Genomic DNA, 55,170 nt, shown 5'->3' with positions numbered 1-55,170 from the left:
CCCCCAGCTGAGCACCGGCAAGGTCGGCCCGAGCGCCAAGGCCGAGCTGCCGCTCCCGCTGGTCGACCAGGGCGCCGACCTCGGCCGGGTGCTGCTGGACGCCCCGGCCGCGCCGCTGCACGCCGACACCCCCGGCCTGAGCCTCGGCAAGCCGCTCTCGCTCGCCCAGGACGGCGCCGGCCAGCTCGCCGGCGGCCGGCTCAAGGTCGGCGAGGTCGACCCGCGGCTGCTCACCGGCGCCGTGCAGGCCGTCCCCGGGGCCAGCGCCAGCCTCGGCGGCGAGGACCAGCGGCTCTCCGTCACCGACGAGGTGAACGACCTGACGGCGACCACCGCCGCCACCACCACCGGCGTGGTGCAGCAGACCGGACTGGCCGACCCCGCGGCCACCACCGCGACCGCCACCGGGGTGCTGCAGCAGGCCGGGGTGACCGGCCTGACCCAGCTCTGACCAGGCGTCGGGCACACCAGGAGCCCGGTACCCCGCTCACGCGGCGGGGTACCGGGCTCCGGTGCGTCCGACGGCTCAGCCCGGCAGGACGCCGGTCAGCCCGCCGACCAGCGGGAGGTCCTTGACGCCGCCGCCAGCGCTCAGCGGACCGGTCAGCGTGCCGGTGCCGACCGGGGCCAGGCCCTGGTCCGGCTGGACGGTCGCGCCGTTGTTGAGCACGTCGGCGGCGGAGTTCGCCCACGGGTCCAGGCGCAGGCTCTTGACCGGCGCGAGGCCGTAGCCCAGCCCGGAGGTCGTCCCGTTGAGCGCCTGGCCGACGTCGGTCCTGGCCAGCGTGGCCGGCCCGGCCGGCGCCGGTCCGGCCGGAGCCGGTCCGGACGGCACGGTGGCGGCCTGCGCCGAACCGGCGCCGAGCAGGACCGCGGCACCGACGGCGGCGGCCAGGCCGGCCCCGCTCTTCTTCGAAACCATGCGGATCACCCTTCGGTGGATCGGAGGTCCCGGACGGCCGTCCGGGGATGCCGAACTGCCCCCCGGCCGGCTGGTCGGGGGGCAGGACGGCCGGAACACGTGCCGATCGGGGATCAGCAGTCGTCCGCGGGCTTCGGGTGCGCGTCCACGTTGGCGCAGCTGTTGCCGAAGGCCGGGTTCAGCAGGCCGACCACGTTGACGGAGTTGCCGCACAGGTTGATCGGGATGTGCACCGGGACCTGGATCTGGTTGCCGGAGACGACACCGGGGGAGCCGGCGGCCACGCCCTCGGCGCCCGCGCCGGCGGCGGCGGAACCAGCCGCGCCCAGCACCAGGCCGGCAGCGGCGGCGGAGAGGACGGCGGCCTTCTTCACGTTCTGCATGGGGGTTGATCTCCTCGATCACACACGGGTGGAGCGTGCCGCGCTGCGGGGCGCGGCACGGGCTCGGTGAAACGGCTGTCGCCGGTGCGGCGACGGCCGGTTCAGCCGACGTTGGCGCAGCTGTTGCCGAACGCCGGGTTCAGCAGGCCGATCACGTTGATGCTGTTGCCGCAGACGTTGAGCGGGACGTGCACCGGGATCTGGATCTGGTTGCCCGAGAGCACACCGGGGGAGCCGGCGGCCACGCCCTCGGCGCCCGAGCTGGCGAACGCGCCGCCGGCGGCGCCGAGCACCAGACCGGTCGCGGCCAGGGACAGGGCGGCGGCCTTCTTGAAGTTGCGCATGTCTTTCCTCCGATTTCTGCCCGACGGAAGGGAAATGTCGGGAGTCGGGCGAGCACGAATACTCGCCCGCTGGCTTCAGGGATTGCCGTGATTGTCACTCGGGCGGCGTACGCCGGCGTGTTCGCCCATGGCTCGGGCGTGGCCGCGGCCGCCGTGTCGTGCGCCTATCGAAATCCTCCCCGCACGGCCGGGAAAGGCTTTCGGACAAAGGCGCGACCGGCGGAATTCCCGGTCAGACGTGCCGGCGGGGACCGCCGGACGCCGCGTTCGGGAGGCCCGCCGCATCGATCGAGCCGCCGGTGGCCGCGGCGCCGACGGCGTCGTGGCGAGCTTGCGCATGGGCGGATCTCGATTCGTGTGTGGGGGCCGGTGGACCGGGTTCCGTGAGGGAGAACGAGGAACCGCGCACGGGGAAACGGTCCGGCCTCCTGATCACCCATCTGGACCGCCATCCGGGTCCTTTGCGCCAGATGGGTGACAGTCCGCGCACCGTCGCAACCGGTCCGGACGGGTCTCGTTCTAGATGTCGCACTCCCCGTGCATCTCTGTTGAACAGTCAGGAGGCTCACATGAGCATCAAGAAGACCGCCGCCGTCGGCGCGGCCGTGGTGGGCATGGTGGCCGCCGGTGCCGGCACCGCGATGGCCAGCGCCGGCGCCGAGGGCGTCGCCGCCGGTTCCCCGGGTGTCATCTCGGGCAACCAGATCCAGGTGCCGATCCACATTCCGATCAACGCGTGCGGCAACACCGTCGACATCATCGGCCTGCTCAACCCGGCGTTCGGCAACCACTGCGCCAACGTGGGCTGAGTCCACACCCGGTTCGGCCGGTGAGAGCCGCCGTTCCGCGCTTCCCTCCTGGGGCGCGGGGCGGCGGCTCTTCTTTTCCGTGTTCGGCCGCGTGTGTTCGGCTGCCTGTGGTCGGACTGCCGGTGTTCGGACGTCGACTCGTACTGCTGTCACAAGCCTTGTTGGACTACTTGTCAGTACCTAGAATGCGAGTCCTGCTCACCTTTTTGCTCCTCCCTTGCTCCTCCCCTTGGTCCGCGCCGCTCGGCGCCCCCGGCCGGGCGGTTCCCCACCCCCGCAAGGAGTCGCGTGTGACCAGGTTCCGAACACCGGCCGTGCTGCTCGCAGTCGGCGCCCTCGTCGCCACCCTCGGCCTGGCCGGCACCCCCGCCGCCCTCGCCGACCCCGCCCCGGCGCCCGCCGCCACCCGCCCGGCCGCCGTCGTCGCCCTCGGCGACAGCGCCATCTCCGGAGAGGGCGCGGGCACCGACACCAACGACGGCTACTTCCCCGAGACCGACAGCCCCACCAACTACTGCCACCGCCACCCCAAGTCGGAGATCTTCGTCTCCGACATCCCCGGCGTCACCCCGATCGACCTCGCCTGCTCCGGCGCGCAGACCGGCGACCTCGTCAGCGACCCGGACCTGGCCAGGATCACCGGCCCCGGCAGCGGCGACTACGGCGAACCCAAACAGGACGTCAAACTCGCCGACACCGCGTCCAAGTACGACGTCAAACTGGTCGTCGTCACGATCGGCGCCAACGACGACTTCGACTTCAGCGGCGTCATGATGCACTGCCTGGCGCAGTACTTCCCGGTCCCCAAGGACCAGGGCTGCCGCGACACCATCGGCAGCGACGAGATCCTCCGACGCGCCAAGGGCGTCCAGCCCAAGGTGGTCGCGGCACTGCAGAACATCCGCCAGACCATGCGCAAGGCCGGCTACGCCGACTCGTCGTACCAGCTGGTCTACCAGTCGTACTTCAACCCGATCACCCCGGACATCCGGCGCAACGACTACCTCGGCAAGATCGCCGACGGCTGCCCGGCCTTCCCCGAGGACCTCGCCTGGGGCCACAACTGGGTGGTGCCGACCTTCAGCGACGCGCTGCGCGGCGCGGCCGAGCAGGTGCCCGGCGTCCGCTACCTGGACCAGCGGCGAGTCGCCTTCGGGCACGAGGTCTGCGCGGAGTGGACCAGCTCCCCGTACGAGTACAGCAACGGGGACGTCATCAACCTCGCCGAATGGGCGCGCAACGGCTGCGACTCGCAGATCGGCATCCCCGGGCTGTGCATGAACATGGTCCGCCAGTCGTACCACCTGCGGGTCGCCGGCTACCGCGGTGAAGGCGTCTGCCTCGGCCAGTTCTACGCCCGGCCCGAACTGACCCAGGCCTACTGCACCCTCAACCAGCAGAACACCACGTCCATCCAGCCGCTCACCCCCGGACAGCCCTTCCCCGACACCCCGGAGGACGGCTCCTGGTACCAGCTCACCAACGCGGCCACCGGCAACGCCCTCGACCTCACCGGCGGCGGCACCTACGGCGACTCCGCCGACGGGCGGGCCGCCATCACCTATCCGGCCACCGGCGGCCTCAACCAGTCCTTCGTCCTGGAGGCCAAGGCCGGCGGCAGCTATGAGCTCGACTTCAGCGGCAACCGCGCCATGTGCCTGGACGCCGACGCCGCCTCCACCGCCCCCGGCACCCGGATCCAGCAGTGGGGCTGCAACGGCGGCGGCAACCAACACTGGCTGTTCGAGCCGGCCGGCGACGGCCGCTACAAGATCGCCGACTCCCAGGACCGTACCAAGGTGCTGTCCGCCGCCGGCCCCGCCGACGCCAAGGGCAACCCGTCCGTCGTGCTCGCCGCCGACACCGGGGCCGCCGGGCAGCTCTGGCGGCTCACCAAGCTCGGCATCGTCTACGTCAAGGGCTGATCACCGATCCCGCCCGCACCGCCGCTCACCCCGTCGCCGCCCCCAACCGGGCGGCGACGGCCGCGTCCAGCGGGTACGCCGTCTCGACGGGCAGCAGCGCCGGATCCCGCTCCAGCCGCACCCGCCCGGCCAGCCCGGATGCGGCGGGGTGGGGCGGGGTTCGGCATGGGCGGCATCGTCGCGGGCGTCCGGGGGTGGGCGCCAGGGGTTTTCCGGGCGGGCGGGGGTCGGCCGGTGTGCCGGGGGCGTGCCGTAGGCTCACGGGAAAATCGTTGCGCCGGAGCCGCGCGGAACCACGAGCGGGGCGGGGAGTACCCAGAGCAGATGAGCACGGCATCGAGCACCGAGTCGTCCAGCACCGAGCCCGGGGCGCCCGCCGCGGCGACGGCCGGGCCGCCCGAGGAACGGACGGGCCGGGCAGCCGGGCGGTTCGGGGCACTGGTGGACCGCTTCGCGCCCGCCCTGGGCGCCTACGCGGTGGTCAAGGCCATCGGCCTGACCGTCTTCCTGCTGCTGCTCTCGCACACCGGCGACTACCTGAAGAAGCAGCCGGGCCGCGGCGGCGGCGCCAACCCGTGGGACGTGCTGGGCACCTGGGACGGCGTCTGGTACCAGCGGATCGCCGAGAACGGGTACGACCCGCAGCTGATCCCGCTGCACGGCTTCCCGCTCGCCACCTACTACGAGAACTCGGCGGCCTTCTTCCCGCTCTACCCGTGGCTGATGCGGCTGGTCGGCGCGGTCACCGGGCTCGGCCCGTACGGCTCGGGGATCGCGGTCTCGGTGCTCGCCTCGCTGGTCGCGGCGGCCGGGATCTTCGCGATCGCGGAGCGGCTCGGCGGCTTCCGGGCGGGTGTGATCGCGGCGGTGTTCTGGGGCCTGTTCCCCGGGTCCGGGGTGGAGTGGGCGGTCTACTCGGACTCGCTGTTCGTCGCGCTGTCCGCCTGGGCCTGCTACTGCGTGATGACCCGCCGCTGGCTCGCCGCCGGTATGCTGGCGCTGGTGGCGGGCCTGAACCGGCCGACCGCCGCCGCGCTGATCGCCGCCGTGTCGATCGCCGCGCTGGTGGCGCTGGTCCGCCGGACCGACGGGGTGGCCCGCCCGCTGACCGCGATGCTGGTCACGCCGTGGGGCCTGATCGGCTACGTCGCCTGGGTCGGCTGGCGGATGGGCGACTGGGGCGGCTACTTCAAGCTCCAGCAGGGCGCCTGGAACCGCTACTTCGACGGCGGCGCCTCCACCGTCCGCACGATCATGGACGTGATCACCGGCCACTGGGACTTCTGGCAGTCCAACCCCGTGCCGGACCTGATCGCGATCGCCCTGCTGATGTCCCTGCCGGGCCTGCTGGTGCTGCTCCGGCGCGTCCGGCCGCCGCTGGTCCTGTGGGTCTACACCGGGCTCACCCTGGTCCTGGCGTTGAGCAGCAACCAGATCTTCGGCAACATCTCGCGCTACCTGCTGCCGGCCTTCCCGCTGTTCATCGGACTGGCGGTGGCGCTGCGCCGGGTGCGGACCTCCTCGCTGGTCGGGCTGTTGGCGATGCCCGTCCTCGCGGCGGGCTGGTACGCGGGCTATGCGCTGTTCGAGTTGGGCATCCCGTAGACCCGGCGTTGGTTGGCAACGGGATCATCCGGCAGCAGACGGGCCGTTGCTAATCTCGGACGTATGACGACGACCCCGCCCGTGCGCCAGATCAGCGACATCTCCGGCCTGCTGGACCACGCGAGCCACGTGCTGGCGACGCGGATGGCGGCCGCCTTCACCGAGCTCGGGATCACCCCCCGCGCGTACAGCGTGCTGTTCCACGCGCAGGAGGCCGAGCGCACCCAGATCCAGCTGGCCGAGCTGGCGGACCTGGACAAGACCACCATGGTGGTCACCGTCGACGAGCTGGAGAAGGCGGGCCTGGCCGAGCGCCGCCCGTCCGCGACCGACCGCCGGGCCCGGATCGTCTCGGTCACCGAGGCGGGCGGCCGGGCCGTGGTGCGGGGCACCGCGATCGCCGACCGGGTGCACCGCGACCTGCTGGAGGCGCTGCCGCAGCCCGAGCGCGAGGTGTTCGTCTCGGCTCTGACGCACCTGGTGGGCGGCCACCTCGCGGAGCCGGCGGAGAGCGAGCGCACGGTACGCCGACCCCGCCGTTCCCGGGGCTGAGCCGCCTCGCCGGTCCCCCGCGGCCGCCCGGGGTGGCGGCGGGGGACCGGTCAGGACGGGGTCGTCAGCGGGAGGACGGCGCGGATCCGGAAGCCGCCGCCGGGGCGGGGGCCGACGTCGAGGCTGCCGCTGACCATGCCGACGCGTTCGCGCATGCCGATCAGGCCGTGGCCGAGGCCGTCGGTGCCGCCGGTGGCCAGGTGCCCGTCGGTGCTGCCGCGTCCGTCGTCCTCGACCAGGACGGCCAGTTCGCGTTCGCCGAAGTCGACCGCGACCCGGGCGTGGGCGTCGGGGCCGCCGTGCTTGCGGACGTTGGCGAGCGCCTCCTGGACGATCCGGTAGACGGTGAGCTCGACGCCGCGGGGTAGGTCGCGGGGGTGCCCGGAGGTCGCGTAGTCCACCTGCAGCCCGGCGGTGCGGACCTGGTCCAGCAGCTCCGGGAGTTCCTCGACGCCGGGTTGCGGGACGTACTCGTCGGCCCTGGTGTCGGAGGTGCGCAGGACGCCGAGCAGGCGGCGCATCTCGACGAGTGCCTGGCGGCCGGTGGCGGCGATCGTGCCGAGGGCTTCCTTGGCCTGCCGAGGGGAGCCGTCGAGGACGTGGGCGGCGCCGTCGGCCTGGACGATCATCACCGAGACCTTGTGGGCGACGACGTCGTGGAGCTCGCGGGCGATCCGGGCGCGTTCGGCGGCGACCGCGACCTTGGCCCGGGCGTCGCGTTCGCGTTCCAGCCGGGCGGCGCGGTCCTCCAGCTCGGTCAGGTAGGCGCGGCGGACCCGGGCCAGCCGTCCCCAGGCCCAGCAGAGCACGAACGGGGAGGCCAGGAACCCGGAGAGCAGGACCGTCCGCGGCAGGCCGTCCGCCGGCCCGCCGGGGTCGAAGCGCAGGACGGCCAGCGGGCCGGCCAGCGTACCGGCGGCCAGCGCGAGGCGCAGGGCCCAGACCGGGCCGTACGCGGCGGCGCTGTACGCCAGGACGAGGTAGCCGGCGCCCGCCGGGCCCGCCGGGACGCCGAGGGCGAGCTGGCCGGCCCCGAGCAGGACGCCGCCGACCGTGGCCGGGCCGGGGGCCCGGAGCCGGACGGCGAGCAGTGCGGCCAGCAGCAGGGTCGAGGCCACCTGCCAGGCCAGTCGCGGTCCGGTGAACTGTGCCGCGTGCAGCAGTCCGACGGCCGACAGCAGCCCGGCCCAGCCGGCGCTGACCGTCATCGGGCGGGTGCGCAGCCAGCCGTTGAGTCGATGCACCTCCTCAGGCTAGGCAGCCGGGCGCGGTGCCCAGGTCCACCGAAAGGCTGAGGCGGCATCAGCCACAGGGTGGAGATGAACCCGTCAAAGGGCGTCCGGGAGCAGCTGTTTAGCGGACGAGTCAAACAGGTGGAGCCTCGCTCGGTAGTTCGAGGAGGATCGGCACGGGTCGTGACGCCCGGCGTCCGGCCTGCCCAAGTGTCGGCAGACCTACCGGTACGTGAGGGTTGTGATGGCTACCACTGGAACAGACGAGACACGGCTCTCCGAACGACGGGAAGCCGAGGTCCCCCCGCCGGCCACGGCGACGGCCTGGCGCCCGGTGGCCGCGGTGGCGGCCGGGACGGCGATCGTACTACTGCTGTTCATCAACGAATACGGTTACGACGCAGACGAGTTGTACTTCCGGATGCTCGGTGCCCGGGGGCCGGCCTGGGGCTACGTGGACCAGCCGCCGGCGCTGCCGATGGTGGTCCGGGCGGCCACGCTGCTGCTGGGGGACAGCCTCTGGGCGATCCGCGTCCCGGCCGTGCTGTGCGCGGCGGCGGTGGTGGTGCTCGGTTCGCTGATCGCGGCCGAGCTCGGAGCCTCGCGGCGGGCGCAGCTGATGACGGCGCTCGGGCTCGGCAGCTCGGTGATGGTGCTGAGCGTCGGCCACTGGATCCTGACCAGCAGCCTGGACACGGTGGCCTGGTGCCTGGTGATGCTGTTCGTGCTGCGGGCGCTGCTGCGGCGGGACGGCCGGTGGTGGATCTGGGCCGGTGTGGTGTGCGGGGTGGCGCTGTACGCCAAGTACATGGTGCTGCTGCTGCCGGTGTCGCTGCTGCTCGGCCTGGCCCTGGTCGGGCCCCGGCAGGTCTTCCGGGACCGGCGGCTCTACCTGGGAATGGCGCTGACGCTGGTGATCGGGGCGCCGAACCTGGTCTACCAGATCACCCACGACTTCCCGCAGATCCAGATGGCGCACGCGCTGGGCGCCAGCGACGGCTCCGCGAACCGCTCGCTGTTCGTCTCGAACCTGCTGCTGCTGCTCGGCCCGGGTCTGGCGGTGTTCTGGATCGCCGGCCTGATCGGGCTGTTCCGCAAGCGGGAGTGGCGCCCGGTGCGGGCGGTGGCGGTCGGCTACCTGGTGGCGACGGTCGCCGCGCTGATGATCGAGGGCGGCCGGCCGGACTACACCGGCGGATTCCTGATCACGCTGTTCGCGGTCGGGGCGATCCGGGCCGACCGCTGGATCGCCCGCGGCCGGCGGCGGCTGCCGGTGGTGGCGGCCGGACTGGTGCTGACCTCGCTGGTCCAGTTGCTGCTGACGCTGCCGCTGGTCCCGGAGAAGTCGCTGCACCGGGCGGCGTTCAACAGCATGGCCCTGGAGACGGTCGGCTGGCCGACCACGGTGGCCCAGGTGGCGGCGGTGTACGACGGGCTGCCGGCCGAGGAGAAGGCCCGCGCGGTGCTGCTGGCGGGCAACTTCGGCGAGGCCGGCGCGCTGGACCGCTTCGGCGGCAAGTACCGCCTGCCCGAGGTCTACAGCGGGCACAACGAGCTCCACGACTGGGGACCGCCGCCCGACACCGCGGACGTGGTGGTCACCGTGGGGGTCGACCAGGCCCGGCTGACCGCCGACTTCGAGCGGTGCGTGGCCGCCGCCCCGCTCGACAACGGGCTGGACGTCAGCAATCCGGAGCAGGGCCGGCAGGTCTCGGTCTGCCGGGGGCCGCGCGCGCCGTGGAAGGCGCTCTGGCCCGCGTACCGCCATCTCGGCGCGTACGAGTGACGGACCGCGGACACCCGTGAGTCGCAGCCCCGCAGAACAGGCCGAAGGCCGAGGAGGAGTAGTTCCGATGGGTGTGGCACAGGATCGCTGCCTGGACCGGTTGTTCGCCGAGCAGGCGGCCCGGACGCCGGACCGGATCGCGCTGACGTACCGCGACGAGTCGCTGACGTACGCGGAACTGGACGCCAGGTCCGACGCGTTGGCGCGGCTGCTGGTCGCCGAGGGGGCCGGCCCCGAGCGGTTCGTCGCGCTGGTGCTGCCGAGGTCGGCCGAGATGCTGGTGGCCGTCCTCGCGGTGCTCAAGTCCGGTGCGGGCTACGTGCCGATCGACCCCGAGTACCCGGCCGAGCGGATCGCCTACGTGCTGGCGGACGCCCGGCCGGTGCTCACCCTGACCACCGCCGAGGTGGGCGGGGCGCTCGCCGGGCTCCGGACGGACGGCCACTGGCTGACCCTGGACGACCCCGGCACGGCCGCGGCGGTGGCCGCGGCGGCGACGACGGCCCTGCCCACGGCCGGCCGCAGCCCGCAGGACCCCGCGTACGTCATCTACACCTCGGGCTCCACCGGGCGGCCCAAGGGCGTGGTGATCCCGCACGGCAACGTGGTGCGGCTGTTCGCCTCGACCGCGCACTGGTACGGCTTCGACGAGCACGACGTCTGGCCGCTCTTCCACTCCTTCGCCTTCGACGTCTCGGTGTGGGAGATCTGGGGCGCCCTGCTGCACGGCGGCCGACTGGTGGTGGTGCCGCAGGCGGTGACCCGCTCGCCCGCCGACTTCCTGCGGCTGCTGGCCGACGAGCAGGTCACGGTGCTGAACCAGACCCCGTCCGCCTTCTACCAGTTGATGCCCGCCGACCGCGCCGAGCCGGAGCTGAGCGCCCGGCTGGCCCTGCGCTGGGTGGTCTTCGCCGGGGAGGCGCTGGACCTCGGCCGGCTCGGGGAGTGGTACGCGCGGCACAGCGACACCGCCCCGACCCTGGTCAACATGTACGGGATCACCGAGACCACCGTGCACGCCTCCTTCGTCGCACTCGACGAGGCCGGGGCGGCCGCGGCTGCCGGCAGCGACATCGGTACGGCCATCCCGGACCTGGACTTCCACGTCCTGGACGCCGGGCTGCGGCCGGTGGTGCCGGGCGCGACCGGCGAGTTGTACGTGGCCGGCCCCGGGCTCGCCCGCAACTACGCCAACCGGCCCGACCTGACCGCCGGCCGCTTCGTGGCCTGCCCGTTCGGAGCGCCGGGTGAGCGGATGTACCGCTCGGGCGACCTGGTGCGGCTGCGCGCCGACGGCTCGCTGGAGTACCTGCGGCGCGGCGACGACCAGGTGAAGCTGCGCGGCTTCCGGATCGAACTCGGCGAGATCGAGGCCGCGTTGAAGCGCGAGCCGACGATCGGTGCGACCGCGGTACTGGTCCGGGAGGACCGCCCGGGGGACCGCCGGCTGGTCGCCTACCTGGTGCCCGCCGAGCCGGCGGCCGCCGTGCCGTCGCCGTCGCGGCTGCGCGAGCTGCTGGCCGACCGGCTGCCCGGCTACGGCCGAGGCCGCAGCGGGCACGTACGTGGCGCCGAGCACCCCGACCGAGCTGCTCCTCACGGACCTCTGGGCGGACGTCCTCGGCCTCGAACGGGTCGGCGTGACCGACGACTTCTTCGAGTCGGGAGGCGACTCCATCCTCAGCATCCAGCTGGTCCACCGGATCCGGCGGGCCGGCCTGCGGGTGGTCTCCCGGGACCTCTTCCTGCACCCGACCATCGCCCGGCTCGCCGAGGTGGTCACCCCCGAGACGGCCGACGAACCGGAGCAGGACGAGCCGGCCACCGGGGAGGTGCCGCTGACCCCGATCCAGGCCGCCTTCCTCGGCGCCGACCCGGTGGCCCCGCACCACTTCACCCAGTCGGTGCTGATCGAACTGGCCGACGACGTGGACGAGCCCGCGCTGCGCGCCGCCCTGGCCGAACTGCCCGCCCGGCACGACGCGTTGCGCCTGCGCTACCGGCACACCGCGGAGGGCTGGCAGCAGTACGCGGTCGCCGCCGAAGCGGTCGACCTGCTGCGGCGGCACGACCTGTCGCAGCACCCCGAGCCGGACCAGGCCGCGGAGATGGACCGGCTGGCCGCCGACACGGACGCCGCCCTGGACCTGCGGGAGGGACCGCTGCTGCGCGCCCTCTGGTTCGACCTGGGAACGGGCCGGCGGCCCCGGCTCTTCCTCACCGCACACCACCTGGTGGTCGACGCGGTCTCCTGGCGCATCCTGCTGGACGACCTGCAGAGCGCCTACCGGGCCCGGCGCAGCGGTGAGCCGGCCGCGCCCCCGCTGCGCAGCGCCTCCTTCCGCCGCTGGGCCGAGCAGTTGCGACGGCACACCCGGGAGGGCGGCTTCGACCGGGAGGCACCGTACTGGGAGGCCGTCCGGCCGGCCGCCGACCTGCCCCGGGACGGCGACGGGCCGAACCTGGCCGGCTCGGTGGACACCGTGACGGTGGCCCTGGAGCCGGCGGAGACCACGCAGTTCCTGCGCGCGGTCGGCCGGCTGCGCACCTCCGCCCGCGACCTGCTGCTCGCCGCCCTGGCCCGTACCCTCGCCGGCTGGACCGGGGAGCGGCAGGTGCTGATCGACCTCGAGGGCCACGGCCGGGAGGAGATCTTCGACGACCTCGAACTCTCCCGCACCGTCGGCTGGTTCACCACGCTCTACCCGGTCGCCCTGGAACTGCCCGAGCCGGACGCCGACTGGCCGTCGCTCGCCCGCTCGGTCCGGCGCCAACTGCGCGCGGTGCCCGGCAACGGCCTGGGCCACGGCGCCCTGCGGTACCTGAAGGACCCGGCCGGCCCGGCCGCCGCCACCGCGCAGGTGGTGTTCAACTACCACGGCCAGTACCGTTAGCGCACAATTTGCACTTTCCAGACTGGACCATGACCAGTCAGATGAGGCCGACTCTCGTGGCGTCCCAGGTATCAGGTGTGGAGTTCTCGGAAGTGTGGTCGGGGACCGCCGAGATGGGATTCCTCGATGTCCTGGGTGCGGATTTCGCGGGGCTCGCGCCGATCGAAGTCGGTGCCGGTCACGTGTTCTCGTACGCCGAGACGCTGCGCGGTGGACGAGTCCTGAGGAGCGGCGAGGCCTGAACCAGCCGAAGACAGCGACTACGGGGGATGCTTTGTGTTGAGAATTCATTTCACTGTCGAGGATCTGGCCCGCCTGCGAATGGTCGCGGGCCTGGGCCCGCTGACCGAGGGCATCTTCGCCCTCCACCGGTTCAGCCACAGCGGTAGCGTCGTGTTCCACCCCTGGCGCATGCGGGTCCGCGCCGCGCTGCGGACGCGCACCGCCGAGCTGGAGTTACTCGCCCAGCAGGCGTCGAGCTTAACGGAGTTGACCGAACTGCTGGGCCCGTCCGGGTACGGCGAGGGGCCGTCCGGGCCGGCGGCGCTGCTGGGCAGGTTCACCCAGGTCGCGGTCCTGCCGTACTGGAACGAGATCAGGCCGCAGCTGGAGCGGGTGCGGGACGCCCGGGGGCGGATCGCGATCGCCCACGGTTCGGAGCGGCTGCTGAGCGCCATCCACCCGACGCTGCGCTGGAACGCGCCGGTCCTCGAGGTCCGCGGCGGGCCGGACCGCGACGTCCACCTCGGCGGGCGGGGGCTGGTGTTGAGCCCCTCCTTCTTCCTCAACGACCCGTCCTGCGTGTTCATCGACGACGACCGCGAGGCCGGGGGGCCCGCCGTGTTCTTCCCGATCGGCTCGGCCGCCAAGCCCGGTATCTGGGACGCGTGGGAGTCGGACGAGCAGGCGCTCGGAGCCCTGGTCGGCCACACCCGGGCCGCGGCGCTCCAGGCGCTCACCGACAGCTGCACCACCGGTGAACTCGCCGAACGCCTCGGCATATCGCTGGCCGGCGCCAGCAAGCACGCGGCGGTCCTGCGCCGGGCCGGCCTGATCACCACCGCGCGCAACCGGAACACGGCACTGCACACCCTCACCACGCTCGGCATGGCCCTGCTGCAGAGCCGCGAGCTCGCGCCGATGCCGTTCCGCAGCCACCAACGCACCGAGATCCCGGCCTGAGGAGGCGCACCGATGAGCACCCCCAACCCCTTCGACGACCCCGACGGCACCTTCCACGTCCTGGTGAACGACGAGGGCCAGCACTCGCTGTGGCCGGTCTTCGCGGACGTACCGGCCGGCTGGCGGACGGTCCTGGCGGACGCCGACCGTGAGGCCGCGATCGCCTACGTCAACGCCAACTGGACGGACATGCGGCCCGCGAGCCTGGCGGCCCGGCAGGGCTGACGGGGCCCCGGCCCCATCCGGCGGACCGGGTCCTCCGATCCGCCGGTGTGACAGAATTCCTGCCTGTGACCATTCGATTACTGCTCGCAGACGACCAGGAGATGGTCCGCCGCGGTATGCGGCGGATCCTTGAGAACCAGCCGGACATGGAGGTGGTCGGCGAAGCGGAGGACGGCGTCGCGGCAGTGCAAGCGGCGCGCCAACTCCGGCCCGACGTGGCACTGGTGGACATCCGGATGCCACGCATGGACGGGCTGGAAGTCGTCCGTCTGCTCGCCGGCCCCTCGGCGGCGCCGCCGATCAAGGTCGTCGTCGTCACCACCTTCGATCTCGACGAGTACGTGTACCCGGCGCTGCGCCACGGCGCCTCCGGTTTTCTGCTCAAACGCTCGGGCCCGACGCTGCTGGTCGAGGCGGTCCGGGCCGCGGTGGCGGGCGACAGCCTGATCAGTCCGTCCATCACGGTCCGGCTGCTCAAACACGTCACCGGCGGCCGACCGGGCGGCTCGGCCCTGGTCGAGCCGCTCACCGGGCGGGAGACGGAGATCGCCGGAAAGGTGGCCGAGGGGAAGACGAACTCCGACATCGCCGGTGAACTGTTCATCTCGGCGGGCACGGTGAAGACCCATGTGGCCAGCATTCAGCGCAAGCTGGGCGTCAAGAACCGGGTCGGAATCGCCGTGCGCGCCTTCGAGATGGGATATGCGACCGGTCGATTGGCAGAGTGAGGAATTCCTCCGGCCGGCGGGTGCCGAAGAACTCGCGGATCAGGGGTGGCCGGTCCGGTGCAAACACAGCACCGAAACCGCGAAAGGCATCCCATGCGCAATCGAGAAAAAGGCATCCGACTGGATTCGCTGACCGGCCTCCGGTTCCTCGCGATGATTCCGGTCTTCCTCTTCCACAGTTCACTGGAAGGAATCTTCACCGACACCCAGGCGGACTGGGACTTCCTGAACGGCGTCGGCACCTCCGGGCACGTCGCGGTCTCGTACTTCTTCGTCCTCAGCGGCTTCGTGCTCACCTGGGGGTACCGCCCGACCGACCGCGCCCGGAGATTCTGGCGCAGGCGGCTGTTCAGAGTGTTCCCCAGCCACCTGGTCGCCCTGGTCGCGGTGATCCTGCTGATCAGCCACTACGGCGACCTGCCCGACTGGAAGGGGCTCGGCGCCCAGGCCCTGCTGCTCCAGGCCTGGATACCCGACCCCGCCTACTTCGACATCGGCAACTCCGTCACCTGGTCCCTCTCGGTGGACCTGGCCGTCTACGCGCTCTTCCCGCTGCTGTACCGGCTGGTCGAGCGGATCCGGCCGGGTCGGCTCTGGGCCTGGGCCGGCGCCTGCGTGCTGGTCGTCGCCCTGGTGCCGGCGGTGGCCCAGAACTTCGTCCACGACGACCGGCCGATGCCCCTCTTCGGGGTGTCGATCGGCCAGTACTGGCTGGTGTACTTCTTCCCGCTGGCCCGCCTGGCGGAGTGCCTGATCGGCATGATGCTGGCGCGGATCGTCCTGACCGGCCGCTGGATCGACTGGATGCGGCCGTACGTGGCCGCTCCGCTCGTGGTGGCCGGCTACTGGATCGGACAGCAACTGCCCTACCTGTACCGGACGAGCGCCGCCACCGTGATTCCGGTCGCTCTGCTCACCGCCTCCCTCGCCGTCGCCGACACGGCCGGCCGGCGCACGGTGCTGAACCACCGCCTCGTCGTCCGGCTCGGCGAACTCTCCTTCGCCTTCTACCTGTTGCACAACCCGGTGCTCAAGTACGGGCACCTGGCCCTGGGCACCGTCGAGAAGGACGGCGACCTGGTCGGCCGCAGCTACGGCATGACGGCCGGCATCGCACTCCTCGCCGCCGCCTTCCTGCTGTCGCTGCTGCTGGCCTGGGTGATGAACGTCCTGGTGGAGCGGCCGGTCATGCGCCGCTGGTCCAGGCCCTGGGCCGTACCGGCGCCGGCACCGACCCCGGCGTGACCGCCCGTCAGGCCATTGTGCCGTGCGCACGCGTCCGAAAGATCTGTCGAATGGCAGATGTCTGATCGGCGGTCATCTGCATGGGGCCGCGCCGGCCGTACGCCGTGCGTAGGCTCGGCCCCGTGCAGACCGAACTGATGCCTGACTCGCACCGCCGCCGCACGGTGTGCGCGACGGCGACGATCCTGGTCGCCGCTCCGGCGGCGATCGCCCCGCCGAGCGCCTGGGCGGTGGCCCTCGTCGCCGTCCTGGCGATGGCGGTCGCGATCCTGCGCCGACCGCTGGGACCGGTCTCCCCGGTCCTGGCGGCCGGCCTGGTCGCGGCGCTGTCGATCGCCGTCGACATCGGCTACCCCGGGCAGCAGGGGCTCGTACTGCCGTGGCTCCCGTTCGAGTTCGGGTCCGTGCTGGTGCTGGTCGGCGGGGTGATCCGGCGGGCGGACGTCCGCCGGGCGGCGCTGGTCGGCTCGGCGCTGGCCCTGGCGCTGATGGCGCTCCCGCTGCGCTTCACCCTCCGGCTGCCCCAGGCCGTGCTCGGCCCGTCCGTGGTCGCCGTCGCCTTGGCGATGTTCCCGGCCGCCTGCGCCGTCGGCGTCGGGCTCTACCTGCGGGCGAACGACGACCGCCGCGCCCGCGCGGTGCAGCGGGCCCGCCGGGAGCAGCGGCTCGAAGTGGCCAGGGACCTCCACGACTTCGTCGCCCACGAGGTGACCGGCATCCTGCTGGAGGTACAGGCGGCCCAGGTCGGGGTGTACGACGAGGAGCAGACCAGGGAACTCCTGGGCCGGCTGGAGGCGGCCGGGCTGCGGGCGCTGGACTCGATGGACCACACCCTGCAGACACTGCGCGACCCGGAGGCGCCGACCGCCGCCGAACCGCCCCCGACCAGGGTCCACGGCCTCGCCGACCTGCCCGAGCTGGTCGACCGCTTCCTGGCCTCCGGCCAGGTCGGCGGCGCCCTCGACCTGGAGCCGGGCCTGGCCGGGACGGCGCCGCGGGAGATCGAGGACGCCGCCTACCGGGTCGTCCTGGAGGCGCTGACCAACATCCGCCGGCACGCCCCGGGCGCCGGCCGGCTGGCGGTCGAGGTGGCCCGCATCCACGGCCCCGCCCTGCGGGTCACCGTCACCGACAGCGGACGGCAGGGCGGCTCCGGCGGCCTGGCCCGCCGCCCCGGTGGCGGCGGCACCGGCCTGGCCGCCCTGGCCGAGCGGATCACCGCCCTCGGCGGCGACCTGTCCGCCGGCCCGCACGACGGGGGCTGGCGGGTCTGCGGCGTGCTGCCGCTGCGCCCCGACCCGGCCGCCCCGGACGGCCCCGCCCTGAACGCCTCGGACGGCCCGGACGGCCCCGGCCGGTCGGCCCGGCCGGCGCCGAAATAGCGGCAATATCTGCCGAACGGCAGATGGCAGCGGGCCGCGGATCGACGAAGCTCTCAACCGTGCCCAATCCCAGCCTCTCGGAGGACCCGGTGGTCTCGCGCAAGAAAGCCGTACCCGCCCTGCTCGCCCTCGCCGTCGCCGCCCTCGTTCCGCTGACCGGCTGCGCCAACGCCGGGGACAGCACGCCCGAGGACAAGACCTTCGAGTTCAGCGCCAAGTCCCTGAACGTCTCGTCGCACGGCATCCCCACCGACCTCGTCCCGGCCGACCGCAAGGACGTCAAGGTCACCCGCTGGTTCGACAAGGGCTCCAAGGTGGGTGACGCCAAGGAGGTCTGGAAGCTGGAGAACGGAACGCTCGAACTCCAGGCGCAGTGCACCGGCTTGGCGAACTGTGACGCCAAGTTCCGGGTCGAGGTCCCGCGCGGCGTCGCCGTGACGCGCGACGGCAAAGAGACGGACCTGAAGGGCTGAGGCCGGCCGGTCCGACGGGGAAGAAGATGACAATGCTCGAACTGATCGACATCACCAAGGTGTACAAGGGCGGCAAGCGCGCCGTCGACGACATGACGATGCACCTGAACCCGGGCATGCTGGGCCTGTTGGGGCCCAACGGCGCCGGCAAGTCCTCGCTGATGCGGATCGTGTCCACGGTCACCAAGCCCACGAGCGGCCAGGTCCGTTACGAGGGCACCGACGTGGTCGCCAACCCGGACCGCCTGCGGCGCGAACTCGGCTACCTGCCGCAGGACTTCGGGGTCTACCCGAACCTGACCTCGCGGGAGTTCCTGTCCTACCTGGCGGCGGCCAAGGGCCTCTCCGCGCGCTCCGCCCGGGCCCGGATCGACGAGCTGATCCAGCTGGTGAACCTCACCGAGGCGGTCAAGCGCCCGCTCGGCAAGTACTCCGGCGGCATGCTCCGCCGGGTCGGCATCGCCCAGGCCCTGCTGGCCGACCCCAAGGTGATCGTGGTCGACGAGCCGACGGCCGGCCTCGACCCGGAGGAGCGGGTGCGCTTCCGCAACCTGCTCAGCGACCTCGCGGCCGACCGGGTGGTGATGCTCTCCACCCACATCGTCTCCGACGTCGAGTCGGTCGCTTCCGACATCGCCGTGGTCGCCCAGGGCCGGCTGTTGCGCCGGGGCGCGCCCGACGAGCTGCTCCGGGAGATCGACGGGCAGGTCTGGGAGGTCATGGTCGCCCCCGCCGAGGTGCCGACCGTGCAGGCCCGGCACGTGGTCAGCCGCATGGTGCGGACCGCGAACGGGGTGCGGCTGCGGGTGCTCGCCGCCACCCCGCCCACCCGGGACGCGGTCCGGGTCTCGCCCGACCTCGAGGACGCCTACCTGGGGATCATCCACCGGCCCGCCGAGCGGACTCCGGCCGAGCAGCAGGCGGTGCGGTGGTGAACGCGCGCCTCCTCGCCGGGCTGGCGGTCGGCGACTTCCGCGACCGGGTGCGCCGACCGGCCTACGCGGTGACCCTGCTGGCCGCGATCGGCCTCGGCTACCTGGCCGTCCCGAACGTGGACAGCACCTGGGCGATCATGGACGTCGGCGGCAACCGGGGCGTCTACAACAGCGCCTACGTCGGTGCGGTCACCGCCCTCGCCGGGGCGCTCTGGCTCACCTTCGGCGGCTTCTACGTGGTGCGCAGCGGCATCGCGCGGGACGAGACCAGCCGGGTCGGCCAGATCCTGGCCGCCACCCCGCTGCGGACGTCGAGCTACCTGCTCGCCAAGTTCCTGAGCAACCTGCTGGTGCTCGCCTCGATGACCGGCGTGCTGGCGGTCACCGCCCTGGTGATGCAGCTGGCCCGCGGCGAGAACCGCTCGGTCGACCCGGTCGCCCTGGTCGAGCCGTTCGTGCTGCTCTCGCTGCCGCTGATGGCGCTGACCGCCGCTGCCGCGATCCTGTTCGAGACGGTGCCGCTGCTGCGGGCCGGCTTCGGGAACGTGGTCTGGTTCGTCCTGGCCCTGGTGATCTCGATCGGCGGCCAGTCCGGCTCCGCCCCGTTCGGCGGCCTCGGTGTGCACCAGGTCGCGCAGTCGATGAACGCGGCGCTGGGGGACCAGCACGTGCAGTCCGGCGGGGGCGGGTTCAGCCTCGGCCTGACCAAGGTGAGCAAGCCGCTGGGCACCTTCGTCTGGGACGGCTTCGACCCGTCCGGCGGCTTCGTCCTCGGCCGGGTGGTGCTGGTCCTGCTGGCCTGCGCCGTCGCCCTGCTGCCGACGCTCTGGTTCGGCCGGTTCGACCCGGCCCGCGCGGCCGGGTCGCTGGTCCCGGCCAAGGCCGGCGCGGGCGGCGAGTCCGCCTCCCCGGCGGTCGAGCCCTTCGGCACCGCCGTGCCGGAGCCGGCCCCGGCCACCACGTGGTCCACCGCTCCGGGTGAGCTCCCGCAGACCGAGCCGACCCGGGCCGCGGCCTTCGGGCGCCTGCTGGCCGGCGAGGTCCGGATCCTGCTGCAGGGCGTCTCGCCCTGGTGGTGGGCGGTGGCCGGCGCGCTCACCGTGGCCGGCTTCGCACTGCCGATGGACACCGTGACCGGCATGCTGCTGCCCGGCGTGTGGCTGTGGCCGGTGCTGATCTGGTCGAGGCTGGGCAGCCAGCAGGTCGAGAACGGCCTGGAGGTGCTGCTGGGCGCCTACCCGACGGCCCGGCGCAGGCTGCTGGCCGAGTGGGCGTCCGGGCTGGTGCTCACCGCGGCGATGGGCGTCGCCCCGCTGGTGCGGATGCTGGCGGCGGGTGACGGCCCGGGCGTGGCCTGCTGGATCGGCGGCGTGCTGTTCATCCCGTCGCTCGCCATGTCGCTGGGCGTGCTGAGCCGCACCCACCGGGTCTTCCAGGCGATCTACCTGCCGATCTGGTACGTCCTCGTCAACAACGTGGCGGCGCTGGACTTCATGGGCGCGGTCCGGGTGGACGGCAAGCCGGCCGGTCCCAGCCCGCTGCTGATCACGGCACTGTCCGCGGCGATGCTCGCGGTGGTGTTCCTGGTGGGATCGGCCCGGCGGAACGTCAAGGGATAGCCGGTAGCCGATGACCGAGCCGGAGGAGTACGGCATGTGCGAGGCACACACCCGACGCATCGCTCGACTGGAGTCCGAGATCGAGGAACTCCGTTCGGCCAACGAGGTGCTGAGACGGGTCGCCGAGTTCCTCGCCGACCGGCCGTACCACTCCACTGTGGTCGACCTCGGCCGCGCGCCCCGGTGGGGCGCCCCCCGCTGACCGGACACCTGATGCCACCGGCGGAGCCCGCCCAGGGCTCCGCCGGTCAGGCCGCCGCCCTCGCGAACCCCCGCGCGAGGGCGGCGGCCTTTCCCGTGCGGCGCTCTTTCCCTTACGGCGGCTGCCTCCAGCCGGCCTGACCTCCCGCCGGGATCCGACGGAAGGTCAGGAACGGTACGGCGCGGGGGTCAGGGCCAGACCAGGCAGTACAGCTGGTGCCCGGCCTCGTGCAGCCGGTTGGCGAAGTCCTGCCACTCGTGCAGCATGCTGTAGATCACGAAGGCGTCCCTCGGGCCGCGCCGGTCCGGGACGGTGGACCAGATGAAGGCGGCGGCGCCCAGCTCGGTCTCGTCGGCCTTGCGGAGCGGTTCGACGACGTTCTGGGGGAGCTGGACGACGGCGTAGTCCGGGTGCAGCACCACGAGTTCCAGCGGTGGCACCTGGTGCAGCGGGACGCCCTGGATGCCGGTGAGGACCATGGCGCTCATGGTCTCCGGCTTGATCTTGGTGGAGAGGTGGCCGGTGGGGGAGCCGCTGGTCTCCATCAGGTCGCCGAGCCGCCCCAGCGAGCCGAGCTCCCCGGCGTCCAGGCCGAGCCCGCCCGGGCCGAGCGCGGTGGGAACTCTGGCGGCGGTCGCGCGGTCGGGGGCGCCGAAGTACTTGTAGGTCACCCCCACGCGTCCCTCACCCCGCCTCTCACCGCCGCGACGACCACGGCCCGTACCCGCTCCCGTACCCCCGCGTGCGGTCTCGGCGGGCCTGCGGGGGGAGCCCCCCGCGGCCTCGTCGTAGCCGTCCTGCGCCTCGGACACTCGGACCATCCTCACCGGAATTCGCCGGAATCGACAGACCCCCGCACGTCCGGCGTCCCTCCGGACGTGCTCCTTACCCGTCATGCGCCGCCGTACCCACTCTCGGTACGCGGCAGTCCTCTCCACACCCCTGCACACAACCGGAGCGCTCGCGCACCCTGTGTCCACAGTCTGACTGGTCCGTCCCGCGGAGCAGTCGGCGGCCCCCGTCCGTACGGACTGTACAGACAACGGTGCCCGGATCATCGTTCCAGATGATCGGGTCCGACATGCAGAGCACAAGGACACGATTTGAGACCATGTCCTTTGTGAGCTACCCCTACGAAGCCCCCCAGTCCCAGTCGCTGTTCGACCGCGCCAGTGTGGTGACGCCCGGCGGCGTCAACTCTCCGGTGCGCGCCTTCCGCGCGGTCGGCGGTACGCCGCGCTTCATGGTGTCCGGCACCGGCCCCTACCTCACCGACGCCGACGGCCGCGAATACGTCGACCTGGTGTGCTCGTGGGGTCCGATGATCCTCGGCCACGCCCACCCTGCGGTGATCGACGCCGTCCAGCGGGCCGTCGCCCACGGCACCTCGTTCGGCACGCCCGGCCAGGGCGAGGTCGAGCTGGCCGAGGAGATCGTCGCCCGGGTCGCCCCGGTCGAGCAGGTCCGCCTGGTCTCCTCCGGCACCGAGGCCACCATGTCCGCGATCCGCCTGGCCCGCGGCTTCACCGGCCGGGCGAAGGTGGTGAAGTTCGCCGGCTGCTACCACGGCCACGTGGACGCCCTGCTGGCCGCCGCCGGCTCCGGCGTGGCCACCTTCGGCCTGCCGGACACCCCCGGCGTCACCGGCGCCCAGGCCGGCGACACCATCGTGCTGCCGTACAACGACCTGGCCGCCGTCGAGCAGGCCTTCGCGGCCAACCCGGGCGAGATCGCCTGCGTGATCACCGAGGCCTCGCCCGGCAACATGGGCGTCGTCCCGCCGCTGCCCGGCTTCAACGCGGGCCTGGCCCGGCTCTGCCGGGACAACGGCGCGCTGTTCGTCTCCGACGAGGTGATGACGGGCTTCCGCGTCTCCAGGGCCGGCTGGTACGGCCTGGAGGCGGCGAACGAGGGCTGGGCGCCGGACCTGCTGACCTTCGGCAAGGTCATGGGCGGCGGCTTCCCGGCCGCCGCCTTCGGCGGCCGCGCCGACGTGATGGCGCACCTGGCCCCGGCCGGCCCGGTCTACCAGGCCGGCACCCTGTCCGGGAACCCGGTCGCCACCGCGGCCGGCCTGGCCCAGCTGCGCGGCTGCACCGACGAGGTGTACGCGACGGTGGACGGGGTCGCCGCCGAGGTCTCCGGCCTGGTCACCGAGGCGCTCGCCAAGGAGGGCGTGGCGCACCGGCTGCAGACCGCCGGGAACATGTTCTCGGTGTTCTTCACCGAGTCCCCGGTCACCGACTACGACCAGGCGAAGACCCAGGAGGCGTTCCGCTTCACCGCCTTCTTCCACGCGATGCTGGCCGAGGGCGTCTACCTGCCGCCGTCCGCCTTCGAGTCCTGGTTCGTCTCGGCGGCCCACGACGAGCGGGCGATCGAGCGGATCGCCGCCGCCCTGCCGGCCGCCGCGCGCGCCGCTGCCGCCGCCACGGCCTAGCCGACCCCGAGCCCCAGGAGTACTGAGAAGTGAGCGCCAACGAGATCACCGTCGTCCACGTCATGCGGCACGGTGAGGTGCACAACCCGGAGGGCGTGCTCTACGGGCGCCTGCCGGACTACCACCTGTCCGACCTGGGCCGGCGGATGGCCGACCGGGTGGCCGAGGACCTGGCCGACCGGGACATCACCCACGTGGTGGCCTCGCCGCTGGAGCGGGCGCAGGAGACCGCCGAGCCGATCGCCAAGGCGCACGGCCTGGACGTCGCGCGGGACGCGCGGCTGATCGAGGCGGAGAACGTCTTCGAGGGCAAGACCTTCGGCGTCGGCGACGGCTCGCTGCGCAACCCGGGCTACTGGAAGTACCTGACCAACCCGTTCCGGCCGTCCTGGGGCGAGCCGTACCTCGACCAGGCGGTGCGGATGATGGGTGCGCTCGGCGCCGCCCGGGACGCCGCGCGCGGGCACGAGGCGGTGTGCGTCAGCCACCAGCTGCCGATCTGGACCGTCCGTTCCTTCGTCGAGCGCCGCCGGCTCTGGCACGACCCGCGCAAGCGGCAGTGCTCACTGGCCTCGCTGACCAGCTTCACCTTCGAGGGCGACCGGATCGTCTCGGTCGGCTACCGCGAGCCGGCCCGCGACCTGCTGCCCGCGCACCTGGTGGGCAAGGGCCGCAAGGGCGACAAGCCGGTGGGCAAGAGCTTCGGCGCCTGACCGTCGCCCCCCGCGCGTAAGCGGTGCGTAAGTATGACTTCGGGTCACCCGGCAAAGGCCGGGTGACCCGATTTCGTCCCAGGTCAGAGGGGGTGCGACGCGCAAGGCAGGACCCCCCCGAACCTGCCCGGAACTCCATGCGAAACTTTTCACATGTCTGCCATGGCGCGCCCCCGTCCCCGTGTCGCCGCAGCCGCCGCCACTGCCGCCGCCGCTGCGCTCGCCCTCACCGGATGCTCCTCCTCGGGTTCGTCGGGCGGCGGCGCGAGCCAGGTCGGCTTCGTCACGGTCAAGGGCACCAACCTGTCCACGGCGGACGCCGGGCAGCGCGGGGCCGCGCCGGACATCTCCGGGGAGACCCTGGAGGGCGCCCAGGCCAAGCTCTCGGACTACCGGGGCAAGGTCGTCGTGCTGAACGTCTGGGGCTCCTGGTGCGGGCCGTGCCGGGCCGAGGCGAAGAGCCTGCAGGCCGTCTCGGAGAAGTACAAGGACCAGGGCGTGCAGTTCCTCGGCATCAACACCCGGGACACCGAGAAGGACAACGCCGTCCGCTTCGAGCAGGAGAAGGGCGTCACCTACCCGAGCATCTTCGACCCGGCCGGCGCCCAGCTGCTCAAGTTCGCCAAGGGCAGCCTCAACCCGCAGTCCATCCCGACCACCCTGATCGTCGACCGCGACGGCAGGCTGGCCGCCCGCGCCGTCGGCGGCACCACCGAGGACGCGCTGGAGTCGATCCTGCAGCCGGTGGTCGCGGAGCAGAAGCAGTGAGCCTGCCACCCCTGCACGCGGCCGGACCCCTGCACGCCGCCGGACTCCAGCTCGCCGACACCACGTCGACCGTCCAGAGCGGCGCGCTGCTGGTCGCCGCCCCCGTCGCGCTGGTGGCGGGCCTGGCGTCGTTCTTCTCGCCCTGCGTGCTGCCGCTGGTCCCCGGCTACCTCTCGTACGTGACCGGGTTCTCCGCCGCCGACCTCGCCGACGCCCGCGGCACGCGGCGCGGCCGGATGCTGCTCGGCGTGCTGCTGTTCATCCTCGGCTTCACCGCCGTGTTCGTCTCCACCGGCGCGCTGTTCGGCTACTTCGGCCAGGAGCTGCAGGACTACAAGCGGACCATCGACATCGTGCTGGGCTCGCTCACCGTGGTGATGGGCCTGGCCTTCATGGGCCTGGTGCCCGGGCTGAGCATGCGCGAGGTCCGCTCGCACCGCCGCCCGGCCGTCGGCCTGCTGGGCGCCCCGGTGCTCGGGGTGGTCTTCGGCGTCGGCTGGACGCCCTGCATGGGCCCGACCCTGACCGCCGTGCAGAACCTCGCGCTCAACCAGGCCGACGCGCAGCGCGGCGCGCTGCTGACGACCTTCTACTGCCTGGGCCTCGGCGTACCGTTCGTCCTGGCCGCGGTGGCCTTCCGCCGGGCGCTGGGCGCCTTCGGGTGGGTCAAGCGCCACTACCCGCTCGTGATGCGGATCGGCGGCGGCATGCTCGTCGTGGTCGGTCTGCTGCTCGTCACCGGGGCCTGGGACGCCATGATGAGCCAACTGCAGTCCTGGACCGCCGACTTCCGGATCGGAATCTGACCGTGAGCAACACCACGACCGAGACCGAGCAGCCGCCGGCGCCGGAGGACAGCGCCGCCGAGCGCCTCAGCACCGCGCCGGTCGAGTCCGAAGGCCCGGCCGGCATGGGGCCGTTCGGCTGGGCGCGCTGGATGTGGCGCCAGCTGACCTCGATGCGGGTCGCCCTGATCCTGCTCTTCCTGCTCTCGCTGGCCGCCATCCCCGGCTCGCTGATCCCGCAGTACCAGAACGGCCAGGGCCAGCTGAAGGTCGAGGCCTGGAAGGCCCAGCACACCGCGGTCGCACCGGTCTACGAGAAGCTCCAGCTGTTCGACGTCTACAGCTCGGTCTGGTTCTCCGCGATCTACATCCTGCTGTTCGTCTCGCTGGCCGGCTGCATCGTCCCGCGCACCTGGCAGTTCGTCGGCGTGCTGCGCTCCCAGCCGCCGGCCGCGCCGCGCATCCTGACCCGGATGCCGGTGCACGCGGTCTGGCGCACCGAGGCGGACGTCGCCACGGTGCACGCCGCCGCGCACCGGCTGCTGCGCCGGCGCGGCTTCCGCGCCAACGTGTCCGGCGGCTCGGTGGCCGCCGAGAAGGGCTACCTGCGCGAGGTCGGCAACCTGCTCTTCCACCTGTCGCTGTTCGCACTGCTCGGCGGCTTCGCCTGGGCGAGCCTGGCCTCGGGCACGGGCGGCAAGCTGATGGTCGAGGGCGACGGCTACGCGAACACCATCACCCAGCTCGACGACTTCAACGGCACCCGGTTCTACGGCAACCAGGACCTCGACCCGTTCTACCTGAAGCTGGACGGCTTCACGTCCAAGTTCCAGACCAAGGGCGACCAGATCGGCGCCGCCCGGCAGTTCACCGCGAACGTCGAGTACGCCGCGGGCAGCGACACCTCGAAGCTGAAGAAGTCCACGATCGAGGTCAACCACCCGCTGGAGATCGGCGGCAGCAAGGTCTACCTGATCGGCCACGGCTACGCCCCGGTGGTCACCGTCCGCAACGGCAGGGGCGACGTCGTCTACCAGGGCGCCGTCCCCTTCCTGCCGCAGGACGCCAACCTGACCTCCACCGGCGTGGTGAACGTCTCCGACTACGGCGCCGGCCCCGACGGCACCAAGACCCAGCTGGGCTTCTCCGGCTTCTTCCTGCCGACCGCCCCGGTGAGCTTCGAGCGCACCGGCCCGGTCTCGCTGTTCCCCGGCGACGCCTCCCCCGAACTGGTGCTGAACGCCTTCGCGGGCGACCTCGGCACCGACTCCGGCCTGTCGCAGAACGTCTACCAGCTCAACACCCGCAAGCTCACCCAGCTGACCCAGGACGGCCAGCCGGCCAAGGCCCGGCTCAAGCCCGGCCAGGGCTGGACCCTGCCCGACGGCTACGGCTCCGTCACCTTCGAGGGCTACAAGCAGTGGGCCAGCTTCAACGTCACCCACCGCCCCGGCAACGAGATCGCCCTGGCCGGCGCCGTGCTGGCGATCCTCGGACTGATCGGCTCGCTGTTCATCCAGCGCCGCCGGATCTGGGTGCGGGCGGTGGCCCTGCCGGGCGGCGGCACCCAGGTGGAGCTGGCCGGCCTGGCCCGCAGCGAGTCGGCGAAGATCGCCGAGGAGCTCGCGGAACTCGCCGTGGACCTCCAGGACGACGCCCCCGCCTCCGACGACGACGTCCCCGCCCCCGCCTCTGACGAGGGCGCCCCCGCCTCCGACGAGGACGAGGACGACACCCCGGCTCCGGACGGCGGGGAAGCCGCCGCCGGATCCGACGACCCCGAGGCCGAAGCCTCAGCCCCCGCAGTCCCTGCCGACCAGAACTCCAAGGAGTAGACGGTGCAACTCGCCTCGGCGGTCGACCCACAGCTGGCCGACCTCTCCAACAAGCTGATCTATTCGGCGATGGTGGTCTACACGCTCGCCATGTTCGCCCACATGATCGAGTGGACCTTCGGCAGCAAGGGCGCCGTCGCCGTCCGCTCGAAGGAGCAGGCCGGCAGCCTGGCCGAGACCGTCGCGGCGGCCGGGAAGACGGCCGGGAAGAAGGTCACCGTCACGGTGGCGGCGGCCGGCGGCGGCACCACCACGCTCACCCGCACCGCGATCGCGGGCGAGGGCGCGACGGTGGTCACCAGCGGGCGCGGCTCCGACGAGGAGGACGGCCCCGGCGCGGCCGGTACCAGCCCGCGGGCGGACCTGGCCGGCCGGATCGCGGTCTCGCTCACGGTGCTGGCGCTGCTGCTGCACGGCGGCGGGATCGTCGCCCGCGGCCTGTCGGTGTCCCGCTGGCCGTGGGGCAACATGTACGAGTTCTCCTGCGCCTTCGCCTTCGCGATGGCCGCCGCGTACCTGGTGCTGCTGGCCGCGGGGAAGAAGGTCCGCTGGCTCGGCCTGCCGGTCGTGGTCGCGGTCCTGCTGACGCTCGGCATCGCCACCACGGTGCTGTACACCGACTCCGAGCAGCTCGTCCCGGCGCTGCACTCGCCGTGGCTGGCGATCCACGTGTCCACCGCGATCTTCTGCGGCGGCGCCTTCTACGCGGCGTTCATCGCCACGCTGCTGTACCTGGGCAAGGAGTCCTTCGAGAAGCGCACGGCGGCCGGCCTGACCACCGGGCCGCTGGGCACCTCGGCGTCCGTCTGGCGCCGCCTGCCCGCCGCGTCCACCTTCGACAAGCTGTCCTACCGGATCAACGCCCTGGTCTTCCCGCTGTGGACCTTCACCATCATCGCGGGCGCGATCTGGGCCGAGGCGGCGTGGGGCAAGTACTGGGAGTGGGATCCGAAGGAGACCTGGTCGTTCATCACCTGGGTCGCCTACGCCTGCTACCTGCACGCCCGGGCGACGGCCGGCTGGAAGGGCCGCAAGGCCGCGTACCTGGCGCTGGCGGCCTTCGCCTGCTGGCTCTTCAACTACTACGGCGTGAACATCTTCGTCACCGGCAAGCACTCGTACGCGGGGATCTGACCGGGGCGCGTTCACCCACCGGCCCGGCTCTCCGCAGAAGGTGGCCGGGCCGCGGCGTGACAGGGGTAGTCCGTGCCGGCCGCCGGCCGGTGCGAGAGGGAACCGAGGAGGAAATCGCGCAATGGAGTGCGACGAGGTCATGCTGACCGTCCGAATCACCGCCGCCGAGCGCATGCTGCTCCGCCGGCTCGCCCAGGGCCACCGGAGCGACGTCTCCGAGGTGGTGGCCGACGCTCTGCTGGACATCATCCCCACGCTCAGCGCGCCGGGGGACGCCTACCGGCTGCTGGGCGCGCTCGCGGTGCCCGCACCGTGCGCCCTGACGGTCTGGCTGCCGACCGCGCTGGCCGACCTGCTGGTGCCGGGCGCGGCCCGGATCGCCCAGCTCACCGACGTCCGGATCGAGTCGGCCAGCGCCGCCCTGGGCGCGGCGCTGCGGCTCTGGCTGGCCCAGGACCCGGTCAGGCTGGCGGCCAACCTCAGCGTGATGCACGCCGGGCGGCGGCCGTCATCGGCCCTGGTGGCCGCCTGACGGCCGGCGGATGCGGCTCAACTGGCCAGCGGCAGCCGGGTGCTGCCGAGGCCCGGGGCGGCGGGGTGGCCGTCGAGGGCGTCCCGCCGCGCCGGCACCGCCGGGCCCTCGGCGGGGCCGTCCAGCGGCCCGTCCAGCGGCTCGGTGAGGAGCAGGCACTCGGCCGCCGTCCGCCCGTCCTGGAGCAGTTGGACCCGGACGGGCAGCCGGCGGCCGTCCGCCGCGGGCTGGCGGACGGCCCGGACCAGGCAGGGCCGGTCCAGTTCTATGTAGTGGTCGAAGGAGGTCACCAGCTCGACGGGGACCACCGGTTCGGGGTGGCGCAGCCGCTGGGCGGCCTGCCGGGCGGCCTCCAGCACCAGCATCCCGGGCACGTGGTCCAGCTCGTGGTCGAACAGCACCGGGTGCGCGGCGTCGGCGCGCAGCACCCAGGTGTCCGGCCGCAGGGTCGGGCTGAGCACCACGTCGGCGGGCTGGGCGCGGCCGACGAGTTCGGGCGCGGTGGGGGACGGCGGCCGCAGCGGGGTGACGGCGTGCCGGCCGGGCCCGCGCAGCCGGGCGTACGAGTCGGGTGAGACCACCCGCAGCCGGCCCGAGCCGCGGCCGACGGGGCGGCCGTCCCGGGTGATCTCGGCGCTCACCCGCAGCGAGACCAGTCGGCCGTGCCGCATCCGGACGTCCTCGCAGCCGACGGCCAGCATCAGCGAGGCCGGGCCGGCGGTGACGGCCAGGCCGGGCAGCCCGGGGCCGCCGAGCGCGTAGGAGAGGTCCTCCATGACGAAGTGGTGGCCGCGGGGCACCCCGAACCCGGCGTGGCCGATCAGCAGTCCGGCCTGCCGGACGGTCTCGGCCAGCAGCACCGGGTCGTGGTAGCGGTCCCCGGGGAGCCGGTAGAAGCCGTGCAGCCGGGGCCACTGGGCGCCGAGCAGGAAGTCGTAGGGGCCGGTGGCCTGCCAGCCGGTGAGGAAGACCTCGGAGACCGAGGCGCGGTGCACCAGGTGCCGGGAGACGGTCCGGTCGTGGAAGTCGTAGCCGGTGCCGGTGCCGGTGCCGGTGCCGGTGCCCGGGCCGGGGTGGGCGTACAGGCCGAGGGGGCCCGGCTCTACGATCGATGGCATGACGGGCCCCGCTCCCAGGGTGTCGGTCGAGCGGCCGCCATGGACGCCCGAGCAGAACATACATACCACCCGGTTTGTGTTCGGCGACTGGGGTGCCCCGGCCGCACGGCCCGGCCCGTCCACGCTACCCGCCCCGTGGACTGGGGCAATGCCCTCACGGGAGACCGCAGACCTTGGGCGGGGGGCCGTCCCCGCTGGACGGCGGGGTCGAGCCAGGCGGTAGATTAGATACCAACCATGCGGTTTCGGTCGCAGCCGTCCGCATGCGAGCGCCGCTCCCCGTAGGGGGCGCGCCGACAGCAGCCGGGCGGGGCGGGGATCTCGCCCGGTCGAGGCCGGAGGGGGCCAGTGGTCAAGCAGGAACGGGCTGGGCGGACCCGGCAGGCCGTGCTGCTCGCCGCGGCGGAGACCTTCGCGCGGGTGGGCTTCGAGGCCGCCAGCCTGGTCGACATCAGCCGCCGGGCCGGGGTCAGCAAGGGCGCCCTCTACTTCCACTTCGTGTCCAAGCAGGCCCTCGCCGACGGGGTGCGCGGCGCCGCCGGGCGGGAGATCGGCTCGGCCGCGCTGCGCGCCCTGCGCGCCGACGGCCCGGCCCTCCAGGGCCTGATCGACTTCTCGCACGAGCTGGCCCGGATGCTGCGCGAGGACGTGGTGGTGCGGGCCGGTGTCCGGCTCGGCCGCCAGGGCCCGCGCCGGGACGACGCCCCGGGCGCCCCACCCGGCCCCGACGCCACCTGGCGCAGCCTCACCGCCGTCGTGCACCGGCTGCTGGACCGCGCCGCCGAGGCCGGTGAGCTGAGCCCCGGCGTGGACCGCGGCGCCGCCGCCGAGCTGCTCACCGCGGTGGCGGCGGGCCAGGTGCTGCTGGCGGGCGACGAGACCGACCGGCCGCGGCCGGAGGCGGTGCGCCGGGCCTGGACGGCCGCGCTGCCGGCCCTGGTGGCGGCGGAGCGCCGGGCCGACTACCGGGTCTGAGCCCCGGCGGCCGACGGCTCAGGAGGGGCGCTCGGCCACGCTCAGCCGGGCGAGCGCGTGCGGCTGGACCAGTCCGGGCAGCAGCAGCGTCCAGAGGTCGGCCATCCGCTGGATCAGGTCCTGGCGCCGGGTCAGCACCTGGGAGCTCAGCTGGATCCCGGTGACGGCCCCGGTGATCACTCCGGCGGCCGCGGCGAGGTCGATCCCCGGGTGGAGGTCCCCGGCGTCCCGGGCCTGCTCCAGCAGCTCGCGGACCAGGTCCATCCAGCCCTGGTAGGCCGCGATCTGCGGCTGGGTGAAGCTGCCGTGCTCGATCGTCAGCCGGATGCTGCCGCGCACCAGCGGGTCGTCCTGGAGGGCGCGGGCGAAGGCGTACGCGAGGTCGATCAGGTTCTGCACCGAACTGTCGGAGGCCGGCTGCCAGCCGGCGATCCAGGCGCCCTGCCCCTCGATGACGGCGAGCGCCAGCTCCTCCTTGGAACGGAAGTGGAAGTACAGCGCTCCCTTGGTGACGCCGGCGCGGTCCAGGATCTCGGACATCGTTGCGGCGGCGTAGCCCCGCTCGTCGAAGACCTCGGCCGCCGCGAGCAGTACCGTCTGGCGGGTCGCCAGCGCGCGGGCCTGCCTGGCCATCGCAGCCTCCCTGGAAAGTTCTGGTACCTCGGCAGCGGCCGATCCTATGGGGCCGACGGGGTGGCGGAGGCATACCGTCCGGTAGGCATCCTACCGAGCCGCCCGCGGGCGGTGCCGGGGAACGCCCGACGGCCGGTCACCCGAACGGGGTGACCGGCCGTCGGCGGAGGCCGTGGGCCGTCAGGCGGCCTGCTGCCAGCTGACCGGCGAGAAGTAGGCCGGGCGGCGCTCCAGGCGGTGCCAGGTGGCGATCGGCTCCATCGGCGCGGCGGCGGCGGCCTGCTGCACGGCGGCGGCGCGCGCCATCACGACGGCGGTCAGGGCGGCGAGTTCCTCGTCGGTGAGGCTGCCGCGGACGATGCGGACGAGGGGTTCGGCGGAAGCGGTCATGTCCTGGTTTCTCCCCCGGTGGCTGTGGTGTGAGGTGGTGCCCGGTACGGCTGCTGCGCTGTGGAGCGCGCCGCTACATCGGCGGGTTGCCGTGCTTGCGGCTGGGCAGGTCGGCGTGCTTGGTGCGGAGCATCGCCAGGGCGGAGGCGATGACCTGGCGGGTTTCGGCCGGGTCGATGACGTCGTCCACGAGGCCGCGCTCGGCCGCGTAGTACGGGTGCATCAGCTCGCTCTTGTATTCCTTGATCTTCTGGGCGCGCATGGCGTCCGGGTCCTCGGCGGCGTTGATCTCGCGCCGGAAGATGACGTTGGCCGCGCCCTCGGCGCCCATGACGGCGATCTCGTTGGTCGGCCAGGCGTAGGACAGGTCGGCGCCGATGGAGCGGGAGTCCATCACGATGTACGCGCCGCCGTAGGCCTTGCGCAGGATCAGCGAGATGCGCGGCACGGTGGCGTTGCAGTACGCGTACAGCAGCTTGGCGCCGTGGCGGATGATGCCGCCGTGCTCCTGGTCGACGCCGGGCAGGAAGCCGGGGACGTCGAGCAGGGTGACCAGCGGGATGTTGAAGGCGTCGCACATCTGGACGAAGCGCGCGGCCTTCTCGCTCGCGTTGATGTCCAGCACGCCGGCCAGCGACTGCGGCTGGTTGGCGATGATGCCGGTGACGTGGCCGTCGATCCGGGCGAGCACGCACAGCACGTTGGTGGCCCAGCGCTCGTGGACCTCCAGGTACTCGCCGTGGTCGACGATCTCCTCGATCACCTTGCGCATGTCGTACGGGCGGTTGCCGTCGGCGGGCACCAGGTCCAGCAGGCCGTCGTTGCGCCGCTCGACCGGGTCCTCGCTCATCACCGACGGCGGCATCTCGCGGTTGTTCTGCGGCAGCAGCGACAGGAGGTAGCGGACCTCCTCGATGCAGGACTGCTCGTCGTCGTAGATGAAGTGGGCGACACCGGAGACGCCGGCGTGCACGTCCGCGCCGCCGAGGCCGTTCTGGGTGATCTTCTCGCCGGTGACGGCCTGGACCACGTCCGGCCCGGTGATGAACATCTGCGAGGTCTCGCGGACCATGAACACGAAGTCGGTCAGCGCGGGGGAGTACGCGGCGCCGCCGGCGCACGGGCCGAGCATCACCGAGATCTGCGGGATGACGCCGGAGGCCTTGGTGTTGCGCTGGAAGATGCCGCCGTAGCCGGCGAGCGCGGTGACGCCCTCCTGGATGCGGGCGCCGGCGCCGTCGTTGAGCGAGACCAGCGGCGCACCGGCCGCGATGGCCATGTCCATGATCTTGTGGATCTTCTGCGCGTGGGCCTCGCCCAGCGCGCCGCCGAAGATCCGGAAGTCGTGCGCGTAGGTGAAGACGGTGCGGCCGTGGACGGTGCCCCAGCCGACGACGACGCCGTCGGTGTGCGGCTTCTTGGCCTCCAGGCCGAAGCCCTGGGCGCGGTGCCGGCGCAGCGGCTCGACCTCGCGGAAGGAGCCCTCGTCCAGCAGCAGCTCGATGCGCTCGCGGGCGGTCAGCTTGCCCTTGGCGTGCTGGGCCTCGGTGGCCTTGTCGCTGGGGCCGCGGCGGACCTTCTCGCGCAGCTCGTGCAGCTCGGCGACCCGACCGCGGGCGTCGGCCGGGACCTCGGGGACCTCGCCGTCGACCGGCGCCTCATGCACAACCGTCATCTCGAACCACTCCAAGGGTGAGGGAACTGTCCGACAGCCAACGTCTGCTGTGCCCCCGGCCGCGAATCACTTTCTTCACTTATGACTGTACGAGGGGCCGTGCGCTGGTTTCGGCGTCGATTCCGTACAAGGTCGGGTTCGTTTAGCTGTCAGGCCTGTACAGAAGCAGTCGCACCGGAGCCGGAGCGCTCGGTGATCGTTCGGATACCGGGGGTTGTCGGGCAGGTGATGGTCCGATGATCTGAGCATGAGGAAAAGCGCAGGTCAGGGCCTTCCCTCCGTAAGGTAGGCCGGTCCTCTGGAGCGCCGCTCAAGGTCCGCTCAAGCCGGGGCCCCAGTCGGCGGACATTCGTAGGAGAAGACCCGGAGTCGTAGGGAAGCGCCAAAAACGCCACAGCCCACCCGGGCGGGCCCGCGTGGGCTGTTGGAGGGAGCGCGCGAACCGCTCCGACCAGGGCCGCCCGGTCCTCCCGGCTCTGCTCAGCCCTTTCGGCCGTCCTCCGGCTCGTCCCGGTCGCGCAGCTCCCGCTCCCGGCGGCGCAGATCCGCCTCCCACTGCCTGAGCATGTCCTCGTGCGTGTTGTCGTCCTTCTTCAACGAGGCGAGGAACTCCGGATCGTCGTCCGGTGCCGTCGGGCGCCCGCCGCGTGCGGCCGGGTGCCCCGGGCCGGCGGCGGACGGGTGGCCGGGGTACCCGCCGGCGGTCGCGGTCCGCAGGAAGCCGCGCTGCCGGCCGGCGATCAGCCAGGCGATCGGGCCCAGCGGCGGGAAGAGCAGCACGATCAGCACCCACACCACCTTCGGCAGGTGCTTCACCTCGTCCTCGGGCGTGGTCAGGCAGTCGACGAACGCCCAGACCCAGAGCGCGAGCGGAAGGACGATGGTCAGCAGAATCCGCAACATGGCTGCGATCTCCCCCCAGCGGGCGGCAGTGGCGGGCGCCTTCCCGGGGCCCTTGACCGAGCCAGGCTATCGGGTGGCGGATACTGGCTGGCATGGCATACGACGATCTCCGCTCGTTTCTGCGGGCCCTCGACCGTGAAGGCGACCTCAAGCGGGTCAAGGCGGAGGTGGACCCCCATCTGGAGATCGGCGAGATCGTCGACCGGGTGCAGAAGGCCAAGGGGCCGGCGCTGCTCTTCGAGAACGTCAAGGGCTCGTCGATGCCGCTGGCGATGAACGTCTTCGGCACCGAACGGCGCCTGGCCAAGGCGCTCGGCCTCAAGGGTCCGGACGACGTCTCCGAGAAGATCGCCGGCCTGCTCAAGCCCGAACTGCCGCAGGGCTTCACCGGCTTGCGCGACGCCTTCGGCAAGCTCGCCTCGATGGCGCACGTGCCGCCCCGGCAGGTGAAGTCCGGTGACGCCCCGGTGCAGGAGGTCGTGCTCACCGGCGAGGACGTCGACCTCGACCGGCTGCCCGCGCTCTTCACCTGGCCGCTGGACGGCGGCTCCTTCTTCAACCTGGGCCTCACCCACACCAAGGACCCGGACACCGGCATCCGCAACCTGGGCCTCTACCGGCTCCAGCGGCACGACCGCCGCACCATCGGGATGCACTGGCAGATCCACAAGGACAGCCGCAACCACTACGCGGTGGCGGCCAGGCGGGGCGAGCGCCTCCCGGTCGCGATCGCCTTCGGCTGCCCGCCCGCCGTCACCTACGCGGCCACCGCGCCGCTGCCCGGCGACATCGACGAGTACCTCTTCGCCGGCTTCGTCGCGGGCGAGCGGGTGCGGATGGTCGACTGCAAGACCGTCCCGCTGCAGGTCCCGGCCGACGCCGAGGTCGTGCTGGAGGGGTGGCTGGAGCCCGGCGAGATGCTGCCCGAGGGCCCGTTCGGCGACCACACCGGCTTCTACACGCCGCAGGAGCCGTTCCCGGCACTCACGATCGACTGCGTGACGATGCGCCGCCGCCCGATCCTGCAGTCCATCGTGGTCGGCCGCCCGCCGACGGAGGACGGCCCGCTGGGCAAGTTCACCGAGCGGTTCTTCCTGCCGCTGCTGAAGATCATCATCCCGGACATCGTCGACTACGACCTGCCCGAGGCCGGCGGCTTCCACAACTGCGTGATCGTCTCGATCGACAAGAAGTACCCCAAGCACGCCCAGAAGACGATGCACGCGATCTGGGGCGCCCACATGATGTCGCTCACCAAGCTGATCATCGTGGTGGACGCGGACTGCGACGTGCACGACTACCAGGAAGTCGCCTGGCGGGCCTTCGGCAACGTCGACTACAGCCGGGACCTCACCGTCGTCGAGGGCCCGGTGGACCACCTCGACCACGCCTCGTACCAGCAGTTCTGGGGCGGCAAGGCGGGCATCGACGCGACCCGCAAGCTGCCCGAGGAGGGGTACACCCGGGACGGCGGCTGGCCGGAGATGGTGTCGTCCGACCCGGCCACCGCCGCGTTGGTGTCGAGTCGTTGGAAGGAGTACGGGCTCTGATGAGTACGGCTGCTGTCGAAACCCCCGGGCGCACGAGGGCCTTCCTGCGCCTGGTGATGATCGAGCACTCGGTCTTCGCGCTCCCGTTCGCGTACATCGCCGCCCTGACGGCCATGTTCCTCGCGGACCGGCGGGTGCACTGGGGCGAGCTGTTCGTCGTCACGGTGTGCATGGTCGGGCTCCGTACGTTCGCCATGGCCGCGAACCGGATCATCGACCGTGAGATCGACGCCCGCAACCCGCGCACGGCGTCGCGTGAACTGGTCACCGGCGCGGTGTCGTTGAAGACCGCGTACGTCGGATCCGCGGTCGCCCTGGTGGTCTTCCTCGGCGCGGCGGCCATGCTCAACCCGCTCTGCCTGGCGCTCGCCCCGGTGGCCGTCGTGCCGATGGTGGTCTACCCGTACGGCAAGCGGTTCACGGACTTCCCGCAGGCGATCCTGGGCATCGCCCAGGCCATGGGCCCGGTGGGCGCCTGGCTCGCGGTGACGGGCAGCTGGTCCTGGGACGCCGTCGTGCTCGGCGTCGCGGTCGGCATCTGGATCGGCGGCTTCGACCTGATCTACGCCTGCCAGGACGTCGAGTCCGACCGGGAGCACGGCGTCCGGTCCGTGCCCGCGCGGTTCGGCGTGCCGGCGGCGATCCGGGGCGCGCGCATCTGCCACGCCCTCACGACGCTCCTGCTGGGCTGGTTCGCGCTCCGGACGCACGCCGGGGCGGCGTTCTGGCTCGGCCTCGTGGTCGTCGCGGGCGCCTTCGTCTACGAGCACACCATCGTCAGGCCGAACGACCTGTCGAAGCTCAACCGCGCCTTCTTCCAGACGAACAGCTTCGTGGGGATGTCGCTGTTCTTCTTCGCGCTCGTGGACCTGGTGGTGCGCGGGCTCGGAATCTGATCCCGACCGGACCGCCGAGGCGGGACTCCGGCGGCCGGGCATCAGTGGTCAGTGGTCAGTGGTCAGCGGCCGGCGGGGAGCGGAACAGCGCGGCGTGGTCCGCCGCCCAGGCGTGGAAGCTCCGGGCCGGGTGGCCGGTGAGGTCCCGGACGGTCGTGGTGGCCGGTTGCGGTTCGGCGATGCGGGCGTGGACGAGGTCCAGGGCGCCGTCGACCGCCGCCCGGGGCCGGCCGGCGGCGCACAGACGCCGGCTGGCGGCCTCGCGGGGGATCTCCTCCCACGCCACCGGGCGGCCGGCCGCCCGGCCGATGATGCTCACCTGCTCCGCCTGCGTCGGCGACTCCGGGCCGGTCAGCACGTACCGCGCACCGTCGTGGCCGTCCTCGACCAGGGCCCGGACGGCGACCGCCGCGATGTCCCGCTCGTCCACCGGGTTCAGCCCGGCCGCGCCGCCGTAGCCCCGCACGGTGCCCCCGGCGCGGATCTCCTCCGCCCACTGCAGCGCGGCGGCGAACCCGTGCGCCCGCAGCACCGTGTGCCGCACCCCGCTCCGTGCGAGCAGCGCCGCCACCTCGTCCTCCGGGCGCCCGGAGGCGCCCCCGACGGCTGCCGGCGCCACGAGCACCACCCGCCCGACCTCCCGGGCCAGCACGCCCACCGCGTCCGCCGCCCCGTCCGCCGCCGGGAACGGCCAGCCCAGCAGCACCGCGCCCACGCCCTGCACCGCCGCCTCCAGCGCCGCCGGGTCGAGCAGCTCGCGCTGCGCCGACGTCCGCATCCGCACCCCGGCGCCCGCGAGCTGAAGCCCGACGTGCCGCCCGACCGTCCCGGCGACGCCGACCACCAGCACGGGCGGCGCGTCGTCAACTCGCTTTTCTGTCATGCCTAGAACGTAAGTGACGAAGATGAGACGTCCCATGCGTATGAGTCTCGGGCCCATGCGCCATCGTCCAGCGGATGGCAGTCGTCGGGTCGGCTGTCGGGGTCAGTCGTCGGGCGTCAGTTGTGCAGGAAGCCCTCCAGGGAGGTCGCCAGGACCAGGACATGGTGGTCGCCGGTGCCCGTCAGTCGATCGTCAGCCGGTCGCCGACCCGGAGCCGCCCCGGGGCGGCGACCTCGGCGAGGGCGTCGAGGCGGCCGTCGTGGGCGTGCACGAGGGCCTTGAGGATCTCGGGCGCGTGCGGCAGGCCCGGCTGCGCGGCGCCGGTCATCGCGCAGCGCTCGCTGGAGGTGACGAAGGCGAGGCGGGCGCTGCCGGGGGCCTCGCCGCGGGCCTGCCGGCCGAACCAGCCGTCCTCGACGAAGGGCGGAGTGCCGGGCGGGGTGCGCAGCACGAGGTTGGGGCGGAACCGGCGTTCGTCGACGGCGGCGAACGGGACGGTCTCGCGGACCCAGTCCAGGGTGGCGGTGGTGAGCACGCTGACCGGCAGCCGGTCGAAGTGCGAGACGGCGTCCTCGCGGGCGAGTTCGACGTCCTCGCGCTGGAGGTAGGCGCGCAGGAAGGCGGTCGGCCGGTCGACCGGGCGGCCGAGCGGGTCGAACAGCTCGGGGCCGTCGATCCGGCGGCCGAGGCGGGCGGAGAGACGGAGCAGGCCGTCCATCCGGCGCAGGCGGCGGGAGTTCCGGCCGGAGCCGAGTCTTCCGGCCGCGTCGCGGACGGCGTAGAGGCGGTCGCCGGCCAGGCCGCGCTCGTCCACCTCGACGGAGCCGAGCCGCTCGCCGCCGGTGGATTTCACGGGGTAGCGCCAGAGTCGCTCGATCACTCCGATGATCTCAGCCATGGCCGGACAGCGTACTGGCGCCACCGGGGGATGGTCTAGACCAAGTGGCGAGCGGGTGGGCCCGGCCGGGGCGGATCAGCCCAGTCGGGCGACCGCCCGCACCGGCGCGCCGTCCGCCGCCACCAGCCGCAGCGGGAACAGCGAGACCTCCACCGGCCGACCGGCCTCCTGCGCCGCCAGGAGCGCCCGCAGGTCGGTCAGGTTCTCGGCGATCACCCCGCCGCCGGGCGCCCCCAGCAGCACCCGGTGCGCGGCGAGCGACGGCTCGTCGGCGGCGCCCTGGTCGTGCTCGTCGGTGAGGTCGGCGAGCAGCGCGGCCACCGTGGGGTCGCCGGGGCCCGGGTCGGGGGTGGGATCGACGCTCAGCGCGTCCACCCCGACCGTCCGCACCCCGGCGGCGACGATCGCCTCGGCGGCGTCGGGCGTCAGGCTGGGGTGGGCGAGGTAGGCGTCGGTGCCCCAGTGCCGGGCCCAGCCGGTGGCCAGCAGCAGCACGGTGCCCTCGCCGCCGGCCGCGGCCCGCTCCAGCGCCGGCGCCAGCAGCCCGGGGGTGACGGCCGCCCGGGGCTCCAGCCCGCGCAGGTCGGCGACGACCGCCGGGCCGGTGAACCGCTCCAGCGGGAGCCCGTCCAGGGTCGGCCAGGTGACGTCCACGTGGTACGGCGCGTCCACGTGCGTCCCGGACTGCGAGCCGAGGTGCAGGGCCAGCACGTTCACCCCGGCGGTGGCGGTGGTGAGCGCGGGCTCCAGCAGGACGGCCGGATCGCCGGGGTAGACCGGCATCGCGGTGGTCACCTGATGGGTGAGGTCGACGAGGGTCGCTGCCATGGCCCCCATCCTTCCAGGGGCAGCGCGGATGCGGCCCCGCCGGAGGAAGCCGGATAGAAATGCCCCATGGGAACTGCGAAGCGTCAGCCGTGGGTGGTCGGGGTCTCGGGCGCGTCGGGGACGCCGTACGCGGCCTCGGTGATCCGGGGGCTGCTGGCCGCCGGCGAGGCGGTGGACCTGATCGTCAGCCGGGCGGCCCGGCTCACCATCCTGGACGAGACCGGCATCGCCTTCCGGGACGCCCACTGGCGCACCGACCTGGCCGCCTGGCTGGGCGGCGACCGGGGCCTGGACGACGTCCGCTACTGGCCCGCCGGGGACTTCGCGGCCGGCCCGTCCAGCGGCTCGTACCCCGCCAAGGGCATGCTGGTGGTGCCCGCGACGACCGGGGCGGTGGCCGGGATCGCGCTCGGCCTGAGCAAGGACCTGCTGCAGCGGGTCGCCAGCGTCACCCTCAAGGAGCGCCGTCCGCTCGTCGTGTGCGTGCGTGAGACGCCACTCAACGGGGTGACGTTGAAGCACCTGGTGGAGCTCGACGCACAGGGCGCGGTCGTGCTGCCCGCTTCGCCCGGTTTCTACGCCGGCGGTTCCACCGTGCGCGAACTCGTGGATTTCGTGGCCGGACGGGTGCTGGACGCCGTCGACGTGCCGCATTCCCTGTACCTGCGCTGGGAAGGGGAGTTGGGGTCGGCGGCCCGCCGGGCGGCCGGCGGGGGCGGCGTTCCGGCTGAGGGGGAGTAAGGAGAGCGAGGGCGGGAGAGTATCTTCTCTGCGATATCCGGGTCGGTCGGCGCACGGCGCCTTTGAATCCGGATAATGATCTGTGGGTCTGGAGAGGTTCGGAAGGACGCGGACGGTATATGGACACGGTGGACAGACAGCTCATCCAGGCGCTCCGGGAGAACGGCCGTGCGTCCTACGCCGAGCTGGGCCGGTTGGTCGGACTCTCCGGCCCGAGCGTCACGGACCGGATCAACCGCCTGGAACAGGCCGGCGTGATCACCGGCTACCGCGCGACGGTCAACCCGGCCTCGCTCGGCTTCGGCGTCACGGCCCTGATCGGCCTTCAACTCACGGACGCCGCCGACCACGAGGACGTCGCGTTCCGGCTGAAGGACCTCAACGAGGTCGAGGACTGCTGGTTCATCGCCGGCGACGACTCGTACATGCTCAAGGTCCGGGTGGCCGACGTGGCCGGCCTGGAATCGGTGGTGAAGCGGATCTCGGGCACGAAAGGCGTGGCCCGCACCCGCACCACCGTCGTACTCTCCACGAAGTGGGAGAACCGGGTGAGCGAACTCCCTCCAGAAGGAGAGTGACGTATGGCACTGGTCGGTCTGGAGGAGCTGCGCGCGGCTCGGCAGCGGATCACGGGGGTCGCCGTGCGCACCCCGCTCGTTCCCGCCCCCTGGGCGGACGAGGGGGAGCGGCGGCTCTGGCTCAAGCCCGAGAACCTCCAGCCGACCGGGGCCTTCAAGACCCGCGGCGCCTACAACCGGCTGGCCGCGCTCACCGCGGACGAGCGGGCCCGCGGCGTGGTCGCCCAGTCCAGCGGCAACCACGCGCAGGCGGTGGCGTACGCGGCCCGGCTGCTCGGCATCAAGGCCGTGATCGTGATGCCGGACACCTCGCCGGCCGTGAAGGTGGCGGCCACCCGGGCGTTCGGCGCCGAGGTGCTGGTGGTGTCCCCGGCGGAACGGGACGCCCTGCCCGGCGAGCTGGCCGAGAAGCACGGCTACGTCTGGGTGCCGCCGTACGACGACCCGTTCATCATCGCGGGCCAGGGCACGGTCGGCCTGGAGATCGCCGAGGACGCCCCGGCCGAACTGGACACCGTCCTGGTGCCGGTCAGCGGCGGCGGCCTGATCGGCGGCACGGCGGCCGCGCTCAAGCTCACCCGCCCGGGCGTCCGGGTGATCGGCGTGGAGCCCGAGCTGGCCGCCGACGCGCAGGCCGGACTGCGCGCGGGGCGCCGGGTGGAGTGGCCGGTCGCCGACACCTACCGCACCATCGCGGACGGTCTGCGCACCCCGGCCGTCGGCGTGCTGCCCTACGAGCACATCACCGCCTACGTGGACGACATCGTCACCGTCACCGAGGACGAGATCCGCGCCACCGTCGCCCTGCTGGCCCGCCGCGGCCGGCTGGTCGCCGAGCCCTCCGGGGCGGTCGCCCCGGCCGCGTACTTCCACCGCGCCGCCGAGACCGGGGGCCAGGCGGTGGCGGCCGTGGTCAGCGGCGGGAACATCGAACCCGCACTGCTCGCCGAGCTGCTCTCGGCATAGGCGTAGGCTCATTCCGGCAAGGATTCGAATGTCGGAGGAGGCGGGGCACCGCATGGACGCAGGGCTCAAGCGCGAGCTGGAGGCGAAGGTCTACGCGGGTGAGCGGCTGACCCGCGAGGACGGGATCGCGCTCTACGAGAGCGACGACCTGGCCTGGCTGGGCGGGCTGGCCCACCACGTGCGGACGGAGAAGAACGGCGACGTCGTCCACTTCAACGTCAACCGCCACCTCAACATGACCAACGTGTGCAGCGCCTCGTGCGCGTACTGCTCGTTCCAGCGCAAGCCGGGCGAGAAGGACGCCTACACGATGCGCATCGAGGAGGCCGTCCGCCTCGCCAAGGCGATGGAGGTCGACTCCCTCACCGAGCTGCACATCGTCAACGGCCTGCACCCGACCCTGCCGTGGCGCTACTACCCGCGCTCGCTGCGGGAGCTCAAGGCGGCGCTGCCTAACGTCTCGCTGAAGGCCTTCACCGCCACCGAGATCCACTGGTTCGAGAAGATCAGCGGCCTGTCCGCCGACGAGATCCTGGACGAGCTGATCGACGCCGGTCTGGAGTCGCTGACCGGCGGCGGCGCGGAGATCTTCGACTGGGAGGTCCGGCAGCACATCGTCGACCACGACACCCACTGGGAGGACTGGTCGCGGATCCACCGCCTCGCGCACGCCAAGGGCCTCAAGACGCCCTGCACCATGCTGTACGGCCACATCGAGGAGCCCCGCCACCGGGTGGACCACGTGCTGCGGCTGCGCGAGCTGCAGGACGAGACCGGCGGCTTCCAGGTCTTCATCCCGCTGCGCTACCAGCACGACTTCCACGACTCCAAGGACGGCGTCGTGCGCAACAGGCTGATGGCCCGCACCGAGATGGCGACCGGCGCCGAGGCGCTGAAGACCTTCGCGGTCTCCCGGCTGCTCTTCGACAACGTCCCGCACGTCAAGGTCTTCTGGGTGATGCACGGCGTCGCCACCGCGCAGCTGGCGCTCAGCCACGGCGCGGACGACATGGACGGCTCGGTGGTCGAGTACAAGATCACCCACGACGCGGACAACTTCGGCACCCCGAACAAGCTCGGCCGCGACGACCTGCTCGGCCTGATCCGCGACGCCGGCTTCCGCCCCGTCGAGCGCAACACCCGCTACGAGATCATCCGCGAGTACGAGGGCCCGGACCCGATGCGGCGCGAGGCCCCGCAGGCGATGCGCCTCTGACCTGCCCTCGGACCCGCCGTCCGACCTGCGCGCCTCCCCGCCGCCCGGGCCGCTCTCCGGCCCGGGCGGCGGTTGTCTTCACGGCCTCCGCACGCGACCCGGGTTTACCAACGGGTAGGGCGTTTGGCAGGATCGACAGCATGTCCGGTTCCCATCGCGCCACCGAGTACCCGCCGTACCAGCCGATGCAGGAGCCGGAGTACGGGGTGCCGCAGCAGTCGTACGAGCAGCCGTACACCGCGTACCAGCCCTACGAGCAGCCGTACGAGCAACCGTACGAGCAACCGTATGAGCAGCCGTACGAGCAGTCGTACCGGCAGGCGTACGAGCAGCCGGCCGCGCAGGAGCAGGAGTACGGCCACGGCGCGCAGCAGCCGTACGGGCAGACCCCTGACGGGTACTTCGAGGCGTACGAGCAGCCGTTCCGGCCGTACGAGGCGCAGCCGGAGCCGTTCCCCCAGCAGCAGGACCGGTTCTCCCAGCAGCCCGAGCAGTTCCAGCAGCAGGCGGACCCGTTCCGTCAGGAGCCGCTGTACGAGCCGGAGCCGGCGTACGAGCCGGAGCCCGAGTTCCTCGCCCCCGTCGTGCCCCTGGCGTCCGCCGCCCCTGTCGTCGGGGCCCGGACCGCCGCCCGGGGGCGGCGCCGCAAAGCCAAGCCGAAACGTCACGGCAAAGCCGTGATGGCCGGCACCGCCCTGCTGGTCGCGGCCGCCGCCGGCTGGTACACCGTCGGCCCGGACGACGCCAAGCCCGGCCTCGCCGCCGCCGACGGCCCGGGCCCGGACGGCGTCAGCACGCCCGACCGGCCCGGCGCGGCCCCCGCGGCCGCCCGGATCGCCTCCGACCGGCAGTCCGAGGCCCCGGCCGCCGACCGCAGCCAGACCCGCCAGGACGCCTCGGTGGCCGCGATACCCGGCCTCGGTGCGAGCTTCACCGCGAAGATCCCCGGCGAGAGCGCCCAGGTCCTGGTCGCCTCCGGCGCGGACCGGAACACCGACAAGAACACCGTCGTCCTCTGGACCCGCACCCCCGAGGGCCGCTGGCTGGCCGGCGAGACCTGGCAGGGCCACAACGGCAAGAACGGCTGGACCGCCGACCACAACGAGGGCGACCTGCGCAGCCCGATCGGCGTCTACCACCTGAGCGACGCGGGCGGCCGCAAGGACGACCCGGGCAGCAGGCTCCCGTACGACAAGGACCCGAGCTTCGTGGTCTCCGGCACGGGCTTCTTCGGCGACCAGCTGGCCGGCTCCTTCGACTACGTGGTCGCGATCGACTACAACCGGGTCGCCGGCAACTCCCCGCTCGACACGCGCCGCCCGATGGGCGCCAAGAAGGGCGGCGGCATCTGGCTCCACGTGGACCACGACGGCCCGACCCACGGCTGCGTGTCGATCCCCGAGGACAAGATGGCCCAGCTGATCCGCACCCTGGACCCGGCCGCCCACCCGGTCATCGTGATGGGCGACGCGGCCACGCTGGCCACCTGACCCGGCTTCCGCGCGGCCCGGGCGCCGCGACGCCGCAGGGGGCCGCCCTCGGGCTCCCGCCCGCGTGGCGACGCCCCACCTCCGGCCGCCGCGGTCCCGGCCCCGAGGACGCCCCCGGTGCCCTCCTCGGCCGTGCGGTGCGCGCAGCCCGGCGCCACCCCGCCGCCCCGCGGGCGGACGACGGAGGCCTCACACCGGGCCCCTTGTCGGGCTCCTACAGATCACGGGGTCGGATCCTGTCGCCGGTCGTGCCCCGCTGACCAGCGGGTAACCCGGTTCCATGGCAGCATGAGCGGTTCGCGCATTGTGGCACTCGGCCACTACCAGCCCCCCAAGGTCCTCAGCAACGACGACCTGGCGGTGCTCGTCGACACCGACGACGAGTGGATCCGCACCCGGGTGGGCATCCGCACCCGGCACATCGCCGAAGGCGAGAGCCTGGTCGACCTCGCCACCGAGGCCGCGCAGAAGGCGCTCGCCCACAGCGGCCGCACGGCGCAGGACATCGACCTCGTCGTGGTCGCCACCTGCACCGCGATCGAGCGCAGCCCCAACACCGCCGCCGCCGTGGCCGCCCGGCTGGGGGTGCGCGCGCCCGCCGCGTACGACATCAACACGGTCTGCTCCGGCTTCTCGTACGCCCTGGCCACCGCCGACCACGCGATCCGGGCCGGCGCGGCCCGCCGCGCACTGGTGATCGGCGCCGAGCGGATGTCCGACACGCTCGACTGGACCGACCGCTCCACCTGCGTGATCTTCGGCGACGGCGCGGGCGCCGCGGTCGTCGAGGCCCAGGAGGAGGGCGCCGAGCCCGGGATCGGGCCGGTGGTCTGGGGCTCCGAGCCGGAGAAGGGCGACGCCGTGGTGATCACCGGCTGGGATCCGGTGATCAGCCAGCAGGGCCAGGCGGTGTTCCGCTGGGCCACCACCCAGCTCGCCCCGCTGGCCCGCCAGGCCTGCGAGCGGGCCGGCATCGACCCGTCCGAACTGAAGGGCTTCGTCCCGCACCAGGCCAACCTGCGGATCATCGACGCGATCGCCCGCAAGCTCGGCCTCACCGACGCGGTGGTCGCCCGGGACGTGGTCGACTCCGGCAACACCTCGGCCGCCTCCATCCCGCTGGCCTTCTCCAAGCTGGTCGAGCGGGGCGAGCTGTCGCCGGGCGACCCGGTGCTGCTCTTCGGCTTCGGCGGCGGCCTGGCGTACGCCGGCCAGGTGGTGCGCTGCCCGTAGGGAGCACCGCGGAGGGATCGGCGCCCGGACCGGCATGCGGGCCGGCGCAGAGACCGGCCGGCGGGCCCTCGGACGGCTCCGCGGACGACGCATGCCGGTGGGCGGGCACCCCGTGTGAGGGGAGCCCGCCCACCGGCATGTCTGGCGCGCGTGCGGCACGTCGGCGGACCTCCCCCGAGGACACGGCCGCCGTCCGTCGTTCCCCGGACAGGAGGCCGGGGCTGCGCGCGGAGCGGATGGTGGGTCGGCGGTCGGCTACTTGGGCGGCTTCTTCCCGGTGACGCCCAGGTACACCAGGGGAGCGAGGTTGGGCTTGAGGTCCTTGACCTTGACGCCCCAGGAGGTGAAGGCCTTCTGGTGCTCGGCCGCCGAGGCGAGCAGCGAGACCAGGGCCCCGGAAACGGCGTTGGGGTCGAGCGACTTGTCGGCCTGCCCCTTCCCCTGGAGTTCCCGGACGGCCTCCGAGAGCGGCTTGGCGACCGCGTTGAGGACCGTCATGCGGATCTTGAAGAACCGCTTGTCCCCTTCGGCGGCACCGAGCGTGACCACTCGGAGAATGGCGTCGTTCTTGCGCCAGAAGGCGAGGAATCCGTCGACCAGTTCTTCCGAAGTGGTCGGGCCGGACTTCCCTGCCCAGGACTTTCCGGCCACCAGCTCTTTGAGGGTGTCGGCGTCCTTGGCCATTTCCTCGGCGATTTCGAGGACCGCGCCCTCGACATCCGGGAAGTACTGGTAGAAGGTCGCGGGGGAGGTACCCGCCATACGGGCGACGTCGATGACCTTGACGTCCCGATAGGGCGACGTGCTGAGCATCTCGCGGAGGCAGTCGAGCAGCTTCTGCCGCGTCTCCTGTCCGCGTCGCCCGGCGACGCGACCGTCGACGGTGCGAACTTGTCCTGTCATGCCGTCAGCTTACCGTGGCAAGATCTTGGCGCGATTCGGTGATGCGACTATTACTCCGCACGGGGGGCTGCTATAGCGGCATGAACCGCTTCGGACGGATATTCACCGGGCCCCGAAGGTGCTGTCGAAGCCCCCCCGTGTGCTTTTGACCTCACAGCGTGACGGCGAGTCCGCTGAGAGGTGGTCGAGTGACAGAGCGTGACGACGGGGGTCGGTGGTGAACCGTCCGGAAGTGGACGGTCCGCGGGGTCCGGTGCAAGTCGCGGCCGGATCGAACGTCAGAATCCGGCCGTTCCGTCCACGCTGACCGGGGGCCCGTCCGGCGCACCGTCCGGTCCGGGGCGGCGGCCTCCGCGGGTGGGGGAGGTTGGAGATGCGGCGGGCGGCATTGGAGAATCGGGTCCGGCACCCCGCGGCGGGTGCGGACAACGGGGAGGTGGCAGCGGAGTGGACCAGCTGACGGCGCACGATCCGAGGCGGATCGGGCCCTTCGAGGTGCTGGGGCGGCTCGGCGCGGGTGGGATGGGGCTGGTCTACCTGGCGCGGTCCGCGTCCGGGCGACGGGTGGCCATCAAGACCGTCCGGGGGGAGCTGGCCGAGGACGAGCTGTTCCGGGTCCGCTTCGCGCGCGAGATCGCGGCGGCCAAGACGGTCGGCGGCTTCTACACGGCGGCCGTGGTGGACGCGGACGCGGACGCGCGGGTGCCCTGGCTGGCCACCGCGTACATCCCGGCGCCCTCGCTGGAGGACCTGGTCGAGGACTGCGGCCCGCTGCCGGTGGACGCCACCCGCTGGCTGGTCGCCGGCATCGCGGAGGCCCTGCAGTCCATCCACGCGGCCGGGCTGATCCACCGCGACCTCAAGCCCTCCAACGTGCTGGTGGTCGAGGACGGCCCCAAGGTGATCGACTTCGGCATCGCGGCCGGGGTGTCCAGCACCCGGCTCACCATGACCAACGTCGCGGTCGGCACCCCTGCCTACATGTCCCCCGAGCAGGCCCGGGACAGCCGGACCGTCCAGGGCGCCAGCGACGTCTTCTCGCTCGGCTCGCTGATGGTCTTCTGCGCCACCGGCCACCCGCCCTACCGCGGCTCCAACCCGGTCGAGACGGTGTTCCAGCTGCTGCGCGAGGAGCCGGACCTGACCGGCATGCCGGCCGAGCTGATGGACCTGGTGCGCGCCTGCATGCAGCAGGCGGCCGAGCGCAGGCCCACCCCGGCGCAGATCCAGGCCGAGCTGGCCCCGCACCTGTTCTCCCGGGACGACGCCTCCGGCGAGGCCGGGGACTGGCTGCCGGCCAACGCGCTGGAACTGATCGAGCGCAGGCGCGGCCGTCGCCCGACCGCGCCGGCGCCCCGCCCGGCCGAGCCGCCGCAACCGCCCCCGCACGCGCCACCGCCGCACCCGCAGGCCCCGCCGCAGCTCCACGGGCCGGCCGACCCGCGCACCAATCCGGGCCGGCACGCGCAGCCGCCGGCCGGTCCGGTGCACAGCGCGCCGCCGCCGGGCCAGGCCTCCGAGGCCGAGATCCCGACCGCGAAGCTCTCCCCCTCGAACCGGCACCGTGCGCCCGCCGACGGCGGCGCCGTCGAAGTGCGGCTGTCCGGCGCCTCGGTGCGGATAGGCCCGGGGCCGCGGGCCGAGCACGAGCAGCCCGGCCCGAACACCGCCCCGGCCGCGACCGACTGGGTCCGCCGGGCGGCCCCCACCCCGCCGCCCCTGCCGGCCCCGGCCGCCCGCTGGCGCCCCTGGCGGTTCCGGATGTCCAACGACGTCTGGGGCACCCCGGTGATCGCCGACGGCACACTCTTCGTCTCCAGCTTCGAGGTGCACGCGCTGGACATCGCCTCCGGTGAGCGCCGCTACAAGACCCGGGACGTCGCCTGGGCGCTCGCGGTCGACGCCGGCCGGGCACACGCCGCGGACGGCCCGCACCTGTACACCGTCGACGCCGCGGACGGCACCGAGCGCTGGCGCACCTCGCTGGACGGCTGGGTCTACTCGCTCTCCGCCGCCGACGGCGTGCTCTGCTGCGGCATCAGGGGCGGCGGCGTCCAGCTGCGCTCGGCGGCCAACGGCGCCGAGCTGTGGCGGGCCGACGACGCCCAGCAGGACTACGAGAACCCGCAGTCAGGCCCGGTCCTGGTGGCCGGCGCCGCCTACTACTACGGCGCCGGGCGGCTACGCTGCGTCGACCCGCGCGGCGCGGGCCTGCGCTGGTCCTTCCCGGTCGGCGAGGACGTGCCCTCGCACCCGGTCGAGCGCGGCGGCGTGCTGTACGTGACGGCCGGCACCCGGGTGTACGCGCTGGACGCCGCCAGCGGGGCCGAGCGCTGGCGCTTCGAGGCCCCGGTGGTGCTGTTCACCCCGCCGGCCCTGGACGCCGACGCGGTCTACGTGGCCGACTACCTGGGCACCGTCTACGCGCTGGACGCGGCCACCGGCCTGGACCGCTGGCGCGGGGTCACCGGCAGCCGCCAGGGCGCCGAGCCGGTGGTGGTCGGGGACGGCATGGTGCTCGTCGGCAGCGGAGAGGTGCTGTACGCCTTCGAGGCGGCGACCGGCCGGGAGCGCTGGCGCTACACCGCCCGCGGCGAGATCGTCGGCTCCCCGGCGGTGGCCGACGGCCTGGTGCACCTGGGCAGCCGGGACCACTCGCTGCACACCCTGGACCTGGCGAGCGGTCAGCTGCGCTGGGAGCTCGGCACCAAGGGCGAGCTCACCGGCTCCCCGGTGGCGGTCGGCGGGCGGGTCTTCGTCGGCTCCAAGGACCGCTGCGTGTACGCGCTGGACGCCTTCTACGGCACGGCGGTGCCCGCCCGCTGAGCGGGGCGGACACCGCCGTGCCGGTGGTGCCACCGGCCTGGGCCGGGGCGCGGGCTCAGGCCTTGCGGGCCTGCGGGTGGCGGCTGCACCAGCCGTCCCACGCGGAGGCCACCATCTCCTCCACGCCGTGGCGCGCGGTCCAGTCCAGCTCGCGGTGGATCAGGTCGGCGGAGGCCACCACCCGGGCGGGGTCGCCGGGGCGGCGCGGCGTCACCTCGGCGGTGGTGTCGTAGCCGGTGACCTTGCCGATCACCGCCAGCATCTCCTGGACGCTGACGCCCTCGCCGCGGCCGATGTTGAGCACCAGCGAGGTCGCCCCGGCCGGGTCGGCGGCCAGTCGGGCGGCGGCCGCCACGTGGGCCGAGGCGATGTCGGAGACGTGGATGAAGTCGCGCACGCAGGTGCCGTCCGGCGTCGGGTAGTCGGCGCCGAAGATCCGCGGGGCCTGGCCGGCGGTCAGCCGCTCGAAGACCATCGGGATCAGATTGAACACCCCGGCGTCGGAGAGCTCGGGGGAGGCGGCGCCGGCCACGTTGAAGTAGCGCAGGGCCACGGTGGACATGCCGTGGGCCTTCCCGGCCGCGGCGACCAGCCATTCGCCGGCCAGCTTGGTCTCGCCGTACGGGCTCATCGGGGCGCAGGGGGTCGACTCGGTGACCAGGTCGACGTCCGGCATGCCGTAGACCGCGGCGGAGGAGGAGAACAGGAAACGCTTGACCCCGCCCTCGGCGGCCGCCTCCAGGACGGTCTGCAGGCCGATCACGTTCTCGCGGTAGTAGAGGAACGGCTGCTCGACCGACTCGCCGACCTGCTTCTTGGCGGCGAAGTGCAGGACGCCCTCGACGCCGTGCTCGCGGATCGCGGCGTCCAGGACCGCGCGGTCCAGGGTGGAGCCCTCGACCAGGGTGACGTCGGACGGGAGGCGGGACGCGTCGCCGGTGCTGAGGTCGTCCAGGACGACGACGCGCTCACCGGCGTCGAGCAGCTGGCGGACGACGTGTCCGCCGATGTATCCGGCACCGCCGGTGATCAACCAAGTCATGTGCCGATCCTAGGCGTTCGGATCCGGTCGACTTTCCGGGCGAGTCCGGCCAGCGAACCGGACAAATCGGTGGAATGCTGACAAAGATTTGCGTGCTCTCAGGCCCGCGCCGACGGCGTGGTGACGAAATCGGAGGCAGCCAGGTGAGTCGTAAGAAGGAACACTCCCGCCCCCTGCCCGCCGGGCCCCGGCCGACCGGACCCAGGGCGGCCCACCGGCGGTGGCCGGTGGCGGCCGCCGCCGCGGTGGCGACCGCGCTGGCCCTCGCCGGGTGCAGCAGCGGCTCCTCCTCCACGGCGTCCTCCGCTTCCGCGCCCTCCGCCGGCGGCCCGTCCGGCTCCGCCACCACCAAGCAGGCCTCCTCCGCCCCCGCGCAGGGCGCCAACCAGCTGCAGGACGCCTACCAGAAGGTGATCTCCGACGTGCTGCCCTCGGTGGTGCAGATCACCACCGGCGACAGCCTCGGCTCCGGCATCGTCTACGACGACAAGGGCGACATCGTCACCAACGCCCACGTGGTGGGCACCGCGACCACCTTCACCGTGACCCTCGCCAACAGCACCAAGTCGCTGGACGCCGGCCTGGTCGCCAGCTACCCCGACTCCGACCTCGCCGTGATCCGGCTGAGCAGCCCGCCGAGCGGCCTCAAGCCCGCGGCCTTCGGCGACTCCGGCAAGGTCGAGCTCGGCCAGATCACCCTCGCCATGGGCAGCCCGCTCGGACTCTCCAGCAGCGTCACCCAGGGCATCGTCTCGGCCACCGGCCGGACCGTCTCCGAGCCCCAGGGCGGCAGCTCGCCGGGCGCCACCATCGGCAACATGGTGCAGACCTCGGCCGCGATCAACCCCGGCAACAGCGGCGGCGCGTTGGTGAACCTGAACAGCCAGGTGATCGGGATCAACACCCTCGCCGCGACCGAGCCCCAGGCCAACGGCGCGGCCGCCCCCGGCATCGGCTTCGCCATCCCGGCGTCCACCATCACCAACATCGCCGACCAGCTGATCAAGCAGGGAAAGGTCACCAACTCCGGCCGGGCCGCGCTCGGCATCACCGCCCGGACCAGCTTCAACCAGCAGTTCCAGCCGGCCGGCGCGGCCATCGTGGCGGTCAGTCCGGGCGGCGCGGCCGCCGCGGCGGGGCTGCAGGCCGGCGACGTCATCACCAAGATCGGCGACACCCCGGTCGACTCGCTGAACGCGCTCACCACCGCGCTCGCCTCGCTCACCCCGGGCACCAAGGTCACCGTCAGCTACACCCGGGACGGCAACGCCAAGACCGCCGACGTCACCCTGGGCACGCTGGAAACCCCGTAACCCCGGTACGGCGCCGCCGGACCGCACACCGCGCAAGGGTTCTGCGGACCGGCCCGCCGTACCGGACCGGCGCCGGGCCCCCGTCCTGCCTCGACGGGGGCCCGGCGCCTTGCTGCTTCCCGCCGGTCCCGCTGTTTCCCGCCGGTCCCGCCGACCGGTGGCGGTGACGGTCAGCGGCGGGCGGTCCGGGTGCGCCAGGGCAGTTCGACGGTGATCGTGGTGGGCCCGGCCGCCGGGCTCTCCACCAGGAAGACCCCGTCCACCGCGCGGATCCGCTCGGCCAGCCCGGCCAGTCCGCTGCCCGGGTAGGCGGCCGCGCCGCCCTTGCCGTCGTCCTGGACCAGCACCATCAGCTGGTTGTCCGAGCGCCAGACGTCGACCGAGGCGGTGCGGGCCCCCGCGTGCTTGGAGACGTTGGTGAGCAGCTCGCTGACGGTGAAGTAGGCGATGCCCTCGACCGCCGAGTCCGGCCGCTCGGGCCCGCCGTCCCGGCCGGCCAGGTCGACGTTCACCTTGACCCCGCCGGGGACGGTGCAGCGGGCCGCGACCGCGGACAGCGCGGCGTCCAGGCCGCGGTCGGTGAGCACCGCGGGGTGGATGCCGCGGGCCAGGTCGCGCAGCTCCTGCAGGGCCAGCTTCACCTCGCCGTGCGCGTTGTCGACCATCTTCGCGGCGATCGCCACGTCGTCCTCGGACTCCACCTCGCGCAGCCGCTCCTTGGCCATGCCGAGGTCCATCGCCAGCGCGACCAGCCGGGCCTGGGCGCCGTCGTGCAGGTCGCGCTCGATCCGGCGCAGGTCGGCGGCGGCGGTGTCGACGACGGTGCCGCGGTCGTCCTCCAGCTCCCGCACCCGCTCGGCCAGGGCGCCGGGGAAGAGCAGCGACTCGATCAGGATCCGGTCGATCGCGGCCATGCCGCGGATCACCCAGGGCAGCAGCGGCCACAGCGCCACGACCGAGACCACGGTCAGCGTGAAGCTGAGGATGCCCCAGGGCAGCATCAGCACGTTGTAGAGCACGGTGCGCCAGTTCAGCAGGTCGGTGAGGTGGGCGATGGTGAAGCCCACCGCGCCCGGGCGGCGCGGGCTGGCCGGCGCCGGCTCGTCGATCGCCGAGCCGTACGCCGTCCGCGCCCGGCGCCGGCCCAGCGCGCCCAGGGTGCGCGAGGCGGCCAGCCCGCCGGCCAGCAGCGGCAGGCCGACCACGGTGACCGACAGGCCCAGACCGACCGACAGCGTCACGACGGACAGGACGAAACCGGCGACGCCCAGCGGCAGGTTGAGCAGCAACTGCCCGGCCTGGCGCCACATCCGCGCGCCGTACAGCGGAGGACGCTCCATCCGGGCGTCCTGCCCCTTCATGGCGTCCATGGCGCGGCGGTGCAGCGGCTTCATCCGGATCTACCGTCCCTCGTGGTCGTGCGGGTGGACCAAGCTTCCCGAACCGGGGGCGGTGGGTGCCATGGGGGTGATACATCTTCCCGGCCGGGGGTTATCCCCACCCCGCCCCGGTCTCCTGCGCCCCACCGGGCGTTCACCGGGGTGTCCACGGGCCGTCTTGCGGAGCGGGCAGGGTTCGGGTGGACCCGAGCCCTCCCCTTAGACTCACGCATTGGCCATGGTTGTGATCGTGGTTGCGACCCCTGGTTATGACCGTGCGAGGAAACGTCGTAGAACTGCCTTGAGGGGCGGATTCACGGCCGAGGTGGAGGCGAAGGCATGGAGTGGCAGCACGCGGCTGCCGTCGCGGCCGACCCGGCGGCCGGCAGCGGCTACTTCGACGCGTACGCCGCGATGGGCCTGCTGGCCGTCGTCGGGGTGCTCTTCGTCACCGTGGCGTTCACCGCCAACCGCCTGCTGCGGCCGGTGGTGTACTCGCCCGAGAAGCTCCTCGCCTACGAGTGCGGCGTCGACCCGGTGGGCGAGGACTGGGCGCACACCCAGATCCGCTACTACGTGTACGCCTTCCTGTACGTGATCTTCGCGGTCGACGCGATCTACCTGTTCCCGTGGGCGACCGTCTTCGCCACCGCCGGGTACGGCGCCGGAACGCTGATCGAGATGTTCCTCTTCATCGGCTTCCTCGCGGTCGGGCTGCTCTACGCCTGGAAGAAGGGCGTTCTGGAATGGACGTGACGCACTCCCACCCGCACGGCGCGCAGGGCGGCCCCGTTCCGCTCGGCCTGCCGGACCCGGCGCGCCCCGGCGCCGTCGAACGCCGCAGCCTCGGCCCGCTGGCCCGGCTCGCGCCGGACCCGGTCAAGGTGGTGCTCAACTGGGGCCGCCGCTACAGCCTCTGGTGCTTCAACTTCGGCCTGGCCTGCTGCGCGATCGAGTTCATCGCCGCATCCATGGCCAAGCATGACTTCATCCGGATGGGCGTCATCCCGTTCGCGCCCGGTCCCCGCCAGGCCGACCTGATGATCGTCTCCGGAACGGTCACCGACAAGATGGCGCCCGCCGTCAAGCGCCTCTACGAGCAGATGCCCGAGCCGAAGTACGTCATCTCCTTCGGCGCCTGCTCGAACTCCGGCGGCCCCTACTGGGACTCGTACTCGGTCACCAAGGGCGTGGACCAGATCATCCCGGTCGACGTCTACGTGCCCGGCTGCCCGCCGCGGCCGGAGGCGCTGCTCCAGGGCATCCTCAAGCTGCAGGAGAAGATCGCCGCCGAGTCCCTGCCCGGCCGCTACGCCGCGCCCGTGGCGGCGCTGCGCCGTCCGCTGGTGGCGGGGCCCGCGGCGGGAGCCGGTCCCGCTGCCGGGGCTGGGTCCGCTGCCGGGTCCGGCTCCGAGTCCGGGGCCGGGGCTTCGAGTGAGGGAGGGGTCTCGTGACCACGGCCGAGCAGTACGCGGCGTCGGTCGGGGAGTGGGCGACCGGCGCCGAGGCGTACGGGCTGACCACCGTCGACGTCCCGGCCGAGCACTGGATCGAGGCGCTCACCACCGCGCGGGACGTCCTGGGCCTCGGCTACTTCGACTGGCTGAGCGCCGTCGACGAGCTCGCCGAGGGCTTCTCCGTGGTCGCGCACCTGGCCGCCGTCGAGGCACCGGGCGTCCGGCACCTCGCCGTCCGCACCCGGCTGCCGCGCGACAGGGCGGCCCTGCCGACCGCCGTCTCCGTCTACGCCGGTGCCGCCTGGCACGAGCGCGAGACGCACGAGATGTTCGGCATCGACTTCCCCGGGCACCCCCATCTGGCCACCCTGCTGCTGCCGGACGGCTTCGAGGGGCACCCGCTGCGCAAGGAGTTCGTGCTCGCCGCCCGGGTCGCCAAGGCCTGGCCGGGGGCCAAGGAGCCGGGCGAGTCGGACCACGGCGACGGGCCGGTCCGGCGCAAGATGCAGCCGGCCGGTGTGCCGGACCCGAACGAGTGGGGACCGCTCAAGGGCACCCTGCCGCCGGTCGCCGAGCGGCCCGCGCGCGGTGCGCGGGCGGCGGGCGCCGCGGCGCGCACGCCCCGGG

At 73.0% G+C, this 55,170-nt stretch carries 54 protein-coding genes and 1 pseudogene (2 of these 55 cut by a window edge); 39 read left to right on the top strand and 16 right to left on the bottom strand.

Going from position 1 to position 55,170, the window contains the following annotated elements; translation table 11 throughout:
* Nucleotides 1–451 carry the 3' portion of a hypothetical protein gene (locus AC0B61_RS07415; protein WP_471739638.1) on the top strand. It extends 269 nt beyond the left edge of the window, so only the last 451 of its 720 coding nucleotides appear in the window; the start codon falls outside the window, past its left edge; its stop codon occupies nt 449–451.
* A 75-nt stretch (nt 452–526) separates the two neighbouring features.
* Here the strand turns inward: AC0B61_RS07415 and AC0B61_RS07410 are convergent, their stop codons facing one another.
* The 3 genes from AC0B61_RS07410 to AC0B61_RS07400 form a co-directional block, all read right to left on the bottom strand.
* Entirely contained in the window at nt 527–922 is a 396-nt protein-coding gene (locus AC0B61_RS07410) for a hypothetical protein (protein ID WP_471739637.1), read from the bottom strand.
* Nucleotides 923–1,035: 113 nt separating this feature from the next.
* Nucleotides 1,036–1,305, bottom strand: coding sequence for a chaplin (locus tag AC0B61_RS07405; RefSeq protein ID WP_471739636.1), 270 nt, complete (start codon nt 1,303–1,305; stop codon nt 1,036–1,038).
* Nucleotides 1,306–1,406: 101 nt separating this feature from the next.
* Nucleotides 1,407–1,649 carry a chaplin gene (locus tag AC0B61_RS07400; RefSeq protein ID WP_471739635.1) on the bottom strand — a complete coding sequence of 81 codons (243 nt, stop codon included), beginning with the start codon at nt 1,647–1,649 and terminating at the stop codon, nt 1,407–1,409.
* Nucleotides 1,650–2,218: 569 nt separating this feature from the next.
* Between AC0B61_RS07400 and AC0B61_RS07395 the strand changes: the two genes are divergently transcribed.
* From AC0B61_RS07395 to AC0B61_RS07380, 4 genes are all read left to right on the top strand, one after another.
* Nucleotides 2,219–2,458: a chaplin gene (locus AC0B61_RS07395; RefSeq protein ID WP_471739634.1), complete on the top strand. Its 240-nt coding sequence runs from the start codon at nt 2,219–2,221 to the stop codon at nt 2,456–2,458.
* Between the two features lie 290 nt (nt 2,459–2,748).
* A complete protein-coding gene (locus AC0B61_RS07390) occupies nt 2,749–4,383 on the top strand; it encodes an RICIN domain-containing protein (protein WP_471739633.1) in 1,635 nt (544 codons plus the stop codon).
* A 324-nt stretch (nt 4,384–4,707) separates the two neighbouring features.
* Nucleotides 4,708–5,988 carry a hypothetical protein gene (locus AC0B61_RS07385; RefSeq protein WP_471739632.1) on the top strand — a complete coding sequence of 427 codons (1,281 nt, stop codon included), beginning with the start codon at nt 4,708–4,710 and terminating at the stop codon, nt 5,986–5,988.
* Between the two features lie 63 nt (nt 5,989–6,051).
* On the top strand, nt 6,052–6,540 hold the full coding sequence (locus AC0B61_RS07380) for a MarR family winged helix-turn-helix transcriptional regulator (protein WP_471739631.1): 489 nt from the start codon (nt 6,052–6,054) through the stop codon (nt 6,538–6,540).
* A gap of 50 nt (nt 6,541–6,590) precedes the next feature.
* Here AC0B61_RS07380 and AC0B61_RS07375 read toward each other — a convergent pair whose 3' ends face one another.
* Nucleotides 6,591–7,784: a sensor histidine kinase gene (locus AC0B61_RS07375; protein WP_471739630.1), complete on the bottom strand. Its 1,194-nt coding sequence runs from the start codon at nt 7,782–7,784 to the stop codon at nt 6,591–6,593.
* Between the two features lie 232 nt (nt 7,785–8,016).
* Between AC0B61_RS07375 and AC0B61_RS07370 the strand changes: the two genes are divergently transcribed.
* The 13 genes and pseudogenes from AC0B61_RS07370 (at nt 8,017) to AC0B61_RS07310 (ending at nt 20,443) form a co-directional block, all read left to right on the top strand.
* A complete protein-coding gene (locus AC0B61_RS07370) occupies nt 8,017–9,558 on the top strand; it encodes an ArnT family glycosyltransferase (protein WP_471739629.1) in 1,542 nt (513 codons plus the stop codon).
* A gap of 91 nt (nt 9,559–9,649) precedes the next feature.
* Nucleotides 9,650–11,276: pseudogene (locus AC0B61_RS07365) on the top strand (amino acid adenylation domain-containing protein); the annotation flags it as partial.
* A 6-nt stretch (nt 11,277–11,282) separates the two neighbouring features.
* Complete coding sequence (locus AC0B61_RS07360; protein ID WP_471739794.1) at nt 11,283–12,452, top strand: condensation domain-containing protein; 1,170 nt, start codon at nt 11,283–11,285, stop codon at nt 12,450–12,452.
* 77 nt (nt 12,453–12,529) lie between these two features.
* On the top strand, nt 12,530–12,694 hold the full coding sequence (locus AC0B61_RS07355; RefSeq protein ID WP_471739628.1) for a hypothetical protein: 165 nt from the start codon (nt 12,530–12,532) through the stop codon (nt 12,692–12,694).
* Between the two features lie 37 nt (nt 12,695–12,731).
* Entirely contained in the window at nt 12,732–13,634 is a 903-nt protein-coding gene (locus tag AC0B61_RS07350; RefSeq protein ID WP_471739627.1) for an ArsR/SmtB family transcription factor, read from the top strand.
* Nucleotides 13,635–13,646: 12 nt separating this feature from the next.
* Nucleotides 13,647–13,859: an MbtH family protein gene (locus tag AC0B61_RS07345; protein ID WP_471739626.1), complete on the top strand. Its 213-nt coding sequence runs from the start codon at nt 13,647–13,649 to the stop codon at nt 13,857–13,859.
* Between the two features lie 65 nt (nt 13,860–13,924).
* Nucleotides 13,925–14,587 carry a response regulator gene (locus tag AC0B61_RS07340; protein WP_471739793.1) on the top strand — a complete coding sequence of 221 codons (663 nt, stop codon included), beginning with the start codon at nt 13,925–13,927 and terminating at the stop codon, nt 14,585–14,587.
* Between the two features lie 93 nt (nt 14,588–14,680).
* Nucleotides 14,681–15,832 (top strand): acyltransferase family protein, encoded by a 1,152-nt coding sequence (locus tag AC0B61_RS07335; protein WP_471739625.1) that lies wholly within the window; start codon nt 14,681–14,683, stop codon nt 15,830–15,832.
* Nucleotides 15,833–15,954: 122 nt separating this feature from the next.
* The gene (locus AC0B61_RS07330; RefSeq protein ID WP_471739624.1) at nt 15,955–17,214 is read left to right on the top strand and encodes a sensor histidine kinase; all 1,260 of its coding nucleotides are present in this window, start codon (nt 15,955–15,957) and stop codon (nt 17,212–17,214) included.
* 59 nt (nt 17,215–17,273) lie between these two features.
* On the top strand, nt 17,274–17,687 hold the full coding sequence (locus tag AC0B61_RS07325) for a hypothetical protein (protein ID WP_471739623.1): 414 nt from the start codon (nt 17,274–17,276) through the stop codon (nt 17,685–17,687).
* Between the two features lie 32 nt (nt 17,688–17,719).
* Nucleotides 17,720–18,622 carry an ABC transporter ATP-binding protein gene (locus AC0B61_RS07320; RefSeq protein ID WP_471739622.1) on the top strand — a complete coding sequence of 301 codons (903 nt, stop codon included), beginning with the start codon at nt 17,720–17,722 and terminating at the stop codon, nt 18,620–18,622.
* Nucleotides 18,619–20,241 (top strand): ABC transporter permease, encoded by a 1,623-nt coding sequence (locus tag AC0B61_RS07315; RefSeq protein WP_471739621.1) that lies wholly within the window; start codon nt 18,619–18,621, stop codon nt 20,239–20,241. The genes AC0B61_RS07320 and AC0B61_RS07315 overlap by 4 nt, the downstream gene beginning before the upstream one ends.
* Nucleotides 20,242–20,251: 10 nt before the next feature.
* A complete protein-coding gene (locus tag AC0B61_RS07310; RefSeq protein ID WP_471739620.1) occupies nt 20,252–20,443 on the top strand; it encodes a hypothetical protein in 192 nt (63 codons plus the stop codon).
* Nucleotides 20,444–20,631: 188 nt separating this feature from the next.
* Here AC0B61_RS07310 and AC0B61_RS07305 read toward each other — a convergent pair whose 3' ends face one another.
* Nucleotides 20,632–21,264, bottom strand: a complete 633-nt coding sequence (locus AC0B61_RS07305) for a hypothetical protein (RefSeq protein ID WP_471739619.1) — start codon at nt 21,262–21,264, stop codon at nt 20,632–20,634.
* A 290-nt stretch (nt 21,265–21,554) separates the two neighbouring features.
* On the opposite strand from AC0B61_RS07305, the gene hemL reads away from it, so the two are divergent.
* The 7 genes from hemL to AC0B61_RS07270 all read left to right on the top strand — a co-directional run bounded on the left by hemL (nt 21,555) and on the right by AC0B61_RS07270 (nt 28,650).
* Complete coding sequence (gene hemL / locus AC0B61_RS07300; protein WP_471739618.1) at nt 21,555–22,883, top strand: glutamate-1-semialdehyde 2,1-aminomutase; 1,329 nt, start codon at nt 21,555–21,557, stop codon at nt 22,881–22,883.
* 62 nt (nt 22,884–22,945) lie between these two features.
* On the top strand, nt 22,946–23,596 hold the full coding sequence (locus AC0B61_RS07295; RefSeq protein ID WP_471739792.1) for a histidine phosphatase family protein: 651 nt from the start codon (nt 22,946–22,948) through the stop codon (nt 23,594–23,596).
* Between the two features lie 153 nt (nt 23,597–23,749).
* Nucleotides 23,750–24,364, top strand: a complete 615-nt coding sequence (locus tag AC0B61_RS07290) for a TlpA family protein disulfide reductase (RefSeq protein WP_471739617.1) — start codon at nt 23,750–23,752, stop codon at nt 24,362–24,364.
* Complete coding sequence (locus tag AC0B61_RS07285; RefSeq protein ID WP_471739616.1) at nt 24,361–25,170, top strand: cytochrome c biogenesis CcdA family protein; 810 nt, start codon at nt 24,361–24,363, stop codon at nt 25,168–25,170. The genes AC0B61_RS07290 and AC0B61_RS07285 overlap by 4 nt, the downstream gene beginning before the upstream one ends.
* A 2-nt stretch (nt 25,171–25,172) precedes the next feature.
* Complete coding sequence (gene resB / locus AC0B61_RS07280; protein WP_471739615.1) at nt 25,173–26,984, top strand: cytochrome c biogenesis protein ResB; 1,812 nt, start codon at nt 25,173–25,175, stop codon at nt 26,982–26,984.
* Between the two features lie 3 nt (nt 26,985–26,987).
* Nucleotides 26,988–28,118, top strand: a complete 1,131-nt coding sequence (gene ccsB / locus AC0B61_RS07275; RefSeq protein WP_471739614.1) for a c-type cytochrome biogenesis protein CcsB — start codon at nt 26,988–26,990, stop codon at nt 28,116–28,118.
* Between the two features lie 121 nt (nt 28,119–28,239).
* Nucleotides 28,240–28,650: a hypothetical protein gene (locus AC0B61_RS07270; RefSeq protein WP_471739613.1), complete on the top strand. Its 411-nt coding sequence runs from the start codon at nt 28,240–28,242 to the stop codon at nt 28,648–28,650.
* A gap of 17 nt (nt 28,651–28,667) precedes the next feature.
* On the opposite strand, the gene AC0B61_RS07265 is transcribed toward AC0B61_RS07270, so the two are convergent.
* Complete coding sequence (locus tag AC0B61_RS07265) at nt 28,668–29,768, bottom strand: ScbA/BarX family gamma-butyrolactone biosynthesis protein (protein ID WP_471739612.1); 1,101 nt, start codon at nt 29,766–29,768, stop codon at nt 28,668–28,670.
* Between the two features lie 348 nt (nt 29,769–30,116).
* Here AC0B61_RS07265 and AC0B61_RS07260 point away from each other — a divergent pair, with 348 nt between their 5' ends.
* The gene (locus AC0B61_RS07260; RefSeq protein WP_471739611.1) at nt 30,117–30,743 is read left to right on the top strand and encodes a ScbR family autoregulator-binding transcription factor; all 627 of its coding nucleotides are present in this window, start codon (nt 30,117–30,119) and stop codon (nt 30,741–30,743) included.
* A gap of 18 nt (nt 30,744–30,761) precedes the next feature.
* Here the strand turns inward: AC0B61_RS07260 and AC0B61_RS07255 are convergent, their stop codons facing one another.
* From AC0B61_RS07255 to AC0B61_RS07240, 4 genes are all read right to left on the bottom strand, one after another.
* A complete protein-coding gene (locus AC0B61_RS07255) occupies nt 30,762–31,376 on the bottom strand; it encodes a ScbR family autoregulator-binding transcription factor (RefSeq protein ID WP_471739610.1) in 615 nt (204 codons plus the stop codon).
* 180 nt (nt 31,377–31,556) lie between these two features.
* Entirely contained in the window at nt 31,557–31,766 is a 210-nt protein-coding gene (locus tag AC0B61_RS07250; RefSeq protein WP_471739609.1) for an acyl-CoA carboxylase subunit epsilon, read from the bottom strand.
* Nucleotides 31,767–31,839: 73 nt separating this feature from the next.
* Nucleotides 31,840–33,441, bottom strand: coding sequence for an acyl-CoA carboxylase subunit beta (locus AC0B61_RS07245; protein ID WP_471739608.1), 1,602 nt, complete (start codon nt 33,439–33,441; stop codon nt 31,840–31,842).
* Nucleotides 33,442–33,921: 480 nt separating this feature from the next.
* The gene (locus AC0B61_RS07240; protein ID WP_471739607.1) at nt 33,922–34,344 is read right to left on the bottom strand and encodes a PLD nuclease N-terminal domain-containing protein; all 423 of its coding nucleotides are present in this window, start codon (nt 34,342–34,344) and stop codon (nt 33,922–33,924) included.
* Between the two features lie 92 nt (nt 34,345–34,436).
* Between AC0B61_RS07240 and AC0B61_RS07235 the strand changes: the two genes are divergently transcribed.
* Nucleotides 34,437–35,894 (top strand): menaquinone biosynthesis decarboxylase, encoded by a 1,458-nt coding sequence (locus tag AC0B61_RS07235; protein ID WP_471739606.1) that lies wholly within the window; start codon nt 34,437–34,439, stop codon nt 35,892–35,894.
* Nucleotides 35,894–36,790 (top strand): menaquinone biosynthesis prenyltransferase MqnP, encoded by an 897-nt coding sequence (gene mqnP, locus AC0B61_RS07230; RefSeq protein WP_471739605.1) that lies wholly within the window; start codon nt 35,894–35,896, stop codon nt 36,788–36,790. Before AC0B61_RS07235 ends, mqnP begins: the two co-directional genes overlap by 1 nt.
* A gap of 55 nt (nt 36,791–36,845) precedes the next feature.
* On the opposite strand, the gene AC0B61_RS07225 is transcribed toward mqnP, so the two are convergent.
* The 3 genes from AC0B61_RS07225 to AC0B61_RS07215 form a co-directional block, all read right to left on the bottom strand.
* Complete coding sequence (locus AC0B61_RS07225; protein WP_471739604.1) at nt 36,846–37,673, bottom strand: Rossmann-fold NAD(P)-binding domain-containing protein; 828 nt, start codon at nt 37,671–37,673, stop codon at nt 36,846–36,848.
* Between the two features lie 181 nt (nt 37,674–37,854).
* Entirely contained in the window at nt 37,855–38,571 is a 717-nt protein-coding gene (locus AC0B61_RS07220; protein WP_471739603.1) for an MOSC domain-containing protein, read from the bottom strand.
* 75 nt (nt 38,572–38,646) lie between these two features.
* Nucleotides 38,647–39,399, bottom strand: a complete 753-nt coding sequence (locus AC0B61_RS07215) for a cyclase family protein (RefSeq protein WP_471739602.1) — start codon at nt 39,397–39,399, stop codon at nt 38,647–38,649.
* Nucleotides 39,400–39,465: 66 nt separating this feature from the next.
* On the opposite strand from AC0B61_RS07215, the gene AC0B61_RS07210 reads away from it, so the two are divergent.
* From AC0B61_RS07210 to AC0B61_RS07185, 6 genes are all read left to right on the top strand, one after another.
* Nucleotides 39,466–40,140 carry a UbiX family flavin prenyltransferase gene (locus AC0B61_RS07210; protein ID WP_471739601.1) on the top strand — a complete coding sequence of 225 codons (675 nt, stop codon included), beginning with the start codon at nt 39,466–39,468 and terminating at the stop codon, nt 40,138–40,140.
* Nucleotides 40,141–40,259: 119 nt separating this feature from the next.
* Complete coding sequence (locus AC0B61_RS07205) at nt 40,260–40,718, top strand: Lrp/AsnC family transcriptional regulator (protein ID WP_030232219.1); 459 nt, start codon at nt 40,260–40,262, stop codon at nt 40,716–40,718.
* A gap of 3 nt (nt 40,719–40,721) precedes the next feature.
* The gene (locus AC0B61_RS07200; protein ID WP_471739600.1) at nt 40,722–41,684 is read left to right on the top strand and encodes a threonine ammonia-lyase; all 963 of its coding nucleotides are present in this window, start codon (nt 40,722–40,724) and stop codon (nt 41,682–41,684) included.
* 52 nt (nt 41,685–41,736) lie between these two features.
* Nucleotides 41,737–42,900: an aminofutalosine synthase MqnE gene (gene mqnE, locus AC0B61_RS07195; RefSeq protein ID WP_471739599.1), complete on the top strand. Its 1,164-nt coding sequence runs from the start codon at nt 41,737–41,739 to the stop codon at nt 42,898–42,900.
* 140 nt (nt 42,901–43,040) lie between these two features.
* On the top strand, nt 43,041–44,390 hold the full coding sequence (locus AC0B61_RS07190) for a L,D-transpeptidase family protein (RefSeq protein WP_471739598.1): 1,350 nt from the start codon (nt 43,041–43,043) through the stop codon (nt 44,388–44,390).
* Nucleotides 44,391–44,678: 288 nt separating this feature from the next.
* Complete coding sequence (locus AC0B61_RS07185; RefSeq protein WP_471739597.1) at nt 44,679–45,623, top strand: beta-ketoacyl-ACP synthase III; 945 nt, start codon at nt 44,679–44,681, stop codon at nt 45,621–45,623.
* Between the two features lie 255 nt (nt 45,624–45,878).
* Here the strand turns inward: AC0B61_RS07185 and AC0B61_RS07180 are convergent, their stop codons facing one another.
* Entirely contained in the window at nt 45,879–46,526 is a 648-nt protein-coding gene (locus AC0B61_RS07180) for a TetR family transcriptional regulator (protein WP_471739596.1), read from the bottom strand.
* 447 nt (nt 46,527–46,973) lie between these two features.
* Here AC0B61_RS07180 and AC0B61_RS07175 point away from each other — a divergent pair, with 447 nt between their 5' ends.
* On the top strand, nt 46,974–49,352 hold the full coding sequence (locus AC0B61_RS07175) for an outer membrane protein assembly factor BamB family protein (protein ID WP_471739595.1): 2,379 nt from the start codon (nt 46,974–46,976) through the stop codon (nt 49,350–49,352).
* A gap of 55 nt (nt 49,353–49,407) precedes the next feature.
* Here AC0B61_RS07175 and galE read toward each other — a convergent pair whose 3' ends face one another.
* Nucleotides 49,408–50,394 (bottom strand): UDP-glucose 4-epimerase GalE, encoded by a 987-nt coding sequence (galE, locus tag AC0B61_RS07170; protein ID WP_471739594.1) that lies wholly within the window; start codon nt 50,392–50,394, stop codon nt 49,408–49,410.
* A gap of 227 nt (nt 50,395–50,621) precedes the next feature.
* Here galE and AC0B61_RS07165 point away from each other — a divergent pair, with 227 nt between their 5' ends.
* Nucleotides 50,622–51,707, top strand: a complete 1,086-nt coding sequence (locus tag AC0B61_RS07165) for a S1C family serine protease (RefSeq protein WP_471739791.1) — start codon at nt 50,622–50,624, stop codon at nt 51,705–51,707.
* A 170-nt stretch (nt 51,708–51,877) separates the two neighbouring features.
* On the opposite strand, the gene AC0B61_RS07160 is transcribed toward AC0B61_RS07165, so the two are convergent.
* Entirely contained in the window at nt 51,878–53,068 is a 1,191-nt protein-coding gene (locus tag AC0B61_RS07160) for a sensor histidine kinase (RefSeq protein ID WP_471739790.1), read from the bottom strand.
* A 357-nt stretch (nt 53,069–53,425) separates the two neighbouring features.
* On the opposite strand from AC0B61_RS07160, the gene AC0B61_RS07155 reads away from it, so the two are divergent.
* The 3 genes in view from AC0B61_RS07155 to AC0B61_RS07145 are tightly spaced (each overlapping or abutting the next) and all read left to right on the top strand, a layout consistent with a single transcriptional unit that may run on beyond the window.
* Nucleotides 53,426–53,842 (top strand): NADH-quinone oxidoreductase subunit A, encoded by a 417-nt coding sequence (locus AC0B61_RS07155; RefSeq protein WP_471739593.1) that lies wholly within the window; start codon nt 53,426–53,428, stop codon nt 53,840–53,842.
* The gene (locus AC0B61_RS07150; protein ID WP_471739592.1) at nt 53,833–54,540 is read left to right on the top strand and encodes an NADH-quinone oxidoreductase subunit B; all 708 of its coding nucleotides are present in this window, start codon (nt 53,833–53,835) and stop codon (nt 54,538–54,540) included. The genes AC0B61_RS07155 and AC0B61_RS07150 overlap by 10 nt, the downstream gene beginning before the upstream one ends.
* Nucleotides 54,537–55,170, top strand: partial view of an NADH-quinone oxidoreductase subunit C gene (locus AC0B61_RS07145; protein ID WP_471739591.1) — the 5' portion only. The gene runs 527 nt beyond the window's last position; 634 of the gene's 1,161 nt are visible here — the first part of the coding sequence; it begins with the start codon at nt 54,537–54,539; its stop codon lies off the right edge, out of view. Before AC0B61_RS07150 ends, AC0B61_RS07145 begins: the two co-directional genes overlap by 4 nt.

This window comes from Kitasatospora sp. NPDC023385, assembly GCF_055664045.1.
Note: the sequence above shows the minus strand (reverse complement) of the source record. Positions and strands in the feature narration are given on the sequence as shown.

Coding starts and splice junctions, on each gene's coding strand:
- AC0B61_RS07370 (WP_471739629.1), top strand. CDS start 8,017: ATGGCTACCACTGGAACAGACGAGACACGGCTCTCCGAACGACGGGAA.
- AC0B61_RS07180 (WP_471739596.1), bottom strand. CDS start 46,526: ATGACAGGACAAGTTCGCACCGTCGACGGTCGCGTCGCCGGGCGACGC.
- AC0B61_RS07395 (WP_471739634.1), top strand. CDS start 2,219: ATGAGCATCAAGAAGACCGCCGCCGTCGGCGCGGCCGTGGTGGGCATG.
- AC0B61_RS07210 (WP_471739601.1), top strand. CDS start 39,466: ATGGGAACTGCGAAGCGTCAGCCGTGGGTGGTCGGGGTCTCGGGCGCG.
- mqnE (WP_471739599.1), top strand. CDS start 41,737: ATGGACGCAGGGCTCAAGCGCGAGCTGGAGGCGAAGGTCTACGCGGGT.
- AC0B61_RS07220 (WP_471739603.1), bottom strand. CDS start 38,571: ATGGCTGAGATCATCGGAGTGATCGAGCGACTCTGGCGCTACCCCGTG.
- AC0B61_RS07295 (WP_471739792.1), top strand. CDS start 22,946: ATGCGGCACGGTGAGGTGCACAACCCGGAGGGCGTGCTCTACGGGCGC.
- AC0B61_RS07150 (WP_471739592.1), top strand. CDS start 53,833: ATGGACGTGACGCACTCCCACCCGCACGGCGCGCAGGGCGGCCCCGTT.
- hemL (WP_471739618.1), top strand. CDS start 21,555: ATGTCCTTTGTGAGCTACCCCTACGAAGCCCCCCAGTCCCAGTCGCTG.
- AC0B61_RS07160 (WP_471739790.1), bottom strand. CDS start 53,068: ATGAAGGGGCAGGACGCCCGGATGGAGCGTCCTCCGCTGTACGGCGCG.
- AC0B61_RS07335 (WP_471739625.1), top strand. CDS start 14,681: ATGCGCAATCGAGAAAAAGGCATCCGACTGGATTCGCTGACCGGCCTC.
- AC0B61_RS07240 (WP_471739607.1), bottom strand. CDS start 34,344: ATGTTGCGGATTCTGCTGACCATCGTCCTTCCGCTCGCGCTCTGGGTC.
- AC0B61_RS07270 (WP_471739613.1), top strand. CDS start 28,240: ATGGAGTGCGACGAGGTCATGCTGACCGTCCGAATCACCGCCGCCGAG.
- mqnP (WP_471739605.1), top strand. CDS start 35,894: ATGAGTACGGCTGCTGTCGAAACCCCCGGGCGCACGAGGGCCTTCCTG.
- AC0B61_RS07385 (WP_471739632.1), top strand. CDS start 4,708: ATGAGCACGGCATCGAGCACCGAGTCGTCCAGCACCGAGCCCGGGGCG.
- AC0B61_RS07200 (WP_471739600.1), top strand. CDS start 40,722: ATGGCACTGGTCGGTCTGGAGGAGCTGCGCGCGGCTCGGCAGCGGATC.
- AC0B61_RS07305 (WP_471739619.1), bottom strand. CDS start 21,264: ATGGTCCGAGTGTCCGAGGCGCAGGACGGCTACGACGAGGCCGCGGGG.
- AC0B61_RS07290 (WP_471739617.1), top strand. CDS start 23,750: ATGTCTGCCATGGCGCGCCCCCGTCCCCGTGTCGCCGCAGCCGCCGCC.
- AC0B61_RS07225 (WP_471739604.1), bottom strand. CDS start 37,673: ATGACAGAAAAGCGAGTTGACGACGCGCCGCCCGTGCTGGTGGTCGGC.
- AC0B61_RS07400 (WP_471739635.1), bottom strand. CDS start 1,649: ATGCGCAACTTCAAGAAGGCCGCCGCCCTGTCCCTGGCCGCGACCGGT.
- galE (WP_471739594.1), bottom strand. CDS start 50,394: ATGACTTGGTTGATCACCGGCGGTGCCGGATACATCGGCGGACACGTC.
- AC0B61_RS07235 (WP_471739606.1), top strand. CDS start 34,437: ATGGCATACGACGATCTCCGCTCGTTTCTGCGGGCCCTCGACCGTGAA.
- AC0B61_RS07190 (WP_471739598.1), top strand. CDS start 43,041: ATGTCCGGTTCCCATCGCGCCACCGAGTACCCGCCGTACCAGCCGATG.
- AC0B61_RS07155 (WP_471739593.1), top strand. CDS start 53,426: ATGGAGTGGCAGCACGCGGCTGCCGTCGCGGCCGACCCGGCGGCCGGC.
- AC0B61_RS07410 (WP_471739637.1), bottom strand. CDS start 922: ATGGTTTCGAAGAAGAGCGGGGCCGGCCTGGCCGCCGCCGTCGGTGCC.
- AC0B61_RS07205 (WP_030232219.1), top strand. CDS start 40,260: ATGGACACGGTGGACAGACAGCTCATCCAGGCGCTCCGGGAGAACGGC.
- AC0B61_RS07405 (WP_471739636.1), bottom strand. CDS start 1,305: ATGCAGAACGTGAAGAAGGCCGCCGTCCTCTCCGCCGCCGCTGCCGGC.
- AC0B61_RS07380 (WP_471739631.1), top strand. CDS start 6,052: ATGACGACGACCCCGCCCGTGCGCCAGATCAGCGACATCTCCGGCCTG.
- AC0B61_RS07185 (WP_471739597.1), top strand. CDS start 44,679: ATGAGCGGTTCGCGCATTGTGGCACTCGGCCACTACCAGCCCCCCAAG.
- AC0B61_RS07310 (WP_471739620.1), top strand. CDS start 20,252: ATGACCGAGCCGGAGGAGTACGGCATGTGCGAGGCACACACCCGACGC.
- AC0B61_RS07320 (WP_471739622.1), top strand. CDS start 17,720: ATGCTCGAACTGATCGACATCACCAAGGTGTACAAGGGCGGCAAGCGC.
- AC0B61_RS07250 (WP_471739609.1), bottom strand. CDS start 31,766: ATGACCGCTTCCGCCGAACCCCTCGTCCGCATCGTCCGCGGCAGCCTC.
- AC0B61_RS07265 (WP_471739612.1), bottom strand. CDS start 29,768: ATGCCATCGATCGTAGAGCCGGGCCCCCTCGGCCTGTACGCCCACCCC.
- AC0B61_RS07215 (WP_471739602.1), bottom strand. CDS start 39,399: ATGGCAGCGACCCTCGTCGACCTCACCCATCAGGTGACCACCGCGATG.
- AC0B61_RS07255 (WP_471739610.1), bottom strand. CDS start 31,376: ATGGCCAGGCAGGCCCGCGCGCTGGCGACCCGCCAGACGGTACTGCTC.
- AC0B61_RS07345 (WP_471739626.1), top strand. CDS start 13,647: ATGAGCACCCCCAACCCCTTCGACGACCCCGACGGCACCTTCCACGTC.
- AC0B61_RS07245 (WP_471739608.1), bottom strand. CDS start 33,441: ATGACGGTTGTGCATGAGGCGCCGGTCGACGGCGAGGTCCCCGAGGTC.